This is a genomic window from Pseudomonas sp. DTU12.3, assembly GCF_004124275.1.
GTDB classification, from domain to species: Bacteria; Pseudomonadota; Gammaproteobacteria; order Pseudomonadales; family Pseudomonadaceae; genus Aquipseudomonas; species Aquipseudomonas helmanticensis.
On sequence record NZ_CP027218.1, the window covers coordinates 990,222 to 1,046,085 of the forward strand.

The window sequence follows — 55,864 nt, forward strand, 5'->3', positions numbered from 1 at the left end:
TGAACAGAGCGGCGGACGATGAGCGCCGTCGCGCAGTGGTTGTTACTCGACAGGGTCGATGCGCCGTTAGCCTTGACCACGTTACGCGCAGGCTTCGCTGGCGTGCAGTGTTTCTGGCTGTTCGACGACACCGAGTTTCAATCCATCCGTGAGCAAGGGCCACTGTTGATCAGCCTGCAGGACTGCCCGGCACTGGCGACCTTGTGTCACAGCGATCCACAGACCTGGCGCGGCCTGCTCCTCGAAAGCACAACGCCTGTGGAGCCGTTGCTCGGGCATTTGCGCCGCATGCTCACCGTTTCATTCGGCCTGAGCCATCGGGCTTTGCTGGGCTTTTACAACCGCCAGACCGCCAGCTATTTCTTCGATGCCTGCGATGCCCGCGAGTTGAGCCGCTGGCTCGGGCCGATCCGGCAGGTGCGCTGGTTCGGTGGCACCTGGGCCGATCGCGGCGTCGGCTGTGAGGGCTGGCAACAGTTACGCAACCCCCGCCTGCCGGTCGAACGCCTGGCAATCGAGGAAACGCTGAGCCAGCACCAGTGCGAGCGCCTGCAGACTTGCCTGCTGGAGCAGCATATCTGGCGCTGGAGCCAATCCATGGGTGTCGCCTATGCGCAGTTGTCGCTGCATGCCGGGCAAGGCATGGCGCTGGGATTTACCGAGCGCGCGGTGCTCGATGGCTGGTTGTGGCTACGCTTGCAGCATCCGCGTGAAGTTTTGGTGCCGCTACCGGCGGGGCTGACGCAACAAGAGCGGCTCGATCATTTGCGGCGACACTGGCAGAAAGAATAACCCTGAGGGAGCAGCCTCCATGAGCGGTGGTTTTCGGCAATGGCTCGGTTCAACGTGGTTCGGCGTAATCACCAGCGTCCTGCTGATGTTGAGTCTCGGTGGCTGTTCGCCGGTGAAAGTCCTCAATGCGCTGACGCCGGACGACACCTTCAACCGCACGACGGGTATCGCCTATGGTGCTGATCCACGGCAGAAGCTCGACGTCTACGTGCCGCGTCAGCCGCTCGCCGATGCGCCGGTTGTGGTGTTTTTCTACGGCGGCAGCTGGAACAGTGGCGATCGCGGGGATTACACCTTCGTCGGCGAAGCGTTGGCCTCGCGGGGGATTGTTGCGGTGGTGGCGGATTATCGCTTGTACCCGCAGGTGCGCTATCCGGCGTTTCTCGAGGATGGCGCACAGGCAGTGGCGTGGACCAAGGCGCATATCCGCGAGTATTCCGGCAACCCGCAACGCTTGTATTTGCTCGGTCACAGTTCCGGCGGATACAACGCGGCGATGCTCGCCCTCGATGCGGATTTTCTCGCGGCGGTGGGCATGTCGCCCCACGATCTGCGTGGCTGGATCGGACTGGCCGGGCCTTATGATTTCCTGCCGATCAAAAATCCTGACGTGCGCCCGGTGTTCTTCTGGCCGGATTCACCGCCACAATCGCAGCCGATCAACCATGTCAGCCGAGGCGCACCGCCGGCCTTGCTGATTGCTGCGACCGAGGATGATCTGGTCAACCCGATACGCAACACCGGTGGCCTGGCGCGCAAGCTGCGCGGGGCCGGTGTGCCGGTGCAGGATCTATATTACTCGCGGCCCAGCCATGTGACGCTGGTCGCGACATTGTCGCGGCCGCTGCGGCAATTGGCGCCGGTGCTCGATCAAATCGTCGGCTTCATCCAGCACACGCCGACTCAGTGAACGCCGCCGCTGAACCAGCCGTCATTGCGCTTCAGCCACCAGGCCATCGCCCCGAGCGTGAGGCTGCGCAGCACCATGAACAGCAGAAACGACATCCACAGGCCGTGATTGCCCAACCCTTGCAGCGCCCAGGCGAACGGCAATAGCAGGACAACGGTCAGCAGCATGCCGTTGCGCATTTCGCGGGCGCGGGTGGCGCCGATGAACAGGCCGTCGAGCAAGTAGCTCCACACCGCAATCAATGGCAGCACGGCAAGATAAGGCAGGTAGACAAACGCCGTGTCACGCACACTCTGGATATTGGTCTGCATCTCGATGAACAGATGCCCGCCGAGAAGAAACAGCGCAGCAAAACCGAGGCTGGCGATCAATGACCAGCCGCCGGCCACCACCAGCGAACGGCGCAGAGCCAGACGATCACGCGCGCCGATGGCATGCCCGCACAACGCTTCAACGGCATGCGCAAGCCCGTCCAGTGCGTGGGCGGTGAGCAGCAGGCCGTTGAGCAGCAGCGCATTGGCCGCGACCGTCGCATCGCCGAGCCGCGCACCTTGCACGGTGATCATGAAAAACACCGATTGCAACGCGAGGCTGCGGATGAAGATGTCGCGATTGACCGCCAGCAACGGCCGCCAGCTCTGCCACAGTTTCAGTGCCGCCCAGATGATGTGCCCCGGATACGCGCGCAGCGCTTTGCGTGTCAGCAGCAAGCCGAGCAGGGCGCCGCTCCATTCGGCGATCACCGAGGCGCGCGCAGATCCGACCACGCCCCAGTCCAGGCCAATGACGAACCACAGATTGAGGACGATGTTGATCAGGTTGGTGGTCAGCAGAATCGCCAGGGGCGCGCGTGCGTTCTGCGTACCGAGGAACCAGCCAACCAGCGCGTAACTGGCCAGCGCTGCCGGCAGGCCGAACAGCCGCGTGTGGAAGAAGTCGCGAGTGAGCTGATCGAGTTCCGCTGACGGCTGCATGAAATGCAGCGCCAGGTCACTCAACGGTACGCCGAGGCTGCCGAGCAGCAATGCCAGTCCCATCGCCAGCAGCAGGCCCTGCAACAGAATCTGCCGCAACGCCGCGCCATCGCTGCGCCCGGCCGCCTGCGCGGCAAACCCGGTGGTGCCCATGCGCAGAAAACCCATGGCCCAGGCGAGAAAGGTATACAGGCTGGCGCCCACCGCCACGGCGCCCAACTGATGGGCGTGGGGTAAATGGCCGATGACGGTGCTGTCGACCAGCGCTACCAGCGGTACGGAAATATTGGAAAGGATCATCGGCGCGGCGAGCGCCCAGACCTTGCGATGAGTCGGACGGTCGCGCCAGTCGGTGGTCAGGTTGGACATGCAGGCTCCTTGGGGGAGCGGGGATTGTAGCGATTAACACAATCCCCTGTAGGCGGTGGGTCAGCTAGAGATGTTTCCACTGCACCACACTCTTGCAGGGGAGAAGTTGTGTGCGGGAAGTTGTGGGTGAGGATTTATGCGCCCCCAAATAAACAGGTAGGAGCTGCCGCAGGCTGCGATCTTTTGATGTTGCCTTAAAAGATCAACAGATCGCAGCCTTCGGCAGCTCCTACAAGGTTTTGTGGTGTCAGTGAATTATCCAGCTGAGCAACCACAACCCCAGCAGCAACCAGATGATCCCGGCAATGATCGACGCATTCATGAACGCGCGAATCGCCGACCACAGCAGCATCAGCCCGACGATCAGCGCGATGATGCTGATGATCGACGTGTCCATCCCCAGCGTCTTTGCCAGTCCGTCGACAAAATTGCCGCCGGCATGGCTCAGAATGTTGAACAGGCCACTGAGCCCGTCGACGATAAAGCGGATGATCGAGCCGAGCGCCTGGCCGAGCCACTCGAAAAAGCTTTCTACCTGCATGTGTTCATCCTGATGAAAGAGCTGAGCCTTGGGCCACAACGCAGGTGGCCGAGTTCCCTGTCACGAGTATGGCCCATGCTGCGCCGAACGGAAAACCCGTAGGAGCTGCCGCAGGCTGCGATCTTTTGATGTTGTTTTTCAAAGATCAAGATCAACAGATCGCAGCCTGCGGCAGCTCCTACATGGGTCTTGCCTTCAGGGCGTATCCGCTTGAAGCTATACGCCTTCAGGAGAACCCGATGAACCTTGTTGAACTGACCGAACGCCTGCACGCCATTCGCGACCGCAATGACTGGCGGCAATTTCACAGCCCGAAAAACCTGGCCATGGCCGCCAGCGTCGAGATGTCTGAACTGGTGGAAATCTTCCAGTGGTTGAGCGAGGACCAGTCGCGCCAGTTGCCCGCCGACAAACTCGCCCACGCCGGGCAAGAAGTCGGCGATATCGTGCTGTATCTGTTGCTGCTGTGCAGCGAGTTGGGCCTGGACATGAATGAAGTGGTGCGCAACAAGCTCGCCGACAGCGAACGGCGGTTCAGCTGATGAGCGACCGGCATTTCGATCAGTTGGCGACGCGTTTCGCCGAAAAAATCTACGGTGGTGCCAAAGGCGCAATTCGCCTCGCGGTGTTGCAGGCCGACCTTGCCGAAGCGTTGCCGGATCGCCCGTTGCGGGTGCTCGACATCGGTGGCGGTCTCGGCCACATGTCGCTGTGGCTGGCCGAACGTGGCCACGACGTGACCTTCACCGAGCCGGCCGCGCCGATGCTCGAAGGCGCCCGCCAGCGTTTCGCCGAGGCTGGGCAAACCGCGACGTTCATTCAGGCGCCGTGGCAGGAGTTGCTCGGGCAACTCACCGAACCCTACGACTTGGTGATCTGCCACGCCGTGCTCGAGTGGCTCGCCGAACCCCACGCGATCCTGCCGGTGCTGCACCAATTGACCAAGCCCGGCGGCTGGTTGTCGCTGGCGTTCTACAACCGCGACGCGCTGATCTACCGCAACCTGCTCAAAGGCCATTTCAAGAAAATGCGCAAGAACGACATGGCCGGTGAAAAGCAGAGCCTGACCCCGCAGCAACCGCTCGATCCGCGCGAATTGGCAACGCAACTCGACGGCCTGTGGCAGGTCGAAAGCCAGAGCGGGATCCGGGTTTTTCACGACTACATGCCGGTGGAATTCCAGGCCCGCGCCGAACTCGTCGATTTGCTCGAGATGGAGCTCGCTCACCGTCGTCACCCAAGCTTCGCCGGGCTTGGGCGTTACCTGCACTGGATCTGCCGGCCGGTCTGATCGGAGCACAAAATGAAAGCTCAATCCGGGTTATTGCTGATCTGTCTGGGGTTGGCCGCCTGCCAGGGCAGCAACCCTTACGTGGCGCAGTCGCGGCCGCTGCCGCCGGCACCGCCGCAAGCCGCCAACACCTTTGATCGCAGCGCCTACCCGGCACCGCCGCGCGATTACGGGCGCTATCGCAGTTGGACGTGGCTCAACGGGCAACTGCCGCCGGGCACCGCGTGGGCGGATTCGGCGCAAGTGGCCGAGGCGGTCAGCAATGCGCTGGATCAGCGCGGCTTGCGTCCGCTGCACGACAATCGTCCGGCCGATCTGTTGGTCAGCGCCCATCTGAGTCTGCAAACCCGCTTGCGTCAGGTGCAGGATGATTACGGCTACTACGGCGGCGGCTACAGTGGCTATGATCGTTATGGTCGCGGTTACGGCATGTACAACAGCGTACCGGTGGTGCGCACCTATTCCGAGCAGGTCGTGGTGGTACAAGTCGATCTGTTCGATGCCGGCACCGGTCAACCGGTGTGGAGTGCCAGCGCGGAAACCGGCGCCAAGGGCAATCAGATCGAGCGCACGGATTCGATTCGCGAGGCTGTCGAAAAGGCCATGGCGGCGTATCCTCCCAGTTAGCTTCCTGCAAATGAGAAGCTCTAGCAGGTTCATGTCTTCAACCGGAGAAAAATCATGTTCCGCCGTCTTGCTTTACTGGCCATGGCCGCGCTGCTCAGCGCCTGTGCCGCCAATCAGGTCAACCATGACTTCGACGCCAGCCGCGACTTTGCCGCCTATCGCAGCTGGAGCTGGAAAGAACCCGCCCTGCAATACCGCCCCGATGATCCACGGATCAAGAGTGATCTGACCGAACAGCGCATCCGCCAGGCCGTGACCGATCAACTCGATCAGCGCGGCTTGCGGCCTGCCGCTGTGGGGGCCAAGGGTGATTTGAGTGTGCAGACTTACCTGATCGTCGAGGATCGTCAGCAGCAAGTGACGACCAACTACGGCGGCGGTTGGGGTGGCCCGTGGAACGGCTATTGGGGCGCGCCGATGTACAACGAAACGCGCAACATCACCTACAAGGTCGCGACCATCCAGATCGACCTGCTCGACGGCAAGGACGGCAAACTGGTGTGGCGCGGCAGCGACGAGCAAATGCTCGCCAGCAAGCCCAACCCCGAGGATCGCAGCAACGCCATCCGCGAAACCGTCACCCGCATCCTCGCCAACTACCCCCCACGCTAACCCCCTGTAGGAGCTGCCGCAGGCTGCGATCTGTTGATCTTTAAAACGGCAACATCAAAAGATCGCAGCCTGCGGCAGCTCCTACCTGTTTGTTCGGGGCGCATAAGTCCTCACACAACATTTCCCCTGTAGGAGCTGCCGAAGGCTGCGATCTGTTGATCTTGAAAGGGCCGTTTCAACAGAACGCAGGGTTTTTGCTTGGAGGCTGGCGCGTTGCCAGCAAGCAGGCCCGGGCGCGTCTACACTCATTGCATCAATGGAGGTCACGGCAAAGGAGTGCGCCATGTCGCCTCGTTCGCATTTCAACGGCCCGGCCCGGCAACGCGGGGCAATCGGTCTGATGGCGGCGCTGACCCTCGGCCTGGCGCTGGTGTGCATGGTGCTGGTGGTCGACAGCGGTCGCTTGTACATGGAACAACGCCGCTTGCAGCGGGTGGTCGATGTCGCCGCGCTCGAGGCGGTCTCGCGTAGCGGGGATTGCCTGACAGGCCTCAGCGCCGCCGCGTTTGCCACCGCCAGCGCCGCGCGCAATGGTTTTGCCGTGGCGCAGGATACGACCCTTGCCGTGACCTGCGGCACCGTGCAAACCGGTGCGAATAACCTGCGTGCCTTCACCGTCGATGCCAGCAAGAAACAAGCGATCAGCGTCGTCGCCACGCGCGTGGTGCCCACCAGTGTTGGCGCCGCTCTGTACGCGTTGTTCCGGCCGGGCAGCGTCGCCCCGACCACGCGCCTGCACGCGACGGCGGTGGGCACTTCGGCGATTCTGCCGCCGATGGCGCAACTGACCATCGGTACCACCGCACTGACGGTCGACGCCAGCAAGTCAGCCGCGTTGAATGCGCTGTGGGGCGGACTGCTCGGCGGCAGCCTCAACCTCAGCGTCGCCGGTTGGCAAGGTCTGGTGGACACTAATATCAGTCTGCTCAGTTACCTCAATCAACTGGCGCTCGACGTCCACGTCGACGCCGGCAACTACACTCAGGTACTCAGTCAAAGCATCCAGATCAATCAACTGATCGACACCGCCATCACCGTATTGACCAAGGGTGGCAGCACCACCAGTGTCGCGGTCAGCGGCTTGCTCGGGTTGAAAGCCATCGTCGGCAATACCTCGGTGGTGCTCGGTCAGTTGCTGCAACTGCAAACCGGCGCGACTTCGGCCGCGCTCAATGCCAATCTGCAGGTGTTCCAGTTACTCGAAGCCGTGGTGCAACTGGCCAACAGTCAGAACGCCCTGACCGCCACCGTGCCATTGAGCATTCCGGGGCTGGTCAACGGTTCGGTGAAGGTCAAAGTCATCCAGCCGCCGCAGTTGTCGGCTGTGGGCAACCCGGCGCTGGCAAAGGCCGACCCGATGGGCGCCAACCGCATCTACGTGAAAACCGCGCAGGTACGCACGCTGATCTCGCTGAATCTGCCACTGCTGTCCGGTGTCGCCGGCCTGGCCAGCGCCATCGTCAGTACGCCGCTGGTCGGTGGTCTGACCGACACCCTCAACAACCTGCTGCACCTGAACATCGCCGGCACGCTGAACTCGTTGTTCTGCGCATTGGGGGGTACCTGTCAGCGTACCAATCTGCAAATTCTGCCGACCTCGACCATCGACATCCTGCTCGAGGCTGCTGCCGCCGACAGCCATGTCACCGATTTCAATTGCGTCAGCGATGCGACGAAAAGCCTGACCACCCAGACCAACTCGTCACTGGTCAAACTCAAGGTTGGCAAGATCGACGCGACCAATGCGTTTTCCTCCTCGGCCGATGTCACCGTGCAGCCATTGGCGTTGATCGATGTCGGCGTCATCACCTGCACCATTCCCCTGCTCGGGCTGGGCTCGCCGACGTGCGATCAGAGCACGCGCAAACCGTTTTACGGCGGCGGTCTCGGGGTGATGGTCGATACCTCGGTGGCGAGCATGCAGAACATCCACACCTACAACCAGCCACCGGAAATCAAACAGACGCCGCTGAACTACAGCTTCGGTACGCAGGGCGTGGTCAACAGTTTGAAAGGCACCTTGAGCGGGGTTCAGGTGCAGGCGTACAAACCCACTGGTTCGAGTTTGCTCGGTGGTTTGCTGACCACCACCGCAGACGTGCTGGCGAGCGTCAACAGTACGCTGGGCGTGGTCATCGACAATCTGCTCAGCCCGTTACTCGACCCGATTCTTGACGGTTTGCTGGCCAATCTCGGCATCACCCTGAACAAGGTCGATGTCGGCGCCAACCTCAGTTGCCGGCCACCGGGGCAGCCGATGCTGGCGATCTAATCGGTCAGCGCAATCGGCAACTCGATGCAGAACCGCGCACCCTCGTCGCCGTTGCGCACACTCAGGCGTCCGCCCATGTTGTCGATGATGCCGTAACTCACCGACAAGCCCAGACCGGTGCCGACACCGACCGGTTTGGTGGTGAAAAACGGCTCGAAAATACGTTCCAGCAAACGCGGGTCGATGCCGCCGCCATTGTCCTCGACCCACAGCCGCACGACGTGTTCGTCACACTCGGCATGCAGGGCGATCCACGGCTGGAAGTCGCGGTTGGCTTCGCGCTTGCCGAGCAGCGCGTCGCGGGCATTGACCATCAGATTGATCAGCACTTGTTCAAGTTGATCGACGTAACCGCGCACCTGAACCTGAAAGCCAGCCTCCTTGATCCGCAATTCGACACCTTTGCCGCGCAATCCTTCAGACAACAGCGACAGCGTGCCTTCGATCGCCTCCCGCGGATTGAACGGCTGCTGTTCGACTTCCGAGCGCCGGCCGAACACGCGCATGTGATCGACCACCCGCGCGGCCCGTTGCACTTGCGCGTCGATGCGATTGAGTTTGTCGGTCAGGTAGTCGATCTGCACGTCGCCATTGCTCAAACGCTTGAGCACATTGACGATGGCCATGCGCATGACGTTCAGCGGCTGATTGATTTCATGCGCGAGGCCGGTGGCCATTTCGCCAAGGGTGGCCATTTTTGCGCTTTGCGTCAGTTGTTGCTGCGAGCGGCGCACTTCGGTGTTGTCGCGGCCCACCGCTTGTACCTCGATCAGTGTGCCGTGTTCATCGAACACGCCGCGATCCGACCAGACCCACCAGGCATGCTCACGGCCGGGCAGGCACAGGTTGATTTCCGCTGTGCTCACCGGCACCTCCGGCGTCAGTTGCGCGAGGCGCTGGAGGAATGCTTCACGTTGCTCGTCCGACATCCAGCTGCCCAGATTGACCCCGGGCAATTGCTCCGGCGCACACTCCAGGTACATCGCCAAAGGGCGGTTGCCGAACGTCAGCGTCAGGTCCGGGCGATAACGGCAAATCATCGCCGGCGAATCTTCCACCAGAATCCGATAGCGCTCTTCACTGGCCTTGACCTGTTCGGCGGCAAGAGTGGCGTCAGTCACGTCCAGCCACAGGCCGACGGCTTCTACCGGCAAGCCGAGGTCATCGCGCAGCAATTTGGCTTCGTCGAGCAGCCAGTGCACATTGCCCTGACGGTCGAGCACTCTATAACGCGCGCTCACCGCGCCTTCGCGCAGCAACTGCCGAGTGCGTTCGAAATAGCGTGGGCGATCTTCGGGGTGGACGTGTTCGACCAGGCGGCCATCGTCGCAGTCAGCCAGACTCCAGCCCAAAAGAGCGCTCAGGCTGGCGCTGAAAAATGTCGGTTGCAGCGCCCCGGCAACGTAGCGCTGCACGTAGATCACGGCGGGCGAACTGGCGATCAGATTGTCCAGCCGCGCATGGGCCGCGGCGGCCTGTTGTTGCTGATTCTTGATGTCGCTGATGTCGAGCATGAAACCCACCAGCCGGCGCTGGGCACCGATGCCCAAAGAGCGGCCTTGCAGGCGATACCACAGCGGCAATGATTGCGCGTCGGCTTGCCAGCGCACGCATAACTCCAGCGGCACGCCTTCGTCTTGCAGCGCTTGCAGGCGACTGCGCAGCTCATCGCGGTCGGCGGGGTGAACCTGATTGAACCAGTCCTGAATCGGCAACCGCGTCGTCGTCAACGCCAGGCTTTGCGCCAGTGTCGGCGCCAACTGCACTTCGTTGCTGTCGCTGAACACTTCCCACCAACCGGTGCCGAGCAGCGCTTGCAGGGTTTCCAGGCGTTCCAGTTGCTGATGGTGACGATGCTCGCGCAAGCGCTCCAGTAACGGTGCTGCCACCGCCGCTGCCAGCAGCAGCCAGTCATGATCGCTGAGGTCAGGCGCCTGTTGTTGCGCGTTGTAGTCGGCGCACAGCAGCCATGCCGCCACGCCTTGGGCATCGCGATAGGGCACGGCGAAACCTGCATGCGGGCCGAACAATGCGCTCAGACGCGGCTGTTCGCTGCTCAGCAAACGTTGCGGCGCTGCACCGTTCAAACTGTCGAGGCCAGTGCCCAAACGCTGCTGTTCACGCCACAGTCGGGGCGCGTTCAACGCGGTGTAATGCTGATGAATCTGCCAGCCCAGGCCTTGCTCGTCGAGCAGCGCTACCGCCAGACACGGGATGTGCAATTGCTGACTCAGGCGTTGCAACTGCTCGCCCAGCGCATCCGGCAGGCGGGCGAGGCTGCACAGGCGTAATTGATCGCGAATCTGCGTGGCCAGCATTTGCGCTTGCTCGCGGCTGCGCGCCTGACGTCGTTCGCCGAGCAAATCACCGATATCGAGCATTTGCAGGAGCCAGCCGTCACCCTGCGCCTGCACCCAGCCGCGCAAGTGCAGCGGCGGGCCGGCGAGGCTGAAAAAATCGAGGTCGAGCAATTGTCCTTGCCAGTCGGCCGGTTGTCCCTCCACGGCAAGACTGCTGTGCGGCAGCAGGTAATCCAGCAGATGCGCAGGTTGCGTGCTGGCCATGCGTTGCGCGAGCAAGTGCCGTAATGGCCCGCTCAGGTGCAGGACCTGGCCGTCGCCATCCAGATACAACTGCAGGCCGACGCTTTGCGCCACCGGGCTTTCCAGTGGTGGTGAGGTGCCGGGTTGTCGATTGAGCAAACGGCTGAACAGCGTTTCACCGGCACTCAAAATTGCAGGCTCGACGAGGCGCGCAATGTCGCCGGCAGGCGCGGCACCGTGCCGACGCCCGGCAGCACCAGAAACGGCAACGCCTGATTCAATTTGCTGGTGGGATAGTTGATGGTCACCGTCAACACACCGCCGACGTAAGTGATCGAGCTGTCGGTGGCCGCATTGAAATTCAACGCGGCGGGCAGCCAGCCCAACTGTCGGGTCAGCTCGGTGCGGGCGGTGGCGGTGACGGCGGTCGAGTAGTTGGCGGTCGCCGGATCCAGCGCCACGCTGCGGCGCACGGCTTCGGCGGTGGACTCATTGAATGACTGCATCAGCAACAACGGCAAGCTGTAGCTCACCAGACCATAAAACACGGCGAAGAAGATGACGAACACCAAGGCGAACTCGATGGCGACAGCGCCTTTTTGCTTGCGGGGGAGGGCGGATTTCATGAGTGCGTCTACCCTGACATTCACTACGTAGTATCAGCATAGAATCATTCGGCCAAAACGGACGTTTTTTACCGCATGCACAGCTTTGTCCTACTGATCTGGCTGACGCTATGCGCGGCGCAGGATGCCCGCCAACGGCACATCGGCAATCTGCTGACCTTCGGCGTTGGCGGGTTGGCGGCGGGGTATCTGCTGCTGACCGGCCATACGTGGCTGGGCGCAGACGCGGTGCAGGGCGGTTGGGCTTTTTTGCTGGCGCTATTGCTGACGCTGCCAGGCTATCTGCTGAACCGTTTCGGTGCTGGCGATGTGAAACTTATGACAGCTTTCGCTCTTGCGACGGACGGCACTCATCTGCTCGGCACGTTTATCGGCGCGGCAATCGCCAGCGTCTTCTGGTTACTGCTGGCGCCAAAACTCTGGCTGCATATGAGTCAACGGCTTAGGGAACGTCTTCGATATATGGCCCCGGAAAAGTCAAATAAGCTGCCATTTGCACCGTTCGTGCTGGTGGGCGCAATCCTGACCCTGCTTTGGATCCATTAGTCGCCCCATGCCACTACTGCTATGTACATAGTAGGAAAGTGGGTCTACTTTCAAATCAGCGTTATTACAGGAACGGTCAGCCTTTGGCCTGGGCATGGAGTAGCAAGTGAGCAAGCTAACGTCTGCTGTAAAAGTTCTGGTGGTCGACGATCAACCGCTGATTGTTGAAGAACTCTGCGAATTCATCGAAAGCAGCGGTTACCGCTGTGTGCCGTGCGAATCGAGCCAGCAGGCAATCGAACAGTTCAGCCAAGACCCTGCCATCGGCCTGGTGCTGTGCGATCTGCACATGCCGGACATGGACGGCATTGAGCTGGTGCAAGAGCTGCAACGCCTGGCGGGCAAGCAGCGGTTCTTTGAAGCGATCATGCTCACCGGGCGGGCCGACAAGCAGGACGTGATCAAGGCGTTGCGCGCCGGGATTGCCGACTACTACCAGAAACCGGTGAACCTGGACGAACTGCTTGAAGGTTTGCGTCGTCAGGAAGCGGTGTTGGCCGAACGGCAGAAAACCCTGCAACTCGGCAACCTCAATCAAAAGCTGCAATACCTCTCCGAGTCGATCGACGACCTGTACCAGGACCTCGACAAAGTCCGCCGTGGCCCCACGTCTGCGAGTGAAGAAGAGCAAGGCGAAGGCGAAACCGTGGAAATACCCGCGATCTTCAATCAACTGTCGCCGCGCCAGCTCGATGTCGCCAGGCTGGTGGGCAAAGGCCAGACCAACTATCAGATCGCCTGCGAACTGGGGATTACCGAGAACACGGTGAAACTCTACGTCTCGCAAGTGCTGCGTCTGACGCACATGCATAACCGCACCCAATTGGCCCTGGCGTTATCGCCGAGCAATTCCGGCCTGCGTCAACGGGTCACCGCGCACTGATCGCAGTGGGTTCCGGCAACAATTAAAAACCCCTGCCTCAACCTTGATTCGCCTTGGCCTTGGGAAACAGGTTGTCCAGGGTTTCCAGCAGGCGCACGTGATAGATCGGCTTGCGGAACAGGTCCAGCACCTGCAAGCGCAACATGTCGCTGACATCCTCCATATCGGCATGCCCGGACGTCACGATCACCGGCAGATGCTGGCGCGAGGTATGTTCGCGCAGGCGCTTGATCAGCGACATGCCGCTTTCTTCCGGCATGCGCAGATCGGTAATCACCAGCGCAATATCGGGATGGCGAGTGAGATGGTGCAGGGCCAGTTTCACCGACGTCGCGGTATGACAGGTGAAGCCTTCGCCCTCCAGCAACTCCGCCAGCTCCAGCAGTGCGTCCTCCTCATCGTCGACGAGGAGCAACTGCTGGCGTGAAGTGTGTGGAGAGTTCATAGGCAACACCTGCAATGGACTGAGTGCTGACGTTAGAACCCAATGAGCGCATTGACAAGTTATCGATCCGATCAGGTGAGTGCCGTCTGGATCCGGGTCAGGATCGCGGTGACCTGAGTGCCGATGCCGTTACCGAAGGCTGCGATCACCAGCGCCACGAGGCCGACCACCAGCGCGTATTCGATGGCGGATGCGCCCTCGGTGTCTTTGGCCAGACCTTTGAAGAAGGCGACTTGCGATTTGATTTTTTGCGCAATGTGGGAATACGACATGAGGATTCTCCTTGAGCACGCCAGGTGTTGCGCGTTCGCAACATGATTTCCCTGTGCCAGCATCAGCATTGTCGGCATTCCCCGGCCCAACAACTGTAAGAACGTATTAACGCCAAAGTATTAGTTGGCGCAATTACACTAAAAAACCATGTTTGGCGCTTTAGCCTCCTACTTTCGTTGGATATTTCATCGCTGTTAATGGCGTTTTGTTCGCGCTGGACTACCGTCAAATAGCGAAATAGTTACTTGTTCATAGCTGCCTGATTGCGAATTTATCTCGTTGGAAGTTACGGGGCATTGCATAAGACAGAACGCGCAGCGGGAAAGGGAGAGCCGTCATGAACAGTCGCATCACTCTGGGCCTGGCCGGCTTGTTTTTGCTGGGTGCCATCATTGCCGGATATTGGGGGCTGACATTGAGTCGGCAACCGCCCGTGGAACCTGTCTCCGCACCGGTTGCGGTCGCCCCCGTTGCCCCCGTCGCTGCACCGGCGGCGCCCGTTGAAGATCCGACCCGCCAACCGGTAGTGGTGTTGCTACGCGACATCGCCCCATTCGGCAAAATCACCGCCGCCGATGTCGCCGTGGAAAAACTGCGCACCGCGCCTGCTGGCAGCCTCAGCACTGTCGATCAAGTCATCGGCCGCACACCATGGCGGCCATTGAGTGCCGGCAGTTGGCTGAGTGAAGAAAGCTTCGAACCCGGCAGCCAATTGGCGCGAATGATTCGTCCCGGTGAGCGCGCGCTGGCGGTGGCCGTGGATGAAGTGATCAATGCTGGCGGGCAACTGGCGCCGGGCGATTACGTCGATGTGCTGCTGTTTTTGCGCAAGGACGAAAACAATCCACAGCCGTCGGCGCAGTTGGTGGTGCCAGCGGTGCGCGTGCTCGGTGTCGGCAGCCAGATGGGCCTGACCAACGACGGTCAACCCACCAGTCCGGCGCGCACTGACGATGAACGACTCAAGCAGGAACAACAGCGAATGGCTGCGCGCAGCGTGGTGCTGGCGGTGCCGGAAGCCTTGCTCAGCCGTTTGATGCTGGCGTCCGGTGCCGGCGTCTTGCGCCTGGCGGTGCGCAGCGCCGATGAACAGCAACTGGCGAAATACTGGGCCGGTGCCAACGATGTCGCCAGACAGCTCGATACGCCGCGTCGCGAGTTGATCGAGTTCAGCCAACTGTCACTCTCGCCACCGCCCAGACCACTCGCCGTGGCGGGGCAGCCGACGGCGCGCAAAGCGACCGTGGAAGTCATCCGTGGTGCCGAAAGCGCTCAACCCACTCCCTGATTCGAGCAAGGACGCCTTTACATGCGCAAATGCTTCACGCCCCTGTTCAACGGCTTGCTCCGGGCTTCGCTGCTGAGCGTTGCCTCCATCGGCAGCGCCGTCGCTGCTGTCGGCAACTGCGCCGCGCTCGGCCCATTACCGTCGACGCTGGAAGTCGGCGAAGGTCTGCAACAGGCACTGCAATCACCTGTGGCGATCACCCGCGTGGCGGTGGGCGACCCGAAAATTGCCGACGTGCGCGTGACCGGTGATCAAGGTGTTTTGCTCACCGGCGTCGCGCCTGGTGCAACCACGCTGATGATCTGGACGGCCTGCGCCAGCTCACCGCGTCAGAGCATGGTGTTCGTGCAGGGCAAGGCGAGTGCGGCGATGACGGTCGCGTTGCCCGCGACTGATGACCCGACTCTGCCTTCGCAAGTGCAGACTGATATTCGCTTCGTCGAAGTCAGCCGCACCAAACTCAAAGAGGCCGGCACCTCGATTTACGGCAAGGGCTCGAACAACTTTCTGTTTGGCGCACCGGGCACGGTGCCAGGCAGCGGTGTCAGGCCCGGTTTGGTGCCGAGCATTGCGCCGAGCATTCCACTGGCCAACGATGTGTTCAACATTGTCTGGGGCGGCGGCAGCAGTAAATTCCTCGGCATCGTCAATGCGCTGGAAGGCAGCGGTTTCGCCTACACCCTGGCGCGGCCGAGCCTGGTGGCGTTGAGCGGGCAGAGCGCGAGCTTCCTCGCCGGTGGCGAGATTCCGATTCCGGTACCGAGCGCCAACAGCAACAGCTACTCCATCGAGTACAAGGAGTTCGGTATCCGCCTGACCCTCACGCCAACCGTCGTCGGCCGTGACCGCATCGCCCTCAAGGTCGCGCCGGAAGTCAGCGAGCTGGACTACAACAATGGCGTGACCATCGGCGGCACAACCGTGCCGGCGTTCACCATCCGCCGCACCGACACCAGCATCTCGCTGGCCGATGGCGAAAGCTTCGTCATCAGCGGCTTGATCAGCACCCAGAACGCCTCCCAGGTGAACAAGTTTCCCGGCCTCGGCGACATCCCGATCATCGGCGCGTTTTTCCGCAACTCATCGATCAATCGCGAAGAGCGCGAATTGCTGATGATCGTCACTCCCCACTTGGTGCAGCCACTGGCGGTCAACGCGCCATTGCCTTCGCTGCCGGGTGAAAAACTGCGCAACTACGACCCGAACTGGTATCGCCTGTACTTCCTCGAAAACGGCAACTTCGATAAACGCAGTGGGTTATCGCAATGAGCCAGAACTTGAGTCAGACCTTCCTCGCCATCACCCGCAACGACACCGATCTTGAGTGGTTGCAAGGTGCATTGGCGCCGCTTGGCCAAGTGGTCAGCGCCGGGGGTGGTGGCAGCCTCGACGAGTTGCTCGCGCTGGTCGATGTGACCCTCGCCAGCCTGGTGTTCGTAGGGCTTGATCGCGATCATCTGGTCGCGCAAAGCGCTTTGATCGAAGGTCTGCTCGAAGCCAAACCGATGCTCGCGATCGTCGCGCTCGGAGACGGCATGGACAATCAGCTGGTGCTCAATGCCATGCGTGCCGGTGCGCGGGATTTCGTCGCTTACGGCTCGCGCTCCAGTGAGGTCGCCGGGTTGGTGCGGCGCCTGAGCAAGCGCCTGCCAGCGGTCACACCAACCACCCAGCTTGGCGGTCTGACCGTGCTTTATGGTGTGCAAAGCAACGCCGACGGCGCGCTGTTGGCCAACCACATGGCGCTGGTGGTGCAGAAGAGCGGCCAGCAAACCCTGTTGCTCGACCTCGGGTTGCCGCGTGGCGACAGCTTGGCTTTGCTCGGGCTGGAAAGCTCGTTTCATTTCGGCGATGCGCTGCGGCATTTGCGGCGGCTTGATGCAACGCTGATCGACAGCGCCTTCACCAGCGCCGAAGCGGGCTTGCGCATCCTCGCTTACGCCAGCTCCGACGAGCCGCTGGAGCGCACCAGTGCCGCCGAGTTGTACATGTTGCTCAGCGCCTTGCGCCAACACTTCCAGCACATCGTCGTCAACCTCACCGGCCAGCCCGACAGTGAAGCGCTGCGCACGTTCGTCAGCCATTGCGACAAGCTGCTGTGGTACACCGACCAGAACGTCCTCGACTGTCGGCGCAACCTCGCGGTGCTCAATCTGTGGCGCGAGAAAGGCATGAAACTCGACCACGGCCGGTTGTTGATCGACCGCTACCTGCGCAACGTCGCACCGGATTCCGAAACCCTCGGCAAGACCTTTGGCCTCGAAGTGATCGCGGTGTTGGCGTTCAGTCCGGAGATCCGCCTCAACGCGAAAAACCAGGGCGTCACCCTGTTCGAACTGGCCCCGCGTGAAGCCATCAGCCAAAGCCTGCGCGCCCTCGGCGAACGCCTGGCAAAACGCTCCGAAGGCCTGGCCAAACCCAAGGCCAACTGGTTCAACCGCTTGCGAGGCACGTCATGAGCAGTGAACAACTGTTCGGTGGCCCGCAGCGCGCCGCGCCCGGTAATACCGACCACGACGGTCTGAAACTGGTGCTGCATCGCTACATCATCGACGCCATCGAAGAGTCCGGGAAAAACCTGCTGGAAGGCTCGCGGCAGGTGCTCTCGCAGTTCGTCATCGACAAAGTGGCCGAATACATCGCGCGCCTGCACCTGGCGATTTCGCGTTATGAGATGGAGCGTCTGGCCGAAGAAATCGTCGACGAACTGACCGGTTTCGGCCCGCTGGAAGTGCTGCTGCGCGACAGCGCCGTGACCGAGATTCTGGTCAACGGCCCGCACCGGGTGTTCATCGAACGCGACGGTGTGCTGCACCTCAGCGACCTGCGCTTTATCGATGCGCACCACGTCGAGCGGGTCATGCAGCGCATTCTTGCGCCACTCGGGCGACGCCTCGACGAGTCGTCGCCGATGGTCGATGCGCGTTTGCCGGATGGCAGCCGGGTCAACGCGATCATCCCGCCGATTGCCCTCGACGGGCCGTGTCTGTCGATCCGCAAGTTTCGCAAGGACATGCTCAAGAGCACCGACCTGATGGCGATGCAGACCATCGATCAGGCGATCTACGATTTCATCGAAGAGGCGGTGGGCAAACGCTGCAACATTCTCATCAGCGGCGGTACCGGCACCGGCAAGACCACGCTGCTGAACATTCTCAGCCAGTTGATCAACCCGCACGAACGTCTGGTGACCATCGAAGACGTCGCCGAATTGCAGCTTGGCCACCCGCACGTCGTGCGCCTGGAAACCCGTCCGCCGAATGCCGAGGGCCACGGCGAAGTGAAGGCCAGCGACCTGATCCGCAACGCCCTGCGCATGCGCCCCGACCGGATCATCCTTGGTGAGATTCGTGGCGTCGAAGTGGTCGACGTGCTGACCGCGATGAACACCGGCCACGACGGTTCGATGAGTACCGTGCACGCCAACAACGCGCAGGACGCCTTGTTGCGCCTGGAAACCCTGGTCGGCCTGACCGGTCGCACCATCGCCGAACGCACGCTGCGGCAGATGATCTGCGCCGCGCTCGATGTGGTGATTCAACTGACGCGCATGCCCGATGGGCGCCGTTGCGTCAGTGAAGTGGTCGAGGTGGTCGGTGTGCGTGACGACGTCTATGTGACCAATACGCTGTTTCGCCTCGACCGGCGCACCGGTTTTGGTTTTCTGCGCGAAGCGGTCAACCCTGCCGGCGACAAGCTGCGTCGCGAACCGACGCTGGCGCACTGAGGGCCACGGCATGCTCAAACCGTTGTTGCTGATCGTGATTTGTCTGTGTTTGCTCGGGTTATCGCTGCGCCTGTTCTACAACGGCTGGCGCCAGGGCGGCACCGAGCGTGTGCTCGATCGGTTGAATCAGGGCCAGCCACAACTGACGGTAGACGCGCCGCGCTGGGCGGGTCTGGAGCGCGCGTTTCTGCGTGCCGGTCTCGGTCGGCCGACGGATCGCCTAGGCCTGTGGTTGCTGTTGTGGGCATTCGCCATGCTGATCGGTTTTGCCCTTGCCGGTGTGCTCGGTTTGCTGGTGTTGATCGTGCTGCCGCCGCTGGCCGTGCGCCTGTTTGTCAGCTGGCGTTACCAACGGCGCTTGCGACGGATGATCGAACAACTGCCGCAATTGCTCGACCACACCGTGCGCAGTTTGAAGTCCGGGCGCACCCTCGCCGATGCCGTGCTGGGCGGCATCGAAGCCAGCGAAGACCCGCTGAAAAACGCCATGGGCCGGGTCCAGCGCAACGTGCAGTTGGGCGTGAGCCTGCCGGACGCGGTGTCGGACTTGGCGGAGCTGTACGAGCGTGATGAATTCCGTTTGTTCGCCCTCGGCCTCAAGGTCAATCACCGTTACGGCGGCAACGCCAGCGAGCTATTGGAAAACCTCATCAAGATGATCCGCGAGCGCGATCAGGCCTCGCGCCAGTTGCGTGCGATGACCGGCGAAACCCGCCTCACTGCCTGGGTGCTGGGTTTGCTGCCGATCATCATGGCCGGTTATTTCCTGATGGCCAATCCGATTTATCTGGTCGCCATGTGGCACGACCCTTCGGGGCAACGAATGCTGGCCACGGCCTTCGGCATGCAGGTGATCGGCAGTCTGTTGCTCTGGCGGATGTTGCGCAGCCTATGACCACACCCTTGATGATCAGCGCGCTGCTTCTGCTCGGCGCCGCCGCCTTACTCCTCACCGGCCTGCTGGAACAGCGCCGCCGCGCCCGGCAGATCAATCGGCGGCTGGAAGGCGATCTGCTGCGCCAGAACCGTTTTGGCAACCTGCTGCAAGTGCTCGGCGACAGCAAGGTCGGCCAGCGCAGCGTCAAACTCGACAACGAAACCCAGTCGCTGCTTAACCGGGTTGGCTGGCGCAGTGCGCGTCAGCGTTCGCTGTTCGCGGCTTGCCAGATCGGCTCGCCACTGCTGTTGCTGGCGCTGACGGTGTTGCTGCAATCGGTATTTTTCCCGGCGGTGGAAAAGCAGTGGATCGCGCCGTTGTTCGCGCTTGGCGTCGGCTATCTGTTGCCCAAGCGCCTGTTGGTGATCGCCGTCGCGCGTCGGCAAAAACAACTGGCCAGCGAAATCGGCACGTTCATTCCGCTGCTGCGCATCCTCTTCGAATCCGGCATGGCCGTGGAGCAGGCGTTGCGCGTGCTCAGCCATGAAGGTCAGGCGTTGTTGCCGGTGCTGACGTATGAATTGCGTCTGGTGCTGAGCCGTGTCGACTCCGGCCTCGAATTGGGCGAAGAGTTGAACAAAGCCACACAGTTACTGGCGGTCGATGAGTTCACCGACACCTGCGTGATACTCCAGCAGTTGCTGTATCAGGGCGGCGGCGCGATGAAGTCGCTGCTGGCGCTCAAGCAATTACTGGATGACCGGCGCCTGACGCGCCTGCAGGAATACATCTCCAAGATGTCCGCAAAAATGTCCGTCGTGATGATGCTGTTTCTCTTCCCGGCGTTATTGATTGTCCTGGCCGGCCCGGGTTTCACCGCCCTGGCGAAAGCGCTGGGAGCCTAGAGGGATCGTGATGAAAGCAATGATTGCAGGTGCCTGTTTGCTGCTGCTCGGCGGCTGTGCCAACACCGGGCAAATGCCTTGGGAGGCGCTGACCGGTTCGGCCAGTTGCGCGAAGTTGAGTTCCGATCAGCAACTGTCGCTGAACCTCGCCGATGACATGGCCAACGATGGCAAGCTGCACGCCAGCCTCGCCAATCTGCAAAGCCTGCCGGACAACATCGCCGACGTGCGCTTGCGCAAGGCCAAGGTTTATCGACTGCTCGGGCGCAGCGAGGCCGAGCCGTTGTATCGCAGCCTGCTCGGTTCGTGTCTGGCGGCCGAAGCCGAGCACGGTCTGGGGCAACTCGCTGCGGCCAAATCCGACTACGGCCAGGCGCAGGCGCATCTGCAACGCGCCGCGCGTCTGGCGCCCACCGACGAAAAAATCCGCAACGACCTCGGCGTGGTGTACCTCAATCAATTGCGTATCGACGACGCGCGTTTCGAATTTCTCACCGCCATGGAACTCAAGCAGAGCGATCAACTGGCGGCGCTGAATCTGGTGACCTTGCTGCTCTATCAGGACGACTGGAACCGCGCCGCTGAACTGGTCAGTCGCCTCGGTTTGAGCCCCGCGCAATTCAGCGAAGCGCAAAGCCGCGCGGAAAAACTCAAACTGCCGAACCGATCCACCGTCGCCGTCACGGCGATGCTCAAGTAAGGAGCGCGATGATGAAAGCCATCCTTGTCTGCCTGGGCCTGCTGACCTTGCCGCTGACCAGTCACGCCATCGACGCCGGCCCCGCCTCGGCCCAGCAACAGGAAACCGAAGGCTGGCTGCAACTGCAAGGCCGCAACAAAGTCGCCTCGCCGAAACCGCAAACCGTTACCCCGACCGAACGCGAACTGGCCATGCAGCGCTGGCTGAAAAGTTATCAACATGACATCCCGGCATTCTTCGATCAGGAGCAGGGTGGCAAGGTCGACAGCGGCTCGGGCGGCAGCCCATAACCCTGCAACCTGTAACCCCTGTAGGAGCTGCCGCAGGCTGCGATCTTTTGATTTGGCTTTTTAAAAAACAACGTCAAAAGATCGCAGCCTTCGGCAGCTCCTACATTGGTCGCGGTCATTGTGGGAGCCGCCCTTCCTGCCACCGAATCATGTTGATGTTTAAAGTTGTTTCAATTTTGAAGAACCTTCCCACAAGGTTTTCAGGTTGTCCGTCAGACGTGCGCTCTCTAGGCTTGGGTCGTCGCTGCCATTGCAGCGGCCAGGTGTGGAAACCTGAAATTCAAGTAGATGCATTGCACCACCACCGTAATCGTTGTCGGCGACTTCTTTCGTCTGCAAACTGTGTCGCGGCGGCTGTGCGTGGGCAGGCTTCGGGTCTGGCCGGTTGCCTACTTATCGGTATTTCCACCCTGCGCATAGCTGCCACCTTTTGTCGTGTGGAAACGACAAGAGTTGGCTTCCACAGCCAAGTAGGAGTTTTCCATGGACAAGCTGATTCCCGACCCGCCCCAAGATTTCACCACCCCCCTCGAAGACGCCATCCGCATCGACGATCAAGTCAAAAACCGCGAAGCGATCAAACGCGCCCTAGACTTCTACCTTTGCCCCACCCCTGCAAAACCCTACCAGCCGAGCACGATGTTTCTCGTGCAACCAAACATCGACACCGAAAGCCTGCTCGCCCACGCCTGTGAATCGCTGGCCTCGGCCAACGTCATGGCCAGTGATTTTGCCGACCAGCTCAGCCGCCCGCAGCGCAACACGGCGCTGGCGATCCAGCAAATCGTCATGCTCGCCGAACTGGCAGTGAGCCGCGCACTCGACCGGATTGACCCACAACCCTGAACCACCCCTGTAGGAGCTGCCGCAGGCTGCGATCTTTTGATTTGGCTTTTTAAAAAACAACATCAAAAGATCGCAGCCTTCGGCAGCTCCTACAGGGATTAGAGTTGGTAGCTGAAGCTGATGCTGTAACGCGGCCGGCGGTTGAAGGTATCGAGTGCTTCATCCGACATGGCTTTGGCCGCTTCCAGGGCGATGTTGTAATACTTGGCATCGCCAAAGCGCAGGCCGATGGCTGCCGATGACAGGCTGTTGGCTTGTACCGGCAGTTCGTTGAACCAGCTGCGCGAGCGGTCCAGCACAAAATACGGCTGCAGGATGCGCAGCCAATTGCCGTCGCGGTTGAAGCTGTAGTTGATCTCGTAGGCCACGCCCCAACCCTTGTCGCCGGACGCTTGATCGTCGGGGTAACCACGACCGAAATTCTGCCCGCCGAATACTGCGCGCTCGCTGTCGGGCAAGGTGTCGTCGCTCCAGTACAGTGCGGCCGACAGCACGCCCTGCCAGTTGTCGAAGAACTTGTCGCTCTGCACCCCGGACAGGCGCACGCGGAAGAAGTCCAGATCGATGGCGCTGTTGTTGGTTTTCGCGCCCATGCTGTCCAGGCCCTGATACACGCCGCCACTCAAAATCCGCAGTTGCCGGGCATCGGCCTTGCGCCAGTCGCTCTCGAAGGCGAGGGCGCGGATGTCGGTGCGTTCTTCAACACTCAGCGGATAGCCGATAACGTTGTAACGGGTCTTGTCGTTGACCGCATACAGCCGCGAACCGGCGGTGAGCAGTTCGTTGGAGGCGGCAATCAATGGCAGGGTGAAACCGATCGAGTAGCGGTCATTCTCGCGATGCGGTTTGAGCTCCAGGCCATTGTTGAGCAGCACATTGGTGCCGGGATCGGCACGATAACGCGAAGCCGAGAGCGCCAGCTGCGCGCCTTCGTCGTTGAGGAACTGGTTGTAGTCGAGGCGGTAGTAATGTTCTTTGTCGTCGCCCGGCGGAAACAGTCCGCTGAGGGACAACTGTTCACCCATCGACGTCTGCGAATTGCTGCTGACACCGAGCAAGGCTTGCGTGCCGTTACGGTTGTCTTCGGTGGTGCTCAGCGTGCTGGTGAAGGGCTTGCGGCTGGCTTCGGCAACCAGCGTCGTGGCACCGTCGGTGGTGCCCGGCGGTGGCACTTGCGCCTGGATGGTCACGCCGGGAATGCGCGTCATCAGCGTGGTGTAGCGCTCGAACGTCTTGCGCGTCAGCGGTCGTTCGGCCTGGATTTTTGCCGCGAGTTTGTCGAGCAGGCCTTTGACCCGGCCGACGTCACCCTGCATCTGGATATCGCGCACGTAGCCTTCCACCAGCACCACGCGGGCTACGCCGTCATCAAAATTCTGCTGTGGCAGAAACGCGTAGGACAGCAGGTAACCGTCCTGTTGGTAGCGACGAGTGATGCTGCGCGTGGCTTCGATCAGGTCAGCGAGGCTGGTCTGGTGGCCGATCAGGGGTTTATAGATTTCCGCCAGTTCGGTGAGCGGGTAAATCGTGCCGCCTTCGATCTGCACGGTTTTCAGATTGACCTTGGTCTGCATCAACAATGGCTGCGCAGTGGTCGCACCGGCATCCGGGACTTGCACCGGGGCCGCGCTCGGGCGATAGGCATCGGCGGGCAAGTTGGGCACGGGCAGATTGCGGATGGTTTCGTTGCTGTTGAGGAAGCTGGGCAGGGTGTCGGCGAGGGCAGCGGAACTGAGGCTGAGGAACAGCAGGGACGCCATAACGCGCATAGGACACTCCATGGTCAGATCGCAGCTCGGGGCTGTTTTTTCCTAAGAAAAAAGCGGAAGACTCGTGGGAATCTTCCGCCCTCAACCAAGCGTAGGCGCTGTAGGTGAGGCCGTCGAATCGGCCAGGTGCAATTTAGCGTTTGTTGCCTCCCAGGGCGCCGGTCAAACCGCCGAGCACACCGCCCAGCCCGCCACCCACTCCACCGGCAGTGCCCCCGCTGGCACCGCCGTTGACCAGGCCGCCGACTGCTGCGACGGTGCCGCCGACGTTGTTGACCAGGCCACCGACTGCTGTGGTAACCGGGTTGTTGGTGGCCGCGATGGTGTTGCCGAGGCTGCTGACTGCACCACCGACCTGGCCGGTGAGGCTGGCGACTGGCGAGCCGAGACCGGTAGCGCCACCTACTTGTTGGGTCAGGTTGGTGACAGCGCTGGTGACCGGGTTCAAGCCTGCGCCCAGAGTGGCACCAACGGTGGCCAGAGGCGAGGTGGTCGCAGTGATCGGTGAGCCCGAACCGCCGAGCACGGTGTTCAGCGAAGCGACGGTGTTGCCCAGCCCAACCGCAGTGACACCACCGGCACTGACCACGCCATTAGTGTTGCCGGCATTCAAACCTGAACCGACGTTGACCACTGCGCCGCCGACGGTTTGCAGCAGGCCGGTGCCGCCGAGGCCACCACCGAGGCCGCCACCAATACCGCCACCAGTGCCGGAACCGGTGCCGTTGGAAACCAGACCGCCCGCCTTGCCGACCGCAGTACCGGCGTTGCTCAATGCGCCGCCGAGGGTGTTGGTCAGGGCATTGCCGTTGCCAGCGTCGGTAACTTTGTCGCCTACGCCATTGACGGTATCGCCGACTTTCTGGATCACACCTTTGAGCGGATCACCAAGGCCGGTGGCACCGCCGATTTTGTCGGTGGTACTTTCGACCATCGCGATCACTGGCACCAGGCCGGCGCCGAGTTTATCCGTCAGTTGGCTGGTTGGGCCGTTGGTCAGCGTGGTGTCGAGGGTATTGCCGAGCATGGTGACTTTCGCACCGACACCATCGAGCAGTGGCGCGACTTTGGTGATCACGCCACCCACCACTGGAACGCTGCCGGTAGCGGTTGCCAGCTTGCCACTGAGGTCAGAGACGCCGTCGCCGACATCGGTCACAACGCCGCCGACCGAAGCCACTGTTGTGGTCAGGCCTTTGGGATCGGTCGGCAGTTTGCCGATGCCATTCGCCACGCCATCGCCCAATGTGCTGACGACGTTGCCAGCGGTGTTGGCGGCGCTTTGCACCACGCCACCGACCACCGGAACAGTACTCAGAGAGTCGCCAATCTGGCCAACACCGGTGCCGACGCCAGCAACCGTAGTGCCGACATCGTGCACCAGGGTGGTGGTCACCAGCGGCGTGGTGGTTGGATTGGTCGGGTTGGTTGGATCGGTTGGATTCGTAGGGTCAGTCGGATTCGTCGGGTTGGTTGGATTGGTCGGATCGGTTGTGCCCGTGCCGCCAGTACCACCGGTTCCGCCTGTGCCTGCGGTATCACCCGTGCCGCCAGTACCACCCGTGCCACTTGTACCGCCAGTCCCGCTGGTTGGCGAGGAGCTGCCGGAACTGCTGTGATGACCGCCACCGCCGCTGCTGCATCCGGCGAGGCCGAGGGAGAGGATCAATGCCAGAGCAATTGCTGATTTGCACCACACGTCTTGAGTTTTCATGATCGAGATTCCTTGCACCTGTCACAACGTTCGTTGCCTTCGATGGCTCGCCGATCTGTCGCCGGCAATGCCTCGTCCGTTGCTGCAATTTCAGGTGCTGGCGCGAATTCGACCATTCTCAAGTTGGTATTAACGCCTTTATATATAAGGCGCAATGCAGCGCCTAAGGACTAATACCCAAGGTATAAACGCGCAAAAAAAAGCCTTGAGAATCAAGGCTGCGTGTTTTCCATCGGCTGGGGCAGGGTGCGGAAAAACTTAAGTGATATACACACAATTAACAGGTCAGCCGCATCACTCATCCGATGGCTAAGGTAAAACCTGTGGCGAGGGCGCTAAGGGGAGGGATCAGGCGATTGGCTGCCATTGTCCGACCATGTGTTCCAGATCATTTGCGCCGACCAGACGCAGTTCACCACTGGACCCCGCCGCGCTCGCCAGCAATGTCACTTCACTCGGCAGGCGCACCGGTTTGCGAAAGTGCACCGCTATCTCGAGATTGGCCTTGGGCAAGTGATCCGCCAGCGCCGCCAGGCTGCGCGCCTTGTTCCACAATCCATGGGCAATCGCCGTGGGGAAACCGAACAGCTTGGCGCTCGCGGCGCTCAAGTGAATCGGGTTGTAATCTCCGGACACCCTGGCGTACTGCCGACCAATGTCAGTCGGGGCTTTCCAGTGCGCCACTTCGCTCAGTGCCTGCGCAGGTTCCCACGTTTGCTCGAGGGGTTCGCCTTCGAGTTTCACGCCGCGACACAACATCTGGCTCTCGGCCTCCCACAACGGCCCGAGCTGATCATCCAGAGTCGTCAGCAGATCAAACGTCGCGCCTTTGGGATGCGCTTGCAGGTTGTGCACCCGCACGCTGACTTGCGCGCGACTGATTCCGCCCATCGGCCGCAACACGCGGATGCGGTTGCTCAGGTGAATCAGTCCGAGCAACGGAAACGGGAACTCCTTTGCGGTCAGCAATTGCATCTGCAAGGCAAATGCGAGGACGTGTGGATAAGTCGGCGGCAGCAGGCCGTCATCGGCGAAACCACAGACCTTGCGATACGCCGCCAGCCGTTGGCCATCGATATCAACCCAGCAGCGCAAGCCGCTTTCAGGCAATTGCGTGCCGGTGATTTTGCGTCGCGTCGCCGCCCGTGCGTACAGCCTGGGCAGGCTCGGTTCGCGATCCAGTGTGTGCCATTCGATGCTCATGCCTAAGCCCCCAGAACACTTTGTCCACAGACCCGCAGCGCCTGCCCGGTGAAAGCGCCGGTGCCCGGTTGCGCCAGCCACGCGACGGCTTCGGCGACGTCTTGCGGCAGACCGCCCTGGCCGAGTGAACTCATGCGCCGGCCGGCTTCACGCAAGGCAAAGGGGATGTGCGCGGTCATCTGGGTTTCGATGAAACCCGGCGCCACGGCGTTGATGCTGATACCGCGTTCGAGCAGTGACGGCGCCCAGGCCTGTGCCAGTCCGATCAGGCCGGCCTTGCTCGCGGCGTAGTTGGTCTGGCCACGATTACCGGCAATCCCGCTGATCGAGGCGAGCAGAATCACCCGCGCGTGGTCGTGCAACGTGCCGCTGTCGAGCAGGGCCTTGGTCAGCACTTGCGGCGCATTGAGGTTGACTGCCAGCACCGCGTCCCAGAACTCCGGGGTCATGTTGGCGAGGGTTTTGTCGCGGGTGATGCCGGCGTTGTGCACGAGGATGTCGAGGCCATCGGGCAACTGTTCTATCAATTGCGTGGCGGCGTCTTCGGCGCAGATGTCGAGGGTGATCGCGCGTCCACCGAGGCGGGCGGCGAGGGCCTCGAGATCGGTCTTGGCGGGCGGTACGTCGAGCAGGATCACCTCGGCACCGTCGCGCGCCAGGGTTTCAGCGATGGACGCGCCAATGCCGCGCGCAGCACCGGTGACCAACGCTTTGCGTCCGGCCAGCGGTCGTGTCCAATCGGTGACGGGCGTCGCACAGGCGGTCAGGCGAATCACCTGACCGGAGACGAATGCGCTTTTCGGAGAAAGGAAAAACCGCAGCGGACCTTCCAGCTGGTCTTCGGCACCTTCGCCGACATAGATCAGTTGCAGCGTGCCGCCGCTGCGCAGCTCCTTGGCCAGCGACCGCGAAAAGCCTTCGAGCGCTCGTTGCGCGCTGGCGGCAAAGGGTTCGCGCAGGGTTTCCGGGGCGCGCCCGAGAATCACCAGGTGCGCGCTGTGCTCAAGGTTCTTCATCAACGGCTGGAAGAATTCGCGCAGCTGTTTGAGCTGGTCGGTGTGCTGCAAGTCGCTGGCGTCGAACACCACAGCCTTGAGTTTCGGGCCGTGGCCGGGAATCCACTCGCTGGCGGACGCCGGCAACTCGCCGTAGCGGTAGATGCTCTCGGTCAGACGGTTGGCAAATACGGCGACCTTTTCGGCCAGCGCGCCGCCACCGATCAGCAGTGCACCTTCAACCGGCCGCAGGCGTCCGGCCTGCCAGCGTTCCAGCCGCACCGGCGACGGCAGGCCCAGCGCCCCGACCAGACGATGGCCGATGGACGAGTTGGCGAAGTCGATATAGCGGTCAGACATGGAACGCTCTCCAAAAGTTGGGGTTCAAAGTGTGGACTACCCACGGCAATCAATCGTTCGATCCACGCAATAAGGCCTACGCTTGAACAGCAGAGTAGACCACCGACCCTGTGGGAGCGGATCTGTGGCGAGGGGATTTATCCCCGTTCGGCGGCGCAGCCGTCGCGTTCAAATCGCATCCGTTGTGCCTGATTTGTCGCGGATGCAGGTTTGGGGGCGGCTTCGCCACCCAACGGGGATAAATCCCCTCGCCACAAGATCCGCTCCCACAGGGCACGGCATTGAATTCGATCAATTTGAAAAGGAGTTATTCATGAGTCAGCTGCGCCGCGTCGCGATCATCGGTGGTAACCGTATCCCTTTCGCCCGCTCCAATGGGCCGTACGCCACCGCCAGCAATCAGGCGATGCTCACCGCCGCGCTTGAAGGCCTGATCGAACGCTACAACCTGCATGGCCAGCGCATCGGCGAAGTGGTGGCGGGTGCGGTGCTCAAATTGTCACGGGATATGAACCTGACCCGTGAATGCGTGCTCGGCTCGCGCCTGTCTCCCGTCACGCCGGCCTACGATATCCAGCAAGCCTGCGGCACGGGACTGGAAGCGGCGATCTTGGTCGCCAACAAGATTGCCCTCGGCCAGATCGATTGCGGTATTGCCGGCGGCGTCGACACCACCTCCGACGCGCCGATCAGCGTCAGCGAAGGCTTGCGCAAAATCCTCCTGCAAGCCAACCGCGCAAAAACCACCGGCGACAAACTGAAAACCTTCCTGCAACTGCGCCCGCAACACCTGATCCCGGAATTTCCGCGTAACGGCGAGCCGCGCACCGGTCTGTCGATGGGCCAACATTGCGAGCTGATGGCACAGACCTGGAATATTCCTCGCGAGGCACAGGATCAACTGGCGCTGGAAAGCCATCACCAACTCGCGGCGTCCTACAGCGAAGGCTGGCACAACGACCTGATGACCCCGTTCCTCGGCCTGACCCGCGACAACAATTTGCGCCCGGACCTGACCCTGGAAAAACTCGCCGCGCTGAAACCGGCCTTCGAGAAAAGTGCCAAAGGCACACTGACCGCTGGCAACTCCACGCCGCTGACGGACGGGGCTTCGGTGGTGCTGCTCGGCAGCGAGGAGTGGGCGAAGGAACGTGGTTTGCCGATCCTCGCGTATTTGCGTGACGGTGAGGCGGCGGCGGTGGACTTCGTCAACGGTGCCGAAGGCCTGCTGATGGCGCCGGTCTACGCAGTGCCACGGTTGCTGGCGCGCAACGGGCTGACCTTGCAGGATTTTGACTACTACGAAATCCACGAGGCATTTGCCGCCCAGGTGCTGTGCACGCTCAAGGCCTGGGAAGATCCCGAATATTGCAAAACCCGTTTGGGCCTGGATGCGCCACTGGGTTCGATCGACCGTAGCCGACTCAACGTCAAAGGCGGTTCCTTGGCGGCAGGCCATCCGTTTGCCGCGACGGGTGGGCGCATCGTCGCCAACCTGGCGAAATTGCTCGATGCTGCGGGCAAGGGCCGAGGCCTGATTTCGATCTGCGCCGCCGGCGGCCAAGGCGTTACCGCGATTATTGAACGCTGAAAGATCGCAGCCTGTGTTCCCGGTAGGAGCTGCCGCAGGCTGCGATCTTTTGATCTTGATGTCAGATTCTGTCGCAAATGCCCTTGACGGCCGATACCAACATTCAAGGCCGGCTCGGCTATGATTCGCTGCGGTCGATTTTTCGGCACAGTGTGTGCATTCACAGGTTCACAGGTCGGCAACCCCTCCCCGAGACGCGAGGATTGCCGTATAACGAGTGACATTCGCGTGTTTGGTAATAAAGGACCCACAATAAAAGCTGATGAAGACTCCAAAACGCATTGAACCCCTGATCGAGGACGGTCTGGTCGACGAAGTGCTGCGCCCACTGATGAGTGGTAAAGAAGCAGCTGTTTATGTGGTGCGCTGCGGCAATCAGTTACGTTGCGCAAAGGTCTACAAGGAGGCGAACAAACGTAGTTTCCGCCAGGCGGCCGAGTATCAGGAAGGCCGCAAGGTGCGCAATAGCCGACAGGCTCGGGCGATGGCCAAAGGCTCCAAGTTTGGTCGTAAAGAGACCGAGGATGCCTGGCAGAATGCCGAGGTCGCGGCGCTGTTCCGTCTGGCCGGTGCCGGTGTGCGGGTACCCAAACCGTACGACTTCCTCGACGGCGTGCTGTTGATGGAACTGGTGGCTGACGAATTCGGCGATGCCGCGCCGCGTCTGAACGACGTGGTGCTGGAGCCGGATCAGGCTCGTGAGTATCACGCGTTCCTGATATCGCAGATCGTGCTGATGTTGTGTACCGGTCTGGTGCACGGTGACCTTTCCGAGTTCAACGTGCTGCTGACCCCGACCGGCCCGGTGATTATCGACCTGCCGCAAGCGGTCGATGCTGCCGGCAACAACCACGCGTTCAGCATGCTCGAGCGTGACGTTGGCAACATGGCTTCGTATTTCGGTCGCTTTGCGCCGGAATTGAAGCTGACCAAATACGCGAAAGAAATGTGGGCGCTGTACGAAGCCGGCATCCTGCACCCGAACAGTGTGCTGACCGGCGAGTTCGATGATCCGGAAGACCTGGCCGATGTTGGCGGGGTGTTGCGCGAGATCGAAGCGGCGCGGCTGGACGAGGAACGCAAACAGGCGATCCGCGCGGCAGACGACGAGCCGAAAGGCAAGTCCGACGAACCGCCGCCGCCACCGTGGATGCAGTGATCGCATGATGAGAAACCCGGCTTCGGCCGGGTTTTTTGTGCCCTGCAGTTCTCCAGAGATCACCAAAAAAACCTGTGGAAGCTGGCTTGCCAGCGAAAGGGCCATTACAGGCAACACATCTTCTCAGGCTGAACCACCGCTATCGCTGGCAAGCCAGCTTGTATGCTGGGACTTGAAGGGAGGAGGAGGGACAAAGCCAGATTCTGACTGTTGACGCAGTACAGATCCGTGGGAGATTTCGCCCCTCCTCCTTTCACCCAAGCGCCGATAAAGAATGCATCTGGCCAGGACCGACGATAGGAACAAGCCTGCGCCCCTGGGTGAGCCCTTCAAGTGTTCAAAACCATATCTCGGGGGATGTTCAATGGCAATGCCGGTTTCTGTCGTAAAGCCTATTGTGGGCGTGGATGTCGCCAAGAATGAACTGGTCATCTATCAGGCCGAGCTGGATCTGCTCGAGACTATTTCCAATGACAAGACAGCCATCAAAAAATGGCTGAAAGCCTTGCCTGCACCTGTTGATTTGGCTATCGAATCGACCAACATCTATCACCTGGCGTTCGCCGATCTGGCCCATGAAGCCGGGTGCACGATTTACATGGTCGATGGCTACGCGTTGAGTCATTACCGAATAGGGGTGAAAGTTCGCGCCAAAACCGATGCGCTGGACGCCAAGCTGCTCGCTCGTTATCTAAAAAACGAATACGAAGAGCTTCATCCTTGGATCCCGCCATCGCCTTTATATCGCCGCCTTCTGAGCCTTTTCCGCCGTCGTGCAGCGCTGGTTCAGGCACGGGTTGGTCTGGTGCAAAGCTGGGCGAATGAACCGCTGCTCAAAAGCGCGTTTGCTGAGCAAGTGGCCTCAATGCAGAGGCTCGAAACATTGGTCGAGAAGATGATCAACGATCAATTAAAAGAGGCTGGGCTGCTCGCAGATCTGAAGCGCTGCACAAAAGTTGAAGGTATTGGTTTTTTGACCGGAGCCCGTTTGATCGCAACATTTCAGCGGGGCGACTTCAAAAACGCGGATGCATTTATTGCGTTTTTGGGGATGGATTTGCGCGTGTCGCAGTCAGGACAAAAGGACGGTCGCCGGAGCCTGACCAAACGCGGAGACCCAGAGGCCCGGCGACTGCTCCATAACGCAGCCATGTCGGCCAGCCGTACACCGGCTTGGAAAAGCTTCTACGAGGAGCAAAGAAACCGTGGGTTCAGTACGACACAGGCGCTGGTGATATTGGCTCGCAAGCTTGCGCGAGTCGTATTCGCGCTGCTGAAGGGGCAAAGCGAATACCAGCCGAAGGGAGGTTGAGGGCTTCCCCTCAACCATAGAATCTCCCACAGGGGTAGTGGTGTTGCTGAAAGTTGTGTGGGAATCTGACTGACCTCCGCACACTCAAGGACTGAATGTGAGCACCCCGCGCAACACCCAACTGATCGTCACCGCCCGACTGATCTCCGACTTCGGCGCCTTCCTCAACATGGTCGCGCTAGCCACTTACGTCTACCTGCTGAGCAACAGCGCCATGAGCGTCGGGATTTTTCTCGCCAGCCGCGTGGGTGGGGGGATTTTTGCCAGCCTGATCGGCACCGCGTTTTACCGCCGCTGGGGTGGGCGAGTGCCGTTGATTGCCTTCGATCTGCTGCGGGCGGGCCTGCTCGGTTTGCTGCTGGTCGTGCCTGTCGCACAACAGGCGATTTTCTTGCCGGTGGTTGCCTTTGGGCTAGGTCTGGGCAATTCGATGTTCGCTATCGGCCTCAACAGCCAGTTGCCGCGTCTGATCCCCAGCGATCAATTGCTCAAGGCCAACGCCTGGATCACCTCGGCCTCTTCAGCGGCGATGGTCGGTGGCAGCCTGGTGTCCGGTTTGCTGGTGGCCGGTTTTGGATTTGAAACGGTGTTCGCCCTGAATGCGCTGACTTACTTGCTGGCCGCGTTGCTGATCGTGCCGCTGCGTTTCGAAAAAACCAGTGTCGACGAACAACCTGAGCGCGGCGAATGGTCAGCACTCCAGCAGGGCTTACGCAGTGCGCCAGTAATTGCCGCCATGCTCGCCGTGACGATGGCCGATACCTTGGGCAGCGCCGCACACAACGTTGGTTTTCCGATTATTTCCAAACTGCTCACGCCTGATTCTGCGAGCACCACGCTGGGTCTGATGCTGGCGGTATGGGCCAGCGGCAAATTGCTCGGCGCTCGGATCGCCAGTCGCCTCAAACGCTCGGACAACAGCGATCTGGAGCGCCGCTATTTTCTCGGCGTGGCACTGATGTCCTGCGGTTTCATCCTGATGTTCCAGCAGCACAGTCTTTACGGACTGCTGCTGTTTTCACTGCCGGCGGGTTTGGGCGATGGCATTTCCGAAGTCAGCCTAATGTCGCGCCTGCAGCGCGAACCGGAACAACTACGTCTGCCGATTTTCAGTTTCCTGACCCTGCTGCAAATGAGCGGCTTCGGCATCGGCATGCTGATCGCCGCGCCGTTTTATGCCTGGTGGACGCCGGGTGCCGTGGTCATGCTGTTCCACGGCATTCCCCTCGGCACGTTGCTCGCAGTGAAGCTGTTGGCACTCAGGCGCGAGCGGGTTGCGCGCAGCAGCCCGACGCCAGTTCCTTGAGGATCGGGCAATCGGGGCGGTGGTCGCCATTGCAGTGCTCGACCAGGTCTTGCAGGGTGTCGCGCAGCTCACCGAGTTCACGGATCTTCTGATTCAGTTCGTCGATGTGCTGGCGCGCCAACGCCTTCACATCGGCGCTGGCGCGCTGGCGATCCTGCCAGAGGGTCAGCAGTTTGCCGACTTCTTCGAGGGAAAATCCCAAGTCGCGCGAACGCTTGATAAACGCCAGCGTGTGCAGGTCGTCATCGCCGTAGATCCGGTAACCACTGTCGGTTCGATGGGCTGCTTTGAGCAAGCCGATCGACTCGTAGTAGCGGATCATTTTTGCGCTCAGGCCACTTTGCTTGGCCGCTTGACCGATGTTCATCGGTGCTCCTCCAGATCCTTGGGTTTCCAGGTTTTCAACAGTAGCGCATTGCTCACCACGCTGACGCTCGACAGCGCCATCGCCGCCCCGGCGAGTACCGGGTTGAGGAAACCGAACGCCGCCAGCGGAATACCGATCAGGTTGTAGACGAACGCCCAGAACAGGTTCTGGCGGATCTTCGCGTAGGTCTTGCGGCTGATTTCCAGCGCCGCCGGCACCAGCCGTGGATCGCCGCGCATCAGGGTGATGCCGGCCGCGTGCATGGCGACGTCGGTGCCGCCGCCCATGGCGATGCCGATGTCTGCCGCCGCGAGCGCCGGGGCATCGTTGATGCCATCGCCGACCATGGCGACCACGCCGGTTTTTTTCAGCTCGGCGACGGTCGCGGCTTTGTCTGCCGGGAGGACTTCGGCGTGAACATCGCTGATGCCCAGCGCCTCGGCGACCACGCGAGCGCTGCCACGGTTGTCACCGGTCAGCAGATGACTGTGGATATTTTGTGCGGCGAGTTGCTGCACGGCTTCCAGCGCGCCGGGTTTCAAGGTGTCGCCGAAGGCGAACAAGCCGAGCACCTGCGGTTGAGGACTTTGCTCGATCAACCATGACAGGGTGCGGCCTTCGGCTTCCCAGGCTTGAGCGGATTCGCTCAGGTTGCCGGCGCTCAAACCGTTTTCTTCGAGCATCCGCCGATTGCCCAGCGCCAGACGCCTGCCATCAAGAGTACCGGCGATACCGCGACCGGTCAGCGACTGGCTGTCGCTGACATCGGGCACGTTCAGATCGCGTTCGGCGGCGGCATCCAGCACCGCTTTCGCCAGTGGGTGTTCGCTGCCGCGTTGCAGCGCACCGGCCAGTTTCAGCAGGGTGTTTTCATCACCGTCGACCGCGCTGAAATGCGCGATGCGCGGCGTGCCGGAGGTCAGCGTGCCGGTCTTGTCGAACACCACGCTACTGACTTCATGAGCCCGTTCCAGCGCTTCGGCATCCTTGATCAGAATGCCGTGGCGCGCAGCGACGCCGGTGCCGGCCATGATTGCTGTCGGGGTGGCAAGGCCGAGCGCGCACGGGCAGGCGATCACCAATACGGCGACGGCGTTGATCAACGCGGTTTCCAGCGGCGCGCCGTACAGCCACCAGCCAATCAGCGTGGCCAGCGCGAGAACCAACACGGTCGGCACGAACACCTGGCTGACTTTATCCACCAGTTTCTGAATCGGCGCTTTCGCCGCTTGTGCGTCTTCGACCAGACGAATGATCCGCGCCAATACGGTTTCCGCGCCGAGCGCCTGAGTGCGTACCAGCAAACGGCCTTCGCCATTGATGGCGCCGCCGGTGACCTTGTCGCCTGGTTGTTTTGGCACGGGCAGGCTTTCACCGCTGATCAACGCTTCGTCGGCGTGGCTCTGGCCTTCGATGACTTCGCCATCGACCGGGAAACGTTCGCCGGGTTTGACCAGCACCAGATCGTTGAGGCGCAGGGCGCTGATCGCGACATCCTGCTCACGGCCGTCGATCACCTGAATCGCGCGCTCCGGGCGCAAGGCTTCGAGGGCGCGGATGGCGCTGGCGGTCTGGCGTTTGGCGCGGCTCTCGAGGTATTTGCCGAGCAACACCAGAGCGATGACCACCGCCGACGCTTCGAAATACAGATGCGGCATGCGCCCGGCGGCGGTGGCCCATTCATACAGGCTCAAGCCGTATCCGGCGCTGGTGCCGAGGGCGACGAGCAAGTCCATGTTGCCGGCGCCGGAACGCACGGCTTTCCACGCAGCGACATAAAAGCGCGCACCGAAAATGAATTGCACCGGCGTGGCGAGGGCGAATTGCGCCCAGGCCGGGAGCATCCAGTGAATGCCGAACGGTTGCAGCAACATCGGCGCTACCAGTGGCAAAGCGAGGACGATCGCGCAGATCAATGCCCAACGCTCATGCTTGAGACGCCGTTGCTGATTGTCGGTTTGTGGGTGTTCGGCCTGCCAGACGCTGGCCGAGTAGCCGGCCTTGCTCACCGCGTCGAGCAGGGTTTGTGAATCGACCTGACCGAGCAATTCGAGGTGCGCGCGTTCGTTGGCCAGATTGACGCTGACGCTTTTCACCCCGGGGACTTTATGCAGGGCACGCTCGACGCGACCGACGCAGGAGGCGCAGGTCATGCCGTCGATATTCAATTCAAGGCTCTGTTGCGGGACTGTGTAACCGGCGCGTTCAACCGCCTCCATCAACGCTGGCAAGCTATCGCCGGGCGCTTGCACGCGGGCCTGCTCGGTGGCGAGATTGACGCTGACGGCACTGGCACCGCTGACTTTGCTCAAGGCCCGTTCGACACGCCCGGCGCAACTGGCGCAGGTCATGCCGGCAATCGGCAGATCGAAAGTGATGGATTCGGACATCGGTCACGCTCCCTGTAGAAGATGCCTACAGGATCAACCTTGCCATGCGGGCAAGGTCAAGTGTCATTATTTGACGTGCCGCAGATCAAATGTGGGAGCGGGCTTGCTCGCGAAGGCGTCGTATCAGTCACCATCATCGCTGAATGACACACCGCTTTCGCGAGCAAGCCCGCTCCCACAATTTGGATTGCTTAATATTCGAGATCGGCGCGCTTCAGATAGACGCCTTCCGAATTCATCGCCAACCGATACTTCAACACGTCACCGGCATGCAGTTTGATCTCCTGCGAACCCGGCGCGAGCATGCCCGGGTTGCAACCGGCAACCTGGCCCGGCAGCAACTTCAAGCGCAGCGACACCGTGCCCGGTGGCAGGTTGAAGGAAATACTCTGCTCCTGCAGCAGCCGCGCCGAGAGCTGATCCTGGATGTACACGCCGATCTCGCAGGAGGTCGACACTTCCAGGCGCTCGCGGGAAATGATCAGCACTGCGTAATCCTCGCCGGCAGCTTGCGCTTGAGGGAGGGCGGTAAAAAGGCTGAGAAAGCCAAACAGGCTGAAAACTGACCAGCGCATGGCTGAATCTCCTGAATTGAAGTCATTGATGTACGCAGCTTGGCCGAGCGCGGCGCCGATTGCCAGCCCGGCAGTTTATTCAAGAACTTGACCTTGCCATCGTGGCAAGCTCGAGACTGCCGGTAACCCCACTCAACGGAGTCATTCCATGCAAGTGTTCAATGTTCAGGGCATGTCTTGTGGTCACTGTGTCAAAGCCATCACTAACGCGGTGCAGGTCAAAGATCCGGCGGCCAGCGTGCGGGTCGATCTGGCGGCGAAAGAGGTCGGCGTGGAAAGTGCACTGAGTGCCGAGCAGGTGATTGAGGTCATCAGCGACGAGGGCTACGCCGTCAAACTCGCCTAGAAGCAAAAGATCGCAGCCTTCGGCAGCTCCTGCACTGAATAATGTAGGAGCTGCCGAAGGCTGCGATCTTTTGCCGTTTTTATAGTTAGCGAGCTATCGGAATGTTCAAGGCGTCCGGGCGCAGCTAGACTGTCGGGCTGCCGACTTGCCTACCTGGATGCCTGATGAACTTCCGTACCATTTTGATTCTCGGTGCCTTGACCGCCTTCGGGCCCTTGGCGATCGACTTCTATCTGCCTGCTTTTCCCTCGATGGCGCTGGCCTTCGGCACCGATGAGAAACACGTGCAGATGACCCTGGCGGCGTATTTCGCTGGCCTGTCCATCGGTCAGCTGGCTTACGGCCCGGTGGCGGATCGCTTTGGTCGGCGGATTCCGCTGCTCGTCGGGCTGACGCTGTTCACCCTGGCTTCACTGGCCTGCGCCTATGCGCCGAATCTGCAATGGCTGATCGGCGCGCGCTTCGTTCAAGCGCTGGGTGGTTGCGCAGGGATGGTGATCTCGCGGGCGGTGGTCAGTGACAAATGCGACGCAGTGGGCTCGGCAAAAGTCTTCTCGCAACTGATGCTGGTGATGGGCCTGGCGCCGATTCTGGCACCGATGCTCGGCGGCCTGCTGGTCAACACCACCGGCTGGCAGTCGATTTTCCTCGTGTTGACCGGGTTCAGCGCACTGGCTGGCCTCGCGGTAGCGCTGGGCTTGCCGGAAAGTATGCCGGCGCATATGCCGCGCCAGCCGTTGTCCGGCGCACTGCGCCAGTACGGGCGCCTGCTCAAGGATCGGGTCTACCTCGGCCATGCCCTGACCGGCGGCATCGCCATCGCCGGGATGTTCGCCTACATCGCCGGCTCGCCGTTCATTTTCATCAAACTGTACGGCGTTCCGGCCGAGCACTTCGGCTGGCTGTTCGGCACCAACGCGGCGGGTTTCATTCTGGTCGCGCAGGTCAATGCACGGTTGCTGGCCAAGCGTGGCCCGGCGTTCCTGCTGTCGCGGGCGGTCTGGGTTTATCTGGCGGCGGGGCTGACCTTGCTGGCCGTCAGCGCCTTGCACACGGAATCCTTGTGGCCGTTGCTGATCCCGTTGTTCATCTGTGTTTCCAGCCTGGGCTGCATCAGCCCGAATGCGGCGGCTTGCGCAATGAACGGGCAGGGCGGGCGCGCCGGCAGTGCTTCGGCGTTGCTCGGCTGCATGCAGTTCAGCGTCGCCGCCGGCGCTTCAGCGCTGGTCGGCGTGTTGCACGACGGCACGGCGGTGCCGATGGCCATCGTCATCAGCTTGTGTGGTGTGCTGGTGGTGAGCGTCGCGTTGCTCACCCGGCGTTTGCAAAATGCCCGGGCGCTGGCGCAGGCGCAAGCTGAGGTCTAGAAAACTCAGCCGGCAGCGCGTTGCTGGCTGCGGTCGGGAATCTGGTGGGGCGCGCAGAGTCGCGCTTCGAGGGTGCGGGTGAAGGCCAGTGCTTCGGCTTCACTGCGGAATGTCACGGCGTGCTGGTCGAGACGAACCTGCCATTGAGACTTTGCCACTTCTTTTATCAGGATCTTCATTGCTGACCTCCCTTGCGTAAAAGATGTATCGCAGAGGCTTCGATTGTAGTCCTGAATACGATCGCAATTGTGACAAGGATCAGCCATCTGACTGACGGCAAAGATCGCAGCCTGCGGCAGCTCCTACACGGCCGCGCCCGTTTACACCGGAGTCTGCTCCGGTGTAGGAGCTGCCGAAGGCTGCGATCTTTTGATCTTAGAAACTTTCTAAAACAATTTTCCCCTTGGCCTTGCCACTCTCCAGCAACTCATGCGCCCGACGCAGATTCGCCGCATTGATCACACCGAAATGCTCACCCACCGTGGTCTTCAACGTCCCCGCATCAATCAGCTCCGCGACACGATTAAGCAGCTTGTGCTGCTCGATCATGTCCGGGGTCTCGAACAGCGAGCGGGTGTACATGAACTCCCAGTGCAACGACAGGCTCTTGCGCTTGAGCTTGCTCACGTCGAGCGACTTAGGATCATCGATCAACGCCAGTTTGCCTTGCGGCGCGAGCGCCTCGACCAGTTGATCCAGATGCTGATCGGTCTGGGTCAGGCTGGCGACGTGAGTCACCTGGTCGATGCCAGCGCGCTTGAGCTCTTCACTCAACGGCTGGCTGTGATCGATCACCAGATCCGCGCCCAGTTCCTTGACCCAATCGCGGGTCTGCTCGCGGGAAGCGGTGCCAATGACCTTCAGCCCGGTCAACTGCTTGGCCAATTGCGTGAGGATCGAACCCACCCCGCCGGCCGCGCCAACGATCAACAGGCTCTGGCCTTCAGCGGTTTTGCCTTCGCGGATTTGCAGGCGCTCGAACAACAACTCCCAGGCCGTGATCGCGGTCAGCGGCAGGGCGGCGGCTTCGGCGAAACCGAGGGATTTCGGCATATGGCCGACGATGCGTTCATCAACCGTGTGCAGTTCACTGTTGCCGCCAGCGCGGGCGATGGAGCCGGCGTAGAAGACTTTGTCGCCGGCCTTGAACAATGTCACTTCGCTGCCGACTGCCTTGACCACACCGGCAACGTCCCAGCCCAGCACTTTCGCGGCACCGTTTTCCGGCGCCACGTTCTGCCGCACTTTGGTGTCGACCGGGTTGACCGAAATCGCTTTGACTTCCACCAACAGGTCGCGCGGGCCGGCGACCGGCTCTGGCAACTCGATGTCTTGCAGGGCTTTGGCGTCGCTGATTGGCAGGGATGCGTAATAGGCGATGGCTTTCATGAAGGGCTCCGTACAGGTAATGGAAGAAGGAATCAGGCAATCGCGCCGAGGCGCTTGAGCTGGAAGTGTTCGATGGTCTGGCCGGCAGTGGCCTGGAAGTGCAAAAAGTGCACGCTGGCGTTGTGCGCCTGGAGGATCTCCTCACTGGCCCAGTGTTCGATCACGTAGAAAACCTGCGGATCGGTGAGATCGCGATGCAGGTCGTACTGGCTGCAACCGTCCTCGGCACGGCTCGGTGCAACCAGTGCGCGCAGGCCTTGTTCGAGAAGATCCTGCTGGCCGGGTTTGGCAATCAGGGTAGCGATAGCGGTGAATGGCTGGGACATGTTCGGCTCCAGAGCAGCGGGTTGAATTCGATGGACAGATGATTGGCTATTTCTCTGCAAGATAAAACCGGCTAAAAGAGCACTCTCTTTCAATATTTTTTTGATAATCGAGGCTGAGAATGCTGCGTTTCGATGACTTGCAGTTGTTTGTCCGCGCCGCGGATCTGGGCAGTCTGTCGGCGGCTGCGCGAGTAATGGACATGTCCGCCGCCGTGGCCAGCGCGGCGCTCAAGCGTATCGAACAGCAACTCGGCGCACGCTTGCTCGCCCGTTCGACGCGCAGCCTGCGCCTGACGGCCGAGGGGGAAGGTTTTCTCGAGTACGCGCGGGCAGCATTGAGCAATCTCGATGAAGGCCGGCGCCTGCTCGCCAGCGGGCAGGATCAGGTCAGTGGGGTCTTGCAGCTGTCGGCGCCTTCGGATTTCGGGCGCAATCTGTTGCTGCCGTGGCTCGACGAGTTTCAGCGCGAACATCCGAAACTGACGGTGCGCCTGCTGCTCGGTGACCGCATCGCCGATCTGTTTCGCCAGCCGGTGGATATCGCCTTGCGCTATGGCGAGCCGGAAGACTCGAGCCTGGTCGCCCTGCCGATCGCCCCGGACAACCGCCGCGTGCTCTGCGCCGCCCCGGCCTACCTGGCCCGGCACGGCGAACCGCATCAGCTCGAACAACTGGCCCAGCACAACTGCCTGTTGTACATGCTCGGCAGTCGGGTCCACGACCATTGGAGTTTTCATGACGGCAAACGCGAGGTCGGTCTGACCGTAAGCGGCGACCGCTTCAGTGATGACGCCGACGTCGTGCGCTTATGGGCGGTGGCCGGCGCCGGGATTGCCTATAAATCCTGGCTCGACGTGGGCGCCGATGTGCTGGCGGGCCGGCTCAAGGTGTTGATGCCGGAGCTGCTGTGCGAGCGCGCTCCGCTGAATTTGCTGTGCGCACATCGCGCACAATTGAGTAAGCCAGTGAACCTGTTGAGGGAAATGCTTGCCAGCCGATGCGCTGAATTGAGTAGTCAATTTCCCGGTTTCTCGAAACTTGATCATTAGTCGCAGTTAAATAGAGAAATTTCTGTCAGGAACAATCACCACCCGCGCAGGCGACGGCGCGGGACGGAGCGTGCATCCCGCTTATACTAGTGCCCGCCTCATGCCAGTACCGAAACCCCGGTGCGGACACCGTCAGACTAAGCGGGTCCTGTTCAAATCAGGGCAGCGCAAGGCCGCGACGTCGGTGCCGGGAGGTGTTGTGCCAAGGGTCTGCATTGCCCCGGCACGTGGCGTTTTTCGCGTCTTGGCCGCCGACCCATTACTGGTCAAGATGTCTGCGAGCAGTAGACGATACGATTCCACAGGGAGTGAATACATGGAACATGCACCTTGCATCAGCCAGATCGCCACGTTGCTGGCCGACCCCAAGCGCAGCGCGATGATGTGGGCGTTGATGGATGGTTCGGCCCGGCAAACCGAGGAACTTGCGCTACTGGCAGGGCTGTCACCGTCGTCGGCCAGCGCGCATCTGGCGCGGTTGTCCACGGGCGGTCTGCTAAAGGTCGAAGTCCGTGGTCGCAAGCGTTTTTTCCGTCTCTCGGCACCGGAGGTCGGTGCGGCGATAGAAGCCCTGGCCAGCGCGACCATCGCCAGCACCCCGCGAGAAATACCCGAGGTGTTCAAGCGCTCCACGCCCATGGCGAAACCGCAGGCCGCGCCCTCGTCGTTGTTGCGCGCGCGCTTTTGCGACGACCATCTGGGCGGAACGCTGGCTGCCGATCTTTATCAGCGACTGCTCGATGCCGGCTGGATCGAACAGTTTGACCAGCGCGTGGTTGTGACTCACAAAGGCGCGAAGCAATTGGCCGGACGCGGGGTGTTCATCCAGGCGCTGGCCCATCGCAATGTGCAAGTGGCCTGCGCGTGCCCCGACTGGAGCGAACGCCGACCGCACATGGGCGGTTCACTTGGGGCGGCGCTGTTGCAGTTGTTCATGCAGTCCGGCTGGCTGACCTTGCCGAATGACTCAAGAGCCCTGCAATTGTCGGCCACAGGCGAACGCGAATTGCTGCGCTTCGCCAAGGAAACCGCGCTGCAAATGGCGTAGTAGAGCCGCGCGTTAACAACGTTCGTGGCTGGCTCGATGCTGCTGACGTCGTCTACGGCTGCGAACAGGTCGCATCCAGCACGAACGCAGGGTCGCTATCGCGCACACTCGATCCGGGGACATTTCGGATGGGGGAGGCGGCATGGACACTCACGGCTTCAGCGCGGCAGAACGCTTGGAACGACTGCCGATCAGCGGTTATCACCGGATCATTTTCATCATCATTGCCTTGGCGTTTTTCTTCGACTCCATGGACCTGGCGATGATGACGTTCCTGCTCGGCTCGATCAAAGCCGAGTTCGGCCTGAGCAGCGCCCAGGCTGGGCTGCTCGCCAGCTCGAGTTTTTTCGGCATGGTGCTGGGGGCTTCGTTGTCCGGCATGCTCGCCGACCGTTTCGGGCGCAAACCGGTGTTCCAGTGGAGCATCGTCCTGTGGGGCGTGGCCAGTTACCTGTGCTCTACGGCGCAAACGGTCGAGGCTCTGACACTGTTCCGCATTCTGTTGGGGATCGGCATGGGCATGGAGTTTCCCATCGCGCAGTCGATGCTGTCCGAGTTGATTCCCGCCCGGCGACGCGGGCGCTACATCGCCTTGATGGATGGCTTCTGGCCGTTGGGTTTTGTCGCGGCGGGGGTGCTGTCGTATTTCCTGCTGCCGCTAATTGGCTGGCGTGACATCTTTCTCGTATTGGCGGTGCCGGCGGTGTTTGTCCTGGCGATCCGTTTCTTCATTCCCGAATCTCCGCGCTGGCTCGAGCAGGCCGGGAGAGATGACGCGGCGGACAAGGTGTTGAGCGGCATCGAAGCGCGGGTGCGTGCTTCGATGGGCGGTGCGGCGCTGCCGGAACCGATTCGCTTGCCGCGTACGGTAACGCCGCCGGGTCATTTCTTTTCGGCGCTCAAGCAGATCTGGTCGCCGCAGTATCGTCAGCGCACAACGATGATCTGGAGTCTGTGGTTCTTCGCGCTGCTCGGTTTTTATGGGCTGACGTCATGGCTGAGTGCGTTGCTGCAACAGTCGGGTTTTGCCGTGACGCAGTCGGTGTATTACACGGTGCTGATTTCGCTGGGCGGGATTCCCGGGTTTCTGATGGCGGCGTGGCTGGTCGAGCGCTGGGGCCGTAAACCGGTGTGCATCGTCACCTTGCTCGGTGGCGGGGTGATGGCGTTTCTGTATGGGCAGAGTGCTGTGTTCGGCGGCAACGTCGCGCTGCTGATCAGCACGGGATTGCTCATGCAGTTCTTTTTGTTCGGCATGTGGGCGGTGCTCTACACCTACACGCCGGAGTTGTATCCGACTTCGGCGCGCGCGACGGGCTCGGGGTTTGCCTCGGCCATTGGCCGCGTCGGTTCGTTGCTCGGGCCGTTGGTGACCGGGCTGGTGTTTCCGATTACCGGGCAGGGCGGGGTGTTTGCGCTGGGGGCGGCGTGCTTTGCGATTGCGGCGGGGGTGGTGTGGCTGTTCGGGATGGAGACCCGGGGTAAAACCCTCGAAGAGCTGACCGAGTCGACACAGATGTAAATGTGGGAGCGAGCCTGCTCGCGAAAGCCGAGTGTCATTAAACGACAATGTTAACTGACACGCCCTCTTCGCGAGCAGGCTCGCTCCCACATGGGTACTTCGCTGTTGCTTAAGGTTTTACCAGGCGCGCATCGAGGCTGTTTTGCGCCAGGCGCTTGGCCTGATCCTGGGTCATGCCCAAATGTTCATGCAGCGCGTAGAAGTTCTCGGTCACGTAACCACCGAAGTACGCCGGGTCATCGGAGTTCACCGTGACCTTCACGCCACGCTCGAGCATGTCGAGAATGTTGTGCTGCGACATGTGATCGAACACGCAAAGTTTGGTGTTGGACAACGGGCACACGGTCAGCGGGATCTGCTCGTCGATGATCCGCTGCATCAGGCGCTCGTCTTCGATGGCGCGTACGCCATGGTCGATGCGCTGGATTTTCAGCAGGTCGATGGCTTCCCAGATGTACTCCGGTGGGCCTTCTTCACCAGCGTGGGCAACGGTCAGGAAGCCTTCGTGACGGGCACGATCGAACACGCGCTGGAACTTGCTCGGCGGGTGGCCCATCTCGGAACTGTCGAGACCGACAGCGACAAACGCGTCACGGAACGGCAGCGCCTGATCGAGGGTTTTCTCGGCTTCTTCTTCGCTCAAGTGGCGCAGGAAACTGAGGATCAAACCGCTGGTGATGCCCAGTTGCTGCTCGCCATCCTTCAGTGCCGCCGCGATGCCGTTGAGCACCACTTCAAACGGGATGCCCCGGTCGGTGTGGGTCTGCGGGTCGAAGAACGGTTCAGTGTGAATCACGTTCTGTGCCTTGCAGCGCAGCAGGTACGCCCAGGTCAGGTCATAGAAATCCTGCGAGGTACGCAGTACATCGGCGCCCTGGTAATACAGGTCGAGGAATTCCTGCAGGTTGTTGAAGGCGTAAGCCTTGCGCAGGGTTTCCACGTCGTTCCACGGCAGGGCGATCTTGTTGCGTTCGGCCAGGGCGAACAGCAGCTCGGGCTCCAGCGAGCCTTCCAGATGCAGGTGCAGTTCAGCCTTGGGCAAGGCGTTGAGCCAGTCGTACATATTCTTTTCTCATCAGGTGCAATGACGGCATTCTACAGATGCTCACCGAAACAATTGGCAAAACCTGACCAAGCGATCCATCAAACGGCTTCCTGCTCGCGCCGATAAGCGTAGGTATCGGCGAAGCGCGACAGCAAGAATTCGGCGCAGGTGGTGGTCGGATATTTCGCCGGATGCTGTGGGTCCTGACAACCGGGCAAGCATTCGATGCGCGTGTCCGGGTGCGGTTCGGCGAAGAACGGCATCGAGTAACGGTCAACGCCGAGCGGGCTGATCACCCGGTGCGGGGTCGAGCGATAACGATCGTTGCTCCAGCGCGCCATCATGTCGCCGAGGTTGACCACGAAGGTGCCGTCAATCGGTGGTGCGTCGATCCATTCACCTTTGACGTTTTTCACTTGCAGGCCGCCGGCGCTGTCCTGATAGAGCAGGGTGATGCAGCCGTAATCGGTGTGCGCGCCGGCGCCTTGCTGCTCGGTGGAGCTGGCGGTGTGGCGCGGTGGGTAATGGATCATGCGCAGGACGCTGACCGGATCAACGAAGCGGCTGTCGAAGAAATCGCGATCGATGTTCAGCGCAATGGTCATCGCCCGCAACAGGGTTTGCGCGAGGGCCTGCATGTCGAGGTAATGCTGCTCCATCAGCGCTTCCCAGCCCGGTTGCGCCGGATGCCGGTTCGGCCCGCGCAACGGTTTTTCGGCGAGCACGTCGGGATGGTTAACCGGCAGGTGCAGGCCCATGTCGAAGGTTTCTTTGAGGTCGCTGGGTTTGCTCGGGTCGAGTTGCTCGGTGGCGATGGCGCCGTAGCCGCGATGGTGGCGGGTCTGGGTGATGTCGATCTTGAGTTTTTCGGCGGCGGGGAGGGCGAAGAAACGCTGGGTGTGATCAAGCACGGCGTCGATGCGCTGCGGCGAGATCGGATGACCCTTGATGTAGAAGAAACCCCATTCGCGGCAGGCCAGGTCGATCTGCGCGGCCACGGCAGGCCAGGCGTTTTCGTCGTCGGAGTAGAGCGGGCTGATTTCGATGATCGGAAGCTGATCCATACACAATCCTTAAATACGCTGAGTTTCCAGTGTGGGAGCGAGCCTGCTCGCGAAGAGGGGGTGTCAGACAACATTTTTGTTTAATGACACAGCGCTTTCGCGAGCAGGCTCGCTCCCACAGGGTTTTGTGTGGTGAATCGGAGATTTACTTCGGCATCTCGGCCTTCATGCCTTCAACGTAATAGTTCATCGACGCCAGTTCCGCATTCGTCGCACTCACGCCTGCGGGGATTTTCTCGACCCCGGCCTGATCCTTGATCGGCCCGGTGAACGGTTGGAAGGCACCGCTTTTGATGTCGGCAATAATCTGCTCGGCCTCGGCTTTCACCGGTGCCGGCACCAGGTCGCTGATTGGCAGTTCAACCGTGCCTTCCTTCAGCCCACCCCAATAATCCTGCGATTTCCACGTGTGATCGATCACGCTCTGCGTCGCCTGAATGTAGTGCGGCGCCCAGTCGTTGACGATCGAGGTCAGCACCGCTTTCGGGCCGAAGTGCGCCATGTCCGAGGCGTAACCCACCGCGTACACGCCACGACGTTCGGCGGCCTGAATCGGCGCCGGGCTGTCGGTGTGCTGGAACACCACGTCGACACCCTGATCGATCAGCGCGTTGGCCGCGTCGGCTTCCTTGCCCGGGTCGAACCAGGAGTTGACCCACACCACTTTGATCTCGGTGCCGGGGTTGTACTTGTTCAGCGCCAACTGGATGGAGTTGATGTCGCGGATGACTTCAGGGATGGGGAACGAAGCGACATAACCGATCTTCTTGGTCTTGGTCATCTTCGCCGCGAGGAAACCGCCGACGTAACGACCCTCATAGGTGCGCGCCAGATAGGTGCCGAGGTTCTTGTCCTGTTTGTAGCCGGTGGCGTGTTCGAAGGTCACCTTGGGAAATTGCTTGGCGACTTTCAGCGTCGGGTTCATGTAGCCGAACGAGGTGGTGAAGATCAGGTCGTAATTGTCCTTGGCCATGTTGCGGATCACCCGCTCGGCATCAGCGCCTTCGGCAACGTTCTCGACGTAGTTGGTGGTGATCTGATTGCCGAATTTCTCGGCGAGAGCCTTGCGCCCCTGTTCATGCTGATACGTCCAGCCGTGGTCACCGATCGGGCCGATGTAGACGAAACCGACTTTCAGCGGATCGGCAGCGCTGGCGCTCAGACTGATCCCCAGACCGAGGGCGGCGCACAGCAGTTTGTGCAGCGGACGTATTTGCATGAATTCGAACTCCATTTTGTTGTGTGTGGTCAGGGCCAATGCAAATTGCTGACCAACAGGACAACAAACAAAAAAGATCGCAGCCTTCGGCAGCTCCTACATGGGAATGCACAACCTGTAGGAGCTGCCGAAGGCTGCGATCTTTTCAGCGCCAGAACCAACGCAGTGCAACTCAACGGATTCACGCTATCGCTTGGTGCGCTAAGGTGTAACGAAACGTTAGCGCCGCCCCGCAGTCAGTAGCTCATTCGCACTCTTCGGCAAAAAGGCCCGCCATGCTCTCGATCCTCAAGCAAGAAAGCTTTCTGCTATTGGCCGTCATCGCCGCGTGCGTCGCCTATCCGCTGGAACACTGGTTGTTGCACAGCGGCCAGATCGTCGCGCTGGTCGGCGGTCTGGTCATCATTGCCTTCATCGTCGCCGCCTCGATGCGCGTTGCCCATCAGGCGGAACTGCTCGCGGAAAAAGTCGGCGACCCCTACGGCACGATGATCCTGACCCTCGCCGCCGTGCTGGTCGAAGTGGTGATCCTGGCGATCATGATGAGCAACGAAGCCTCGGCGACGTTGGTGCGCGACACGATCTATTCCGCAGTGATGCTCGACATCAACGGCATCCTCGGCCTCGCCGCGCTGATGGGCGGGATCAAGCACGGCGAGCAGTCCTACAACGACGATTCGGCGCGCAGCTACAGCGTGATGATCCTCACTGCCATGGGCGTGTCGATGGTGGTGCCGGAGTTTATTCCCGAGGCCAACTGGAAGATTTATTCGGCGTTCACCATCGGCGCGATGGTGGTGCTTTACGCGCTGTTTCTGCGCATGCAGGTCGGCCCGCACAGCTACTTTTTCAGCTACAGCTACCCGGACAAACGCCGCAAGAAAGAACCCGTCGAGGAGGAACCGAAACCGGTCAGCCTGGCGTTGTCGATCGGCATTCTGGTGTTTGGCGTGGTGGTGATTGGCGCACTCGCCGAGGTGATGTCGAAGACCCTCGATCTGGGTCTGGAAGGCACGGGCGCACCGCCGGTGATCACGGCGATTCTGGTGGCGGCGATTTCTGCGGCGCCGGAGATTTTGACCGCGTTGCGCGCGGCATTGGCCAACCGCATGCAGTCGGTGGTGAACATTGCGATGGGGGCGTCACTGTCGACGGTGATTCTGACCGTACCGGTGATGGAGGCGATGGCGCTGTATACCGGCCAGCCATTTCAGATGGCGATGACGCCGGTGCAGACGGTGATGATTTTCCTGACGTTGATCGTCAGTGCGATCAACCTGAATGACGGCGAGACCAATGCCATCGAAGGCATGACTCATTTTGTGCTGTTTGCGACCTTCATCATGCTGTCCCTGCTCGGCCTCTGAGAGCACCGCAAAACAAAATGTGGGAGCGGGCTTGCTCGCGAAGGCATTGTGTCAGGCAGTTCAATACCGACTGACACGATGCTTTCGCGAGCAAGCCCGCTCCCACAGTTTTGAACGGTGTTTGGATCAGGTACCGGCGATCAGTTGGCGAGCCGCCTGGCTGTGATCGGCGATCAGGCCTTTGAGATCGAGGCCTTCAACCTGGCCGTCAACCACGCGCCACTTGCCGCCAATCATCACCCGATCCGCACGATCCGCGCCGCACAACAGCAGCGCCGAAATCGGATCATGGCTGCCGGAGAAGCGCAGCTCATCGAGCTTGAACAACGCCAGATCCGCCTGCTTGCCCACGGCAATCTCACCAATGTCGGTGCGGCCCAACAGACTCGCCGAACCCTTGGTCGCCCAGCCCAGCACACGCTCCGGGGTGATCTTCTCGGCGCCGTAACGCAGACGCTGGATGTACAGCGCCTGACGCGCTTCGAGAATCATGTTCGACGCATCGTTGGACGCCGAACCGTCGACGCCCAGACCAAACAAGGCACCGGCATCGGTCAGGTCGATACTTGGACAAATGCCCGAGGCCAGACGCATGTTCGAACTCGGGCAGTGGCAGATACCGGTGCCAGCCTGGCCAAGACGAGCGATTTCGTCCGGGTTGAAATGGATGCCGTGCGCCAGCCAGGTGCGTGGGCCGAGCCAGCCGACGCTGTCGAGATAATCGACGGTGCGCAGGCCAAAACGCTGCAGGCAGAAGTCTTCTTCGTCGAGGGTTTCCGCCAGGTGCGTGTGCAGGCGCACGTCGAGCTTGCTCGCCAGTTCAGCACTGGCCGACATGATTTCCGGAGTCACCGAGAACGGCGAGCACGGCGCCAGCGCGATCTGGATCTGCGCGCCATCACCACGTTCGTGGTACTCGTGAATCAGGCGCTGACTGTCGTCGAGAATCACCTGACCTTCCTGCACGGTCTGCTGCGGCGGCAGGCCGCCGTCCTTCTCGCCGAGGCTCATCGAACCCCGGGTGAGCATGGCGCGCATGCCCAGTTCACGCACGGTTTCGACTTGCACGTCGATGGCGTTTTCCAGACCGTCCGGGAACAGATAGTGATGGTCGGCAGCGGTGGTGCAACCCGACAGCAGCAGTTCGGCCAAGGCAACTTTGGTCGCGAGGGCGAGTTTCTCCGGTGTCAGGCGCGCCCACACCGGGTACAGGGTTTTCAGCCACGGAAACAACGGCTGATTGACCACTGGGGCCCAAGCGCGGGTGAGGGTTTGATAGAAGTGGTGGTGGGTGTTGATCAGGCCCGGCAGGATCACATGCTCGCGGGCATCGAACACTGCATTGCACGGCGCCGACGGCTGTTGGCCGGCCGCGAGGACTTCGACGATGACACCGTCTTGCACGACAAGACCGCCACGGGCATCGAGTTCGTTGGAGGTGAAAATGGCGAGGGGGGTTTTTAACCAGGTACGGGTCGCGGGCATGTTGCCGGCTCCTCTGAAAATTGTGTTCAGGGTTGCCAGCTCAGTGATGCCCTGTCTGCTGATCCAGGGTCGCCGCAAGGGACGAGGTGCGCAGTTTCAAACAAAACGCCGCGTCGGGCAAGCCCAACCCGACCAGACAACACACAACCAAAATGCACAAACCCTGTAGGAGCTGCCGAAGGCTGCGATCTTTTGATTGTAAAAAACAGGATCAAAAGATCGCAGCCTTCGGCGGCTCCTACAGTTAGCCAGTCATGCAGGTATTCAGGGGATTTTGATTTTGCGGCTTACCAGGGAATCGTTTCACCCTTGTAGTTGATGAAATGATGCCCGCCCTTGCCGGTATACGCATTCACCTGATCGATTAACCCACGGGTGCTGGTTTCAACGTCAAGGTCAGCCCCTTCGCCGCCCATATCGGTCTTCACCCAACCCGGATGCAGCGACAACACCGTCATCTTCTGCTCACCCAACTGCGTGACAAAACTGTTGGTCATCGAGTTCAGAGCAGCTTTGCTGGCCTTGTACAGCGCCAGCTCCGGCGCGTCCGCCACTGTCACGCTGCCCAGTCCGGAACTCATGAACGCCAGCACGCCGCTGCCGTCACGAATCTGCCCGACAAAACGCTGCGCCAGGTTGATCGGTGCCACCGCGTTGGTGAAAAACAGCTGACCGACCTCAGCCAGTGTCGCGCCGCCCGGGGTCTGATCCGCCGGGCCTTTGACCCCGGCGTTGACGAACAGCAGATCAAACGTTTCGCCCTTGAGTTGCTGACTCAGGGCGATCACCGCCTGCTGGTCGTCCATGTCGAGCTTCTCGATCCGCACCTTGCCCAGTGCTTGCAGCGCCTCGGCGTTTTGCGGATTGCGCACGGTGGCGGTGACCTGCCAGCCGTCGGCCAGCAGGGTTTGCACCAGACCGAGGCCCAGGCCCCGGGAGGCGCCGATGATCAGTGCGTTTTTTGCAGACATGATGGGCTTCCTTGATGAATGAGGATCATGGATTCAATGGACAGGCCTGACCGAGCCGAAGTTGCAACTCCAGACGCAGTACGTCGAGTTCGCGCATGCGGGTTTCGATCAGTTGCAGTTTGTCGCGCAGCAATTGCGCCACGGCGTTGTCCGGATCGGGCGCGTTCCACAATGCCGCGACGCTATCGCCGATCTCTCCGAGGGTAAATCCCAGACGCTGCGCCGTTTTGATATAGAGCACCAGTTGCACCATCTCCGGCGGATAGTCGCGATAACCGTTGGCACTGCGTTGCGCCGCGATCAACCCGCGCTGCTCATAGAAACGCAGGGTGTCACGACTGACGGCGCAGGCCTGGGCTAATTGACCGATGCGCATAGTGGCTCTCAAAACAGCTGTTGACCCTGGAGCATACTCCAGGCTTTACCGTGGTTGCTCCCTGAATTTCTGGAGCATGGATGATGTGGACTTCAACGCAGTATCGCAACGTGGTGCGCGGCAGTGCCTGGTATGACTTGGTCGTTACGGCAGCGTTTGCCACGCCGTGGAGTTTTGCTTTTGTGCACGGGTTGTTGAGCGCACTGAACTTGCCGGGTGAGCTGCCGGCGTTTCAACCTGTGCACATGTTGATGGCGAATCTGTTGGGGTCGGTGGTGTGTGTTTGGGCGGTGCTGCGGATTCGTGATCCGCAGGCGCTTTATGGACGGTATGACGCGGTGGCCAGATTTCTGTTTGCGGCTTGGCAAGCGTATGCCTTGTTGCATGGCGCCAGTTCGATTCTGCTGGTTTTCCTGGTCTTCGAACTGGCGTGGGGCGTTGCTCAGGTGTTGCCTGTTCGAAAGCTATCGCGAGCAGGCTCGCTCCCACAGGGGAATGCGGTCAACTGTGGGAGCGGGCTTGCTCGCGAAGAGGCCCGCCCAAACAACAATTAATGCCCCGCCTGCCAAGGCTGCCCCAACGACACCGGCGCATACAACCGCGTACGCAGCGCATCCCGCGACAACAACACCAGCACCACAATCGTCGCCACATACGGCAGCATCGCCAGCAAACTCGATGGAATCGCCAGCCCCAACCCCTGCGCCACCAGATGCAGGATGCTGGCGAGTCCAAACAGATACGCCCCAAGCAACAACCGCCACACCCGCCAACTGGCAAACACCACCAGCGCCAACGCGATCCAACCACGCCCGGCGGTCATGTTTTCCGCCCACATCGGCGTGTACGCCAGCGACAGATACGCCCCGGCCAACCCGGCCATGGCCCCGCCGAACAGCACCGCCAATGTGCGCACCGTCAACACCGGCAGCCCCATCGCACTGGCCGCATCCGGGTTCTCGCCCACCGCCTGAATGATCAACCCGACACGACTTTTGACGATCACCCACGCCACCAGCGCAAACAGCGCGAACGACAGGTACACCAGCAGATCCTGAGCAAACAGCATCCGCCCGATCATTGGAATCTCACTCAGATAAGGAATCGCCACCGGCTCAAAACCCGTCAACGGTTTCCCCACCCAAGCCGCGCCGACAAAGGTCGACAGGCCGACACCAAAAATCGTCAGGGCCAGCCCGGTCGCGACCTGATTGGCGTTGAACACCAGCGCCACCAAGGCAAACAGCGACGACAACAACATCCCGGCGAGCATCGCCAGCACCACGCCAAGCCAGAGGCTGCCGCTGTTGAACGCAACGATAAAACCGATCACCGCGCCAAACAGCATCATCCCTTCCTGCCCGAGGTTGAGCACGCCGCTCTTCTCGCAGATCAGCTCACCCAGCGCCACCAGCAACAACGGCGTGCCGCAACGCACCATGGCGTAGAAAATATTGCTCAACAGATCGATATCCATCACAGCGCTCCGGCGGTTACGGCGGTAGTCGAAGTACGCTTCACCCACCGCAAATTCAGGCGTGGCCGATAGAGGATCAGCACGTCACAGGCGAGCAGGAAAAACAGCATCATTCCCTGGAATAACTGGGTGATCGCCTGCGGCAGATTCAGGGTCATTTGTGCACTCTCGCCGCCGATGTACAGCAGCGCCATCAGCAGGCTCGAAAACAGAATCCCGATCGGATTGAGTCGCCCAAGAAACGCCACGGTGATCGCCGCATAGCCATAACCCGGCGAAACCTGCGGCACCAATTGACCGATCGGCCCGGTCACTTCGCAGACACCCGCAAGCCCCGCCAAGCCGCCGCTGATCAATAGCGCCAGCCAGATCAAACGCTTCTCGCGAAAGCCGACAAACCCCGCCGCACGCTTGTCCAGCCCGAGCACTTTGATCTGGAAACCGACAAAGCTTTTTTGCAGCAACACCCACACCGCGACCAGTGCGAGCAGGGCGAAATACACCCCGGCGTGCACGCGGCCATCCTCCATCAACAACGGCATACGGCTGGCGTCACCGAACATCGCCGACTCGGGAAAGTTGAATCCGGCCGGATCCTTCAGCGGCCCGTGCACGCAGAACAGCAGCAGGTTCAGTGCGATGTAATTGAGCATGATGCTGGTGAGGATTTCGTTGGCGTTGAAGCGTGTGCGCAACCACGCAGTCAGCCCGGCCCACGCCGCGCCGGCGAGGGTGCCGGTGAGCAGAATCAACACCAGCGCCCAACGGCTCTGCATGTCGATGATGTTCACCGCCAGGGCACTGCCGGCGAGCGCGCCGAGGAGCAATTGACCTTCGGCGCCGATGTTCCAGATTCGCGCCTGATACGCCACGGCTAAGCCCAGCGCGCAAAGCAGAATCGGCAACGCCTTGACCAGTAATTCGGAGACGCCATACAAATCGCTGACCGGCGCGATCAGCAGCGTATGCAAAGTTTGCAGCGGGTCATGCCCGAGGACGATAAACAACAGCGAGCCGCAACCAAGTGTCAGTACCGCCGCCAATAACGGCGAGCACCACAGCATCAAGCGCGATTGCTGGCCACGGGGTTCGAGGGAAAGCAGCATGTTTGAAACTCCGTTAAACCGTGGCGGCAAAAGGTGGGTTGTCGAACTGACCGGCCATCCAGCCGCCGACGTCGCTGAGCTGCGTATCGGTGGTGTTGTGCAGCGCTGACAGGCGTCCACCACACAACGCGCCGAGGCGGTCGCTGATCTGGAACAGTTCGTCGAGATCTTCGGAAATCACCAGAATCGCCGCGCCGGCATCGCGCAACGCGATCAGCGCACGGTGGATGGTCGCGGCGGCACCGACGTCGACGCCCCAGGTCGGGTGCGCGGCGATCAACAGTTTTGGCTGCTGAAGGATTTCCCGGCCGAGAATGAATTTCTGCAGGTTGCCGCCGGACAGGCTGCGCGCGGCGGTTTGCGTACCCGGGGTTTTTACGCCGAAGCGCTGAATGATCTGACAGGCGAGGGCTTCGACTTTGCCGCGCTCGATCAAGCCGTGGCTGACCAAGCCTTGTTGGAAAGCAGTCAGCAGCGCGTTGTCCGCCAGACTCAATTCCGGCACCGCGCCATGACCGAGGCGCTCGGCGGGGACAAACGCCAGGCCCAGTTTGCGTCGCGCATCCGGGCGCAGATCGGCGACGTATTGCTCGGCGAATCGAATGGTTGCCGCTTCCGCCCGGGGCAAGGTTTGTTCGCCGCTGAGCAGCGCGAGCAGCTCATCCTGACCATTGCCCGCGACGCCGGCAATGCCGACGATTTCACCGCTGCGCACCTGCACATTGAGGTCAGTCAGCGAGCAGCCGAACGGATCCGGGTTGTGCCAGCTCAATCCCGTTACCTGCAAAAACACCGCGGCGCCGCTGACCTTCGGATAATCACCGATCAACGTCGCCGCTTCGCCGACCATCATCTGCGCCAGTTGCTGATCCGAGCACTCGGCCGGCAGGCAATGTCCGGCCACCCGTCCTCCGCGCAGAACCGTCGCGCTATGACACAACGCCCGAACCTCGCCGAGTTTGTGGCTGATGAACAAAATGCTGCAGCCCTCGGCGGCGAGACGGCGCAGGGTGATGAACAATTCGTCGGCCTCCTGCGGTGTCAGCACCGAAGTTGGCTCATCGAGGATCAGCAGGCGAATGTCCTGCATCAGGCAGCGAATGATCTCGACCCGTTGCCGCTCGCCGATCGACAGGCTGTGGACAAGTCGCTCCGGCTCCAGCGCCATGCCATAACGGCGCGACACTTCACGAATCTTCGGCTCCAGTTGTTTCGGTGTGCCGGCCGCCGCGCCCATCGCCAGCGCAATGTTCTGCGCGACGCTGAGGGTTTCGAACAGCGAGAAATGCTGGAATACCATGCCGATGCCCAACTGCCGCGCTTGCGCTGGATTGCGCATATTGACCCGTTGACCTTGCCAGAGCATCTCGCCCGAATCGGCCTGGATCACGCCGTAGATGATCTTCATCAAGGTACTTTTGCCCGCGCCGTTTTCACCGAGCAGGGCGTGGATTTCTCCGGGCGCGATGCTCAGGTCGATGGCGTCGTTGGCCAAACAACCGGGGTAGCGTTTGCTGATCTGGCGCAGTTGCAGGCGCGGGATAGAAGGAGCGATGGGCATGACAGGCTCGACTTGCTTGGAGTTGTGCCTGTGGATAAAGCAATTTCCTGGCCATTGAGTCAGGAACC

General features: G+C 61.0%; 55 protein-coding genes (1 of these 55 running past the window's edge). 30 read left to right on the top strand and 25 right to left on the bottom strand.

Translation table 11 applies throughout. The annotated features are described in order from the left end of the window. The 3 genes in view from C2E19_RS04380 to C2E19_RS04390 are tightly spaced (at most 19 nt apart) and all read left to right on the top strand, a layout consistent with a single transcriptional unit that may run on beyond the window. Positions 1 to 22: the end of a type VI secretion system Vgr family protein gene (locus C2E19_RS04380; protein WP_129388552.1), read on the top strand. It extends 1,328 nt beyond the left edge of the window; 22 of the gene's 1,350 nt are visible here — the last part of the coding sequence; its start codon lies beyond the left edge, outside the window; it ends in the stop codon at positions 20 to 22. Then, positions 19 to 792 carry a DUF4123 domain-containing protein gene (locus C2E19_RS04385; protein WP_129388555.1) on the top strand — a complete coding sequence of 258 codons (774 nt, stop codon included), beginning with the start codon at positions 19 to 21 and terminating at the stop codon, positions 790 to 792. Before C2E19_RS04380 ends, C2E19_RS04385 begins: the two co-directional genes overlap by 4 nt. Positions 793 to 811: 19 nt before the next feature. Then, the gene (locus C2E19_RS04390) at positions 812 to 1,702 is read left to right on the top strand and encodes an alpha/beta hydrolase (protein WP_129388557.1); all 891 of its coding nucleotides are present in this window, start codon (positions 812 to 814) and stop codon (positions 1,700 to 1,702) included. On the opposite strand, the gene C2E19_RS04395 is transcribed toward C2E19_RS04390, so the two are convergent. Further along, entirely contained in the window at positions 1,696 to 3,045 is a 1,350-nt protein-coding gene (locus C2E19_RS04395; protein ID WP_129388559.1) for an MATE family efflux transporter, read from the bottom strand. The genes C2E19_RS04390 and C2E19_RS04395 overlap by 7 nt on opposite strands. 247 nt (positions 3,046 to 3,292) lie before the next feature. Further along, a complete protein-coding gene (locus C2E19_RS04400) occupies positions 3,293 to 3,586 on the bottom strand; it encodes a hypothetical protein (protein ID WP_129388561.1) in 294 nt (97 codons plus the stop codon). 239 nt (positions 3,587 to 3,825) lie between these two features. Between C2E19_RS04400 and C2E19_RS04405 the strand changes: the two genes are divergently transcribed. From C2E19_RS04405 to C2E19_RS04425, 5 genes are all read left to right on the top strand, one after another. Beyond that, entirely contained in the window at positions 3,826 to 4,128 is a 303-nt protein-coding gene (locus tag C2E19_RS04405) for a MazG-like family protein (protein ID WP_129388564.1), read from the top strand. Beyond that, complete coding sequence (locus C2E19_RS04410; RefSeq protein ID WP_129388567.1) at positions 4,128 to 4,877, top strand: methyltransferase; 750 nt, start codon at positions 4,128 to 4,130, stop codon at positions 4,875 to 4,877. Before C2E19_RS04405 ends, C2E19_RS04410 begins: the two co-directional genes overlap by 1 nt. 12 nt (positions 4,878 to 4,889) lie before the next feature. Then, a complete protein-coding gene (locus C2E19_RS04415; RefSeq protein ID WP_129388569.1) occupies positions 4,890 to 5,504 on the top strand; it encodes a DUF4136 domain-containing protein in 615 nt (204 codons plus the stop codon). Positions 5,505 to 5,558: 54 nt separating this feature from the next. Further along, complete coding sequence (locus C2E19_RS04420; RefSeq protein WP_129388572.1) at positions 5,559 to 6,116, top strand: DUF4136 domain-containing protein; 558 nt, start codon at positions 5,559 to 5,561, stop codon at positions 6,114 to 6,116. 283 nt (positions 6,117 to 6,399) lie between these two features. Beyond that, positions 6,400 to 8,388 carry a pilus assembly protein TadG-related protein gene (locus C2E19_RS04425; protein ID WP_129388576.1) on the top strand — a complete coding sequence of 663 codons (1,989 nt, stop codon included), beginning with the start codon at positions 6,400 to 6,402 and terminating at the stop codon, positions 8,386 to 8,388. Here the strand turns inward: C2E19_RS04425 and C2E19_RS04430 are convergent. Both C2E19_RS04430 and C2E19_RS04435 read right to left on the bottom strand, forming a co-directional pair. Next, positions 8,385 to 11,120, bottom strand: a complete 2,736-nt coding sequence (locus C2E19_RS04430) for an ATP-binding protein (RefSeq protein ID WP_129388578.1) — start codon at positions 11,118 to 11,120, stop codon at positions 8,385 to 8,387. The two genes, C2E19_RS04425 and C2E19_RS04430, sit on opposite strands and share 4 nt — an antisense overlap. Then, entirely contained in the window at positions 11,117 to 11,557 is a 441-nt protein-coding gene (locus C2E19_RS04435; RefSeq protein ID WP_129388581.1) for a TadE/TadG family type IV pilus assembly protein, read from the bottom strand. The genes C2E19_RS04430 and C2E19_RS04435 overlap by 4 nt, the downstream gene beginning before the upstream one ends. A gap of 75 nt (positions 11,558 to 11,632) precedes the next feature. On the opposite strand from C2E19_RS04435, the gene C2E19_RS04440 reads away from it, so the two are divergent. Next, positions 11,633 to 12,103: a prepilin peptidase gene (locus C2E19_RS04440; protein WP_129388583.1), complete on the top strand. Its 471-nt coding sequence runs from the start codon at positions 11,633 to 11,635 to the stop codon at positions 12,101 to 12,103. Between the two features lie 106 nt (positions 12,104 to 12,209). Then, positions 12,210 to 12,986: a response regulator transcription factor gene (locus C2E19_RS04445; RefSeq protein WP_129388586.1), complete on the top strand. Its 777-nt coding sequence runs from the start codon at positions 12,210 to 12,212 to the stop codon at positions 12,984 to 12,986. Between the two features lie 37 nt (positions 12,987 to 13,023). Here the strand turns inward: C2E19_RS04445 and C2E19_RS04450 are convergent, their stop codons facing one another. Both C2E19_RS04450 and C2E19_RS04455 read right to left on the bottom strand, forming a co-directional pair. Further along, complete coding sequence (locus tag C2E19_RS04450) at positions 13,024 to 13,431, bottom strand: response regulator (protein ID WP_129388589.1); 408 nt, start codon at positions 13,429 to 13,431, stop codon at positions 13,024 to 13,026. Positions 13,432 to 13,502: 71 nt separating this feature from the next. Then, positions 13,503 to 13,703 (bottom strand): Flp family type IVb pilin, encoded by a 201-nt coding sequence (locus C2E19_RS04455; protein WP_008078249.1) that lies wholly within the window; start codon positions 13,701 to 13,703, stop codon positions 13,503 to 13,505. A gap of 338 nt (positions 13,704 to 14,041) precedes the next feature. On the opposite strand from C2E19_RS04455, the gene cpaB reads away from it, so the two are divergent. The 9 genes from cpaB (at position 14,042) to C2E19_RS04500 (ending at position 22,337) form a co-directional block, all read left to right on the top strand. Then, the gene (gene cpaB / locus C2E19_RS04460; RefSeq protein ID WP_129388592.1) at positions 14,042 to 14,992 is read left to right on the top strand and encodes a Flp pilus assembly protein CpaB; all 951 of its coding nucleotides are present in this window, start codon (positions 14,042 to 14,044) and stop codon (positions 14,990 to 14,992) included. Positions 14,993 to 15,013: 21 nt separating this feature from the next. After that, positions 15,014 to 16,261, top strand: a complete 1,248-nt coding sequence (locus tag C2E19_RS04465) for a type II and III secretion system protein family protein (RefSeq protein ID WP_129388595.1) — start codon at positions 15,014 to 15,016, stop codon at positions 16,259 to 16,261. Continuing rightward, a complete protein-coding gene (locus C2E19_RS04470; RefSeq protein ID WP_129388598.1) occupies positions 16,258 to 17,451 on the top strand; it encodes a pilus assembly protein in 1,194 nt (397 codons plus the stop codon). Before C2E19_RS04465 ends, C2E19_RS04470 begins: the two co-directional genes overlap by 4 nt. Continuing rightward, positions 17,448 to 18,719, top strand: a complete 1,272-nt coding sequence (locus C2E19_RS04475) for a CpaF family protein (RefSeq protein WP_129388601.1) — start codon at positions 17,448 to 17,450, stop codon at positions 18,717 to 18,719. Before C2E19_RS04470 ends, C2E19_RS04475 begins: the two co-directional genes overlap by 4 nt. 10 nt (positions 18,720 to 18,729) lie before the next feature. Beyond that, positions 18,730 to 19,614, top strand: coding sequence for a type II secretion system F family protein (locus tag C2E19_RS04480; protein WP_129388604.1), 885 nt, complete (start codon positions 18,730 to 18,732; stop codon positions 19,612 to 19,614). Continuing rightward, on the top strand, positions 19,611 to 20,501 hold the full coding sequence (locus C2E19_RS04485) for a type II secretion system F family protein (protein ID WP_129388607.1): 891 nt from the start codon (positions 19,611 to 19,613) through the stop codon (positions 20,499 to 20,501). The genes C2E19_RS04480 and C2E19_RS04485 overlap by 4 nt, the downstream gene beginning before the upstream one ends. Before the next feature lie 10 nt (positions 20,502 to 20,511). Next, entirely contained in the window at positions 20,512 to 21,201 is a 690-nt protein-coding gene (locus tag C2E19_RS04490; RefSeq protein WP_129388610.1) for a tetratricopeptide repeat protein, read from the top strand. Positions 21,202 to 21,212: 11 nt separating this feature from the next. Continuing rightward, positions 21,213 to 21,491: a DUF3613 domain-containing protein gene (locus tag C2E19_RS04495; protein WP_129388613.1), complete on the top strand. Its 279-nt coding sequence runs from the start codon at positions 21,213 to 21,215 to the stop codon at positions 21,489 to 21,491. A gap of 483 nt (positions 21,492 to 21,974) precedes the next feature. After that, a complete protein-coding gene (locus C2E19_RS04500; protein WP_129388616.1) occupies positions 21,975 to 22,337 on the top strand; it encodes a DUF6124 family protein in 363 nt (120 codons plus the stop codon). A 98-nt stretch (positions 22,338 to 22,435) separates the two neighbouring features. Here C2E19_RS04500 and C2E19_RS04505 read toward each other — a convergent pair whose 3' ends face one another. From C2E19_RS04505 to C2E19_RS04520, 4 genes are all read right to left on the bottom strand, one after another. Further along, entirely contained in the window at positions 22,436 to 24,106 is a 1,671-nt protein-coding gene (locus C2E19_RS04505; protein WP_129388618.1) for a ShlB/FhaC/HecB family hemolysin secretion/activation protein, read from the bottom strand. A gap of 133 nt (positions 24,107 to 24,239) precedes the next feature. Next, a complete protein-coding gene (locus C2E19_RS04510) occupies positions 24,240 to 25,820 on the bottom strand; it encodes a collagen-like triple helix repeat-containing protein (protein WP_129388621.1) in 1,581 nt (526 codons plus the stop codon). 348 nt (positions 25,821 to 26,168) lie between these two features. After that, positions 26,169 to 27,023 (bottom strand): MaoC family dehydratase, encoded by an 855-nt coding sequence (locus tag C2E19_RS04515; protein ID WP_129388624.1) that lies wholly within the window; start codon positions 27,021 to 27,023, stop codon positions 26,169 to 26,171. A 2-nt stretch (positions 27,024 to 27,025) separates the two neighbouring features. Then, complete coding sequence (locus C2E19_RS04520; protein ID WP_129388627.1) at positions 27,026 to 28,378, bottom strand: 3-oxoacyl-ACP reductase; 1,353 nt, start codon at positions 28,376 to 28,378, stop codon at positions 27,026 to 27,028. 313 nt (positions 28,379 to 28,691) lie between these two features. Here C2E19_RS04520 and C2E19_RS04525 point away from each other — a divergent pair, with 313 nt between their 5' ends. From C2E19_RS04525 to C2E19_RS04540, 4 genes are all read left to right on the top strand, one after another. After that, positions 28,692 to 29,969 carry an acetyl-CoA C-acetyltransferase gene (locus C2E19_RS04525; protein ID WP_129388630.1) on the top strand — a complete coding sequence of 426 codons (1,278 nt, stop codon included), beginning with the start codon at positions 28,692 to 28,694 and terminating at the stop codon, positions 29,967 to 29,969. A 262-nt stretch (positions 29,970 to 30,231) separates the two neighbouring features. Further along, entirely contained in the window at positions 30,232 to 31,128 is an 897-nt protein-coding gene (locus tag C2E19_RS04530) for a PA4780 family RIO1-like protein kinase (protein ID WP_129388633.1), read from the top strand. A 364-nt stretch (positions 31,129 to 31,492) separates the two neighbouring features. Next, positions 31,493 to 32,440 (top strand): transposase, encoded by a 948-nt coding sequence (locus C2E19_RS04535; RefSeq protein WP_129388636.1) that lies wholly within the window; start codon positions 31,493 to 31,495, stop codon positions 32,438 to 32,440. Between the two features lie 97 nt (positions 32,441 to 32,537). Next, positions 32,538 to 33,746, top strand: coding sequence for an MFS transporter (locus tag C2E19_RS04540; RefSeq protein ID WP_129388639.1), 1,209 nt, complete (start codon positions 32,538 to 32,540; stop codon positions 33,744 to 33,746). On the opposite strand, the gene cueR is transcribed toward C2E19_RS04540, so the two are convergent. The 3 genes from cueR to C2E19_RS04560 form a co-directional block, all read right to left on the bottom strand. Next, on the bottom strand, positions 33,700 to 34,113 hold the full coding sequence (gene cueR, locus C2E19_RS04545; protein ID WP_129388643.1) for a Cu(I)-responsive transcriptional regulator: 414 nt from the start codon (positions 34,111 to 34,113) through the stop codon (positions 33,700 to 33,702). The two genes, C2E19_RS04540 and cueR, sit on opposite strands and share 47 nt — an antisense overlap. Continuing rightward, positions 34,110 to 36,503 (bottom strand): copper resistance metal-translocating P1-type ATPase CueA, encoded by a 2,394-nt coding sequence (gene cueA, locus C2E19_RS04550; protein ID WP_129388647.1) that lies wholly within the window; start codon positions 36,501 to 36,503, stop codon positions 34,110 to 34,112. The genes cueR and cueA overlap by 4 nt, the downstream gene beginning before the upstream one ends. Positions 36,504 to 36,694: 191 nt before the next feature. Beyond that, positions 36,695 to 37,078, bottom strand: a complete 384-nt coding sequence (locus C2E19_RS04560; RefSeq protein WP_129388650.1) for a hypothetical protein — start codon at positions 37,076 to 37,078, stop codon at positions 36,695 to 36,697. Positions 37,079 to 37,226: 148 nt separating this feature from the next. Between C2E19_RS04560 and C2E19_RS04565 the strand changes: the two genes are divergently transcribed. Beyond that, positions 37,227 to 37,424, top strand: coding sequence for a cation transporter (locus C2E19_RS04565; protein WP_129388653.1), 198 nt, complete (start codon positions 37,227 to 37,229; stop codon positions 37,422 to 37,424). 164 nt (positions 37,425 to 37,588) lie between these two features. Further along, complete coding sequence (locus C2E19_RS04570; protein ID WP_129388656.1) at positions 37,589 to 38,791, top strand: multidrug effflux MFS transporter; 1,203 nt, start codon at positions 37,589 to 37,591, stop codon at positions 38,789 to 38,791. Positions 38,792 to 38,796: 5 nt separating this feature from the next. On the opposite strand, the gene C2E19_RS28940 is transcribed toward C2E19_RS04570, so the two are convergent. The 3 genes from C2E19_RS28940 to C2E19_RS04580 form a co-directional block, all read right to left on the bottom strand. After that, a complete protein-coding gene (locus C2E19_RS28940) occupies positions 38,797 to 38,970 on the bottom strand; it encodes a hypothetical protein (RefSeq protein ID WP_007914687.1) in 174 nt (57 codons plus the stop codon). A gap of 196 nt (positions 38,971 to 39,166) precedes the next feature. Further along, positions 39,167 to 40,180, bottom strand: coding sequence for a zinc-binding alcohol dehydrogenase family protein (locus tag C2E19_RS04575; RefSeq protein WP_129388659.1), 1,014 nt, complete (start codon positions 40,178 to 40,180; stop codon positions 39,167 to 39,169). A 32-nt stretch (positions 40,181 to 40,212) separates the two neighbouring features. Further along, positions 40,213 to 40,506, bottom strand: a complete 294-nt coding sequence (locus C2E19_RS04580; protein ID WP_129388662.1) for a putative quinol monooxygenase — start codon at positions 40,504 to 40,506, stop codon at positions 40,213 to 40,215. A gap of 119 nt (positions 40,507 to 40,625) precedes the next feature. On the opposite strand from C2E19_RS04580, the gene C2E19_RS04585 reads away from it, so the two are divergent. The 3 genes from C2E19_RS04585 (at position 40,626) to C2E19_RS04595 (ending at position 44,125) form a co-directional block, all read left to right on the top strand. Then, positions 40,626 to 41,555, top strand: a complete 930-nt coding sequence (locus tag C2E19_RS04585; protein WP_129388665.1) for a LysR family transcriptional regulator — start codon at positions 40,626 to 40,628, stop codon at positions 41,553 to 41,555. Positions 41,556 to 41,871: 316 nt separating this feature from the next. Then, complete coding sequence (locus C2E19_RS04590; protein ID WP_129388668.1) at positions 41,872 to 42,603, top strand: helix-turn-helix transcriptional regulator; 732 nt, start codon at positions 41,872 to 41,874, stop codon at positions 42,601 to 42,603. A gap of 142 nt (positions 42,604 to 42,745) precedes the next feature. Next, positions 42,746 to 44,125 carry an MFS transporter gene (locus C2E19_RS04595; RefSeq protein ID WP_129388671.1) on the top strand — a complete coding sequence of 460 codons (1,380 nt, stop codon included), beginning with the start codon at positions 42,746 to 42,748 and terminating at the stop codon, positions 44,123 to 44,125. 109 nt (positions 44,126 to 44,234) lie between these two features. On the opposite strand, the gene C2E19_RS04600 is transcribed toward C2E19_RS04595, so the two are convergent. The 3 genes from C2E19_RS04600 to C2E19_RS04610 form a co-directional block, all read right to left on the bottom strand. After that, entirely contained in the window at positions 44,235 to 45,188 is a 954-nt protein-coding gene (locus C2E19_RS04600; protein WP_008082147.1) for an adenosine deaminase, read from the bottom strand. Between the two features lie 80 nt (positions 45,189 to 45,268). After that, the gene (locus C2E19_RS04605; RefSeq protein ID WP_129388674.1) at positions 45,269 to 46,234 is read right to left on the bottom strand and encodes a 2-oxoglutarate and iron-dependent oxygenase domain-containing protein; all 966 of its coding nucleotides are present in this window, start codon (positions 46,232 to 46,234) and stop codon (positions 45,269 to 45,271) included. A gap of 145 nt (positions 46,235 to 46,379) precedes the next feature. After that, positions 46,380 to 47,453 carry a BMP family ABC transporter substrate-binding protein gene (locus C2E19_RS04610; RefSeq protein WP_008082143.1) on the bottom strand — a complete coding sequence of 358 codons (1,074 nt, stop codon included), beginning with the start codon at positions 47,451 to 47,453 and terminating at the stop codon, positions 46,380 to 46,382. Positions 47,454 to 47,728: 275 nt separating this feature from the next. Between C2E19_RS04610 and C2E19_RS04615 the strand changes: the two genes are divergently transcribed. Further along, positions 47,729 to 48,820: a calcium:proton antiporter gene (locus C2E19_RS04615; RefSeq protein ID WP_129388677.1), complete on the top strand. Its 1,092-nt coding sequence runs from the start codon at positions 47,729 to 47,731 to the stop codon at positions 48,818 to 48,820. 126 nt (positions 48,821 to 48,946) lie between these two features. On the opposite strand, the gene C2E19_RS04620 is transcribed toward C2E19_RS04615, so the two are convergent. The 3 genes from C2E19_RS04620 to C2E19_RS04630 form a co-directional block, all read right to left on the bottom strand. Beyond that, complete coding sequence (locus C2E19_RS04620; protein ID WP_129388680.1) at positions 48,947 to 50,305, bottom strand: 8-oxoguanine deaminase; 1,359 nt, start codon at positions 50,303 to 50,305, stop codon at positions 48,947 to 48,949. 287 nt (positions 50,306 to 50,592) lie between these two features. Further along, entirely contained in the window at positions 50,593 to 51,279 is a 687-nt protein-coding gene (locus tag C2E19_RS04625; protein WP_129388683.1) for an SDR family oxidoreductase, read from the bottom strand. A gap of 22 nt (positions 51,280 to 51,301) precedes the next feature. Beyond that, positions 51,302 to 51,652 (bottom strand): MerR family transcriptional regulator, encoded by a 351-nt coding sequence (locus tag C2E19_RS04630; RefSeq protein WP_129388686.1) that lies wholly within the window; start codon positions 51,650 to 51,652, stop codon positions 51,302 to 51,304. 83 nt (positions 51,653 to 51,735) lie between these two features. On the opposite strand from C2E19_RS04630, the gene C2E19_RS04635 reads away from it, so the two are divergent. Further along, positions 51,736 to 52,206, top strand: a complete 471-nt coding sequence (locus C2E19_RS04635) for a hypothetical protein (RefSeq protein ID WP_129396086.1) — start codon at positions 51,736 to 51,738, stop codon at positions 52,204 to 52,206. Here C2E19_RS04635 and C2E19_RS04640 read toward each other — a convergent pair. From C2E19_RS04640 to C2E19_RS04650, 3 genes are read right to left on the bottom strand one after another with little or no spacing between them, the layout of a single operon-like run. Beyond that, the gene (locus C2E19_RS04640) at positions 52,203 to 53,129 is read right to left on the bottom strand and encodes an ABC transporter permease (protein ID WP_129388690.1); all 927 of its coding nucleotides are present in this window, start codon (positions 53,127 to 53,129) and stop codon (positions 52,203 to 52,205) included. The genes C2E19_RS04635 and C2E19_RS04640 overlap by 4 nt on opposite strands. Further along, a complete protein-coding gene (locus C2E19_RS04645) occupies positions 53,129 to 54,235 on the bottom strand; it encodes an ABC transporter permease (RefSeq protein WP_129388693.1) in 1,107 nt (368 codons plus the stop codon). The genes C2E19_RS04640 and C2E19_RS04645 overlap by 1 nt, the downstream gene beginning before the upstream one ends. Before the next feature lie 13 nt (positions 54,236 to 54,248). After that, a complete protein-coding gene (locus C2E19_RS04650) occupies positions 54,249 to 55,796 on the bottom strand; it encodes an ABC transporter ATP-binding protein (protein WP_129388696.1) in 1,548 nt (515 codons plus the stop codon). Positions 55,797 to 55,864: the final 68 nt, after the last annotated feature.

Bases quoted from the DNA above. Each gene is read 5' to 3' on its own strand.
- C2E19_RS04650 (WP_129388696.1), bottom strand. From the start codon at position 55,796: ATGCCCATCGCTCCTTCTATCCCGCGCCTGCAACTGCGCCAGATCAGC.
- C2E19_RS04570 (WP_129388656.1), top strand. From the start codon at position 37,589: ATGAACTTCCGTACCATTTTGATTCTCGGTGCCTTGACCGCCTTCGGG.
- C2E19_RS04395 (WP_129388559.1), bottom strand. From the start codon at position 3,045: ATGTCCAACCTGACCACCGACTGGCGCGACCGTCCGACTCATCGCAAG.
- C2E19_RS04515 (WP_129388624.1), bottom strand. From the start codon at position 27,023: ATGAGCATCGAATGGCACACACTGGATCGCGAACCGAGCCTGCCCAGG.
- C2E19_RS04585 (WP_129388665.1), top strand. From the start codon at position 40,626: ATGCTGCGTTTCGATGACTTGCAGTTGTTTGTCCGCGCCGCGGATCTG.
- cueA (WP_129388647.1), bottom strand. From the start codon at position 36,503: ATGTCCGAATCCATCACTTTCGATCTGCCGATTGCCGGCATGACCTGC.
- C2E19_RS04400 (WP_129388561.1), bottom strand. From the start codon at position 3,586: ATGCAGGTAGAAAGCTTTTTCGAGTGGCTCGGCCAGGCGCTCGGCTCG.
- C2E19_RS04475 (WP_129388601.1), top strand. From the start codon at position 17,448: ATGAGCAGTGAACAACTGTTCGGTGGCCCGCAGCGCGCCGCGCCCGGT.
- C2E19_RS04620 (WP_129388680.1), bottom strand. From the start codon at position 50,305: ATGCCCGCGACCCGTACCTGGTTAAAAACCCCCCTCGCCATTTTCACC.
- C2E19_RS04410 (WP_129388567.1), top strand. From the start codon at position 4,128: ATGAGCGACCGGCATTTCGATCAGTTGGCGACGCGTTTCGCCGAAAAA.
- C2E19_RS04565 (WP_129388653.1), top strand. From the start codon at position 37,227: ATGCAAGTGTTCAATGTTCAGGGCATGTCTTGTGGTCACTGTGTCAAA.
- C2E19_RS04415 (WP_129388569.1), top strand. From the start codon at position 4,890: ATGAAAGCTCAATCCGGGTTATTGCTGATCTGTCTGGGGTTGGCCGCC.
- C2E19_RS04485 (WP_129388607.1), top strand. From the start codon at position 19,611: ATGACCACACCCTTGATGATCAGCGCGCTGCTTCTGCTCGGCGCCGCC.
- C2E19_RS04385 (WP_129388555.1), top strand. From the start codon at position 19: ATGAGCGCCGTCGCGCAGTGGTTGTTACTCGACAGGGTCGATGCGCCG.
- C2E19_RS04435 (WP_129388581.1), bottom strand. From the start codon at position 11,557: ATGAAATCCGCCCTCCCCCGCAAGCAAAAAGGCGCTGTCGCCATCGAG.
- C2E19_RS04455 (WP_008078249.1), bottom strand. From the start codon at position 13,703: ATGTCGTATTCCCACATTGCGCAAAAAATCAAATCGCAAGTCGCCTTC.
- C2E19_RS04605 (WP_129388674.1), bottom strand. From the start codon at position 46,234: ATGGATCAGCTTCCGATCATCGAAATCAGCCCGCTCTACTCCGACGAC.
- C2E19_RS04635 (WP_129396086.1), top strand. From the start codon at position 51,736: ATGTGGACTTCAACGCAGTATCGCAACGTGGTGCGCGGCAGTGCCTGG.
- C2E19_RS04440 (WP_129388583.1), top strand. From the start codon at position 11,633: ATGCACAGCTTTGTCCTACTGATCTGGCTGACGCTATGCGCGGCGCAG.
- C2E19_RS04610 (WP_008082143.1), bottom strand. From the start codon at position 47,453: ATGCAAATACGTCCGCTGCACAAACTGCTGTGCGCCGCCCTCGGTCTG.
- C2E19_RS04470 (WP_129388598.1), top strand. From the start codon at position 16,258: ATGAGCCAGAACTTGAGTCAGACCTTCCTCGCCATCACCCGCAACGAC.
- C2E19_RS04420 (WP_129388572.1), top strand. From the start codon at position 5,559: ATGTTCCGCCGTCTTGCTTTACTGGCCATGGCCGCGCTGCTCAGCGCC.
- C2E19_RS04425 (WP_129388576.1), top strand. From the start codon at position 6,400: ATGTCGCCTCGTTCGCATTTCAACGGCCCGGCCCGGCAACGCGGGGCA.
- C2E19_RS04505 (WP_129388618.1), bottom strand. From the start codon at position 24,106: ATGCGCGTTATGGCGTCCCTGCTGTTCCTCAGCCTCAGTTCCGCTGCC.
- C2E19_RS04405 (WP_129388564.1), top strand. From the start codon at position 3,826: ATGAACCTTGTTGAACTGACCGAACGCCTGCACGCCATTCGCGACCGC.
- C2E19_RS04600 (WP_008082147.1), bottom strand. From the start codon at position 45,188: ATGTACGACTGGCTCAACGCCTTGCCCAAGGCTGAACTGCACCTGCAT.
- C2E19_RS04510 (WP_129388621.1), bottom strand. From the start codon at position 25,820: ATGAAAACTCAAGACGTGTGGTGCAAATCAGCAATTGCTCTGGCATTG.
- cpaB (WP_129388592.1), top strand. From the start codon at position 14,042: ATGAACAGTCGCATCACTCTGGGCCTGGCCGGCTTGTTTTTGCTGGGT.
- C2E19_RS04560 (WP_129388650.1), bottom strand. From the start codon at position 37,078: ATGCGCTGGTCAGTTTTCAGCCTGTTTGGCTTTCTCAGCCTTTTTACC.
- C2E19_RS04595 (WP_129388671.1), top strand. From the start codon at position 42,746: ATGGACACTCACGGCTTCAGCGCGGCAGAACGCTTGGAACGACTGCCG.
- C2E19_RS04480 (WP_129388604.1), top strand. From the start codon at position 18,730: ATGCTCAAACCGTTGTTGCTGATCGTGATTTGTCTGTGTTTGCTCGGG.
- C2E19_RS04630 (WP_129388686.1), bottom strand. From the start codon at position 51,652: ATGCGCATCGGTCAATTAGCCCAGGCCTGCGCCGTCAGTCGTGACACC.
- C2E19_RS04450 (WP_129388589.1), bottom strand. From the start codon at position 13,431: ATGAACTCTCCACACACTTCACGCCAGCAGTTGCTCCTCGTCGACGAT.
- C2E19_RS04645 (WP_129388693.1), bottom strand. From the start codon at position 54,235: ATGCTGCTTTCCCTCGAACCCCGTGGCCAGCAATCGCGCTTGATGCTG.
- C2E19_RS04390 (WP_129388557.1), top strand. From the start codon at position 812: ATGAGCGGTGGTTTTCGGCAATGGCTCGGTTCAACGTGGTTCGGCGTA.
- C2E19_RS04495 (WP_129388613.1), top strand. From the start codon at position 21,213: ATGAAAGCCATCCTTGTCTGCCTGGGCCTGCTGACCTTGCCGCTGACC.
- C2E19_RS04575 (WP_129388659.1), bottom strand. From the start codon at position 40,180: ATGAAAGCCATCGCCTATTACGCATCCCTGCCAATCAGCGACGCCAAA.
- C2E19_RS04640 (WP_129388690.1), bottom strand. From the start codon at position 53,129: ATGGATATCGATCTGTTGAGCAATATTTTCTACGCCATGGTGCGTTGC.
- C2E19_RS04530 (WP_129388633.1), top strand. From the start codon at position 30,232: ATGAAGACTCCAAAACGCATTGAACCCCTGATCGAGGACGGTCTGGTC.
- C2E19_RS04590 (WP_129388668.1), top strand. From the start codon at position 41,872: ATGGAACATGCACCTTGCATCAGCCAGATCGCCACGTTGCTGGCCGAC.
- C2E19_RS04490 (WP_129388610.1), top strand. From the start codon at position 20,512: ATGAAAGCAATGATTGCAGGTGCCTGTTTGCTGCTGCTCGGCGGCTGT.
- C2E19_RS04580 (WP_129388662.1), bottom strand. From the start codon at position 40,506: ATGTCCCAGCCATTCACCGCTATCGCTACCCTGATTGCCAAACCCGGC.
- C2E19_RS04465 (WP_129388595.1), top strand. From the start codon at position 15,014: ATGCGCAAATGCTTCACGCCCCTGTTCAACGGCTTGCTCCGGGCTTCG.
- C2E19_RS04615 (WP_129388677.1), top strand. From the start codon at position 47,729: ATGCTCTCGATCCTCAAGCAAGAAAGCTTTCTGCTATTGGCCGTCATC.
- C2E19_RS04500 (WP_129388616.1), top strand. From the start codon at position 21,975: ATGGACAAGCTGATTCCCGACCCGCCCCAAGATTTCACCACCCCCCTC.
- C2E19_RS28940 (WP_007914687.1), bottom strand. From the start codon at position 38,970: ATGAAGATCCTGATAAAAGAAGTGGCAAAGTCTCAATGGCAGGTTCGT.
- C2E19_RS04520 (WP_129388627.1), bottom strand. From the start codon at position 28,378: ATGTCTGACCGCTATATCGACTTCGCCAACTCGTCCATCGGCCATCGT.
- C2E19_RS04535 (WP_129388636.1), top strand. From the start codon at position 31,493: ATGGCAATGCCGGTTTCTGTCGTAAAGCCTATTGTGGGCGTGGATGTC.
- cueR (WP_129388643.1), bottom strand. From the start codon at position 34,113: ATGAACATCGGTCAAGCGGCCAAGCAAAGTGGCCTGAGCGCAAAAATG.
- C2E19_RS04525 (WP_129388630.1), top strand. From the start codon at position 28,692: ATGAGTCAGCTGCGCCGCGTCGCGATCATCGGTGGTAACCGTATCCCT.